At 22.3% G+C, this 49242-nt stretch carries 38 protein-coding genes; 21 read left to right on the plus strand and 17 right to left on the minus strand.

Going from position 1 to position 49242, the window contains the following annotated elements:
* Together KTO59_RS00190 and KTO59_RS00195 are read right to left on the minus strand one after the other, a co-directional pair.
* Positions 1 to 1260, minus strand: a 1260-nt coding sequence (locus KTO59_RS00190) for an AAA family ATPase (protein ID WP_284928120.1), incomplete at its 3' end; no start/stop codon positions are given.
* A gap of 22 nt (positions 1261 to 1282) precedes the next feature.
* Complete coding sequence (locus KTO59_RS00195; RefSeq protein WP_284928121.1) at positions 1283 to 3127, minus strand: ABC transporter substrate-binding protein; 1845 nt, start codon at positions 3125 to 3127, stop codon at positions 1283 to 1285.
* An 862-nt stretch (positions 3128 to 3989) separates the two neighbouring features.
* Here KTO59_RS00195 and pheS point away from each other — a divergent pair.
* Genes pheS through KTO59_RS00235 form a run of 8 tightly spaced genes read left to right on the plus strand, consistent with a single transcriptional unit; the run spans position 3990 to position 14428 of the window.
* Positions 3990 to 5021, plus strand: coding sequence for a phenylalanine--tRNA ligase subunit alpha (gene pheS / locus KTO59_RS00200; protein ID WP_284928122.1), 1032 nt, complete (start codon positions 3990 to 3992; stop codon positions 5019 to 5021).
* 52 nt (positions 5022 to 5073) lie between these two features.
* Entirely contained in the window at positions 5074 to 7455 is a 2382-nt protein-coding gene (gene pheT / locus KTO59_RS00205; RefSeq protein ID WP_284928123.1) for a phenylalanine--tRNA ligase subunit beta, read from the plus strand.
* A 33-nt stretch (positions 7456 to 7488) separates the two neighbouring features.
* On the plus strand, positions 7489 to 8400 hold the full coding sequence (gene rsgA / locus KTO59_RS00210) for a ribosome small subunit-dependent GTPase A (protein ID WP_225696240.1): 912 nt from the start codon (positions 7489 to 7491) through the stop codon (positions 8398 to 8400).
* Between the two features lie 53 nt (positions 8401 to 8453).
* Positions 8454 to 10277: a translation elongation factor 4 gene (gene lepA / locus KTO59_RS00215; protein WP_225696239.1), complete on the plus strand. Its 1824-nt coding sequence runs from the start codon at positions 8454 to 8456 to the stop codon at positions 10275 to 10277.
* Positions 10278 to 10318: 41 nt separating this feature from the next.
* A complete protein-coding gene (locus tag KTO59_RS00220; RefSeq protein ID WP_225696238.1) occupies positions 10319 to 11635 on the plus strand; it encodes an ABC transporter ATP-binding protein in 1317 nt (438 codons plus the stop codon).
* A gap of 5 nt (positions 11636 to 11640) precedes the next feature.
* On the plus strand, positions 11641 to 12483 hold the full coding sequence (locus tag KTO59_RS00225; RefSeq protein WP_284928124.1) for an ABC transporter permease: 843 nt from the start codon (positions 11641 to 11643) through the stop codon (positions 12481 to 12483).
* On the plus strand, positions 12476 to 13264 hold the full coding sequence (locus KTO59_RS00230) for an ABC transporter permease (protein ID WP_225696236.1): 789 nt from the start codon (positions 12476 to 12478) through the stop codon (positions 13262 to 13264). Before KTO59_RS00225 ends, KTO59_RS00230 begins: the two co-directional genes overlap by 8 nt.
* A gap of 6 nt (positions 13265 to 13270) precedes the next feature.
* Entirely contained in the window at positions 13271 to 14428 is a 1158-nt protein-coding gene (locus KTO59_RS00235) for an extracellular solute-binding protein (RefSeq protein WP_284928125.1), read from the plus strand.
* Positions 14429 to 15677: 1249 nt separating this feature from the next.
* Here KTO59_RS00235 and KTO59_RS00240 read toward each other — a convergent pair.
* Both KTO59_RS00240 and KTO59_RS00245 read right to left on the minus strand, forming a co-directional pair.
* Positions 15678 to 16841, minus strand: coding sequence for an exodeoxyribonuclease VII large subunit (locus KTO59_RS00240; protein WP_284928126.1), 1164 nt, complete (start codon positions 16839 to 16841; stop codon positions 15678 to 15680).
* 219 nt (positions 16842 to 17060) lie between these two features.
* Positions 17061 to 17216: a hypothetical protein gene (locus tag KTO59_RS00245; RefSeq protein WP_284928127.1), complete on the minus strand. Its 156-nt coding sequence runs from the start codon at positions 17214 to 17216 to the stop codon at positions 17061 to 17063.
* A gap of 461 nt (positions 17217 to 17677) precedes the next feature.
* Between KTO59_RS00245 and asnS the strand changes: the two genes are divergently transcribed.
* From asnS to KTO59_RS00290, 9 genes are all read left to right on the plus strand, one after another.
* The gene (gene asnS, locus KTO59_RS00250; RefSeq protein ID WP_284928128.1) at positions 17678 to 19069 is read left to right on the plus strand and encodes an asparagine--tRNA ligase; all 1392 of its coding nucleotides are present in this window, start codon (positions 17678 to 17680) and stop codon (positions 19067 to 19069) included.
* Between the two features lie 30 nt (positions 19070 to 19099).
* Complete coding sequence (locus tag KTO59_RS00255; RefSeq protein WP_284928152.1) at positions 19100 to 20194, plus strand: ABC transporter ATP-binding protein; 1095 nt, start codon at positions 19100 to 19102, stop codon at positions 20192 to 20194.
* A gap of 9 nt (positions 20195 to 20203) precedes the next feature.
* A complete protein-coding gene (locus KTO59_RS00260; protein WP_320412670.1) occupies positions 20204 to 21121 on the plus strand; it encodes a carbohydrate ABC transporter permease in 918 nt (305 codons plus the stop codon).
* A gap of 21 nt (positions 21122 to 21142) precedes the next feature.
* Positions 21143 to 22054, plus strand: coding sequence for a carbohydrate ABC transporter permease (locus KTO59_RS00265; protein WP_225696252.1), 912 nt, complete (start codon positions 21143 to 21145; stop codon positions 22052 to 22054).
* A 1-nt stretch (position 22055) separates the two neighbouring features.
* Positions 22056 to 23558, plus strand: a complete 1503-nt coding sequence (locus KTO59_RS00270; protein WP_284928130.1) for an extracellular solute-binding protein — start codon at positions 22056 to 22058, stop codon at positions 23556 to 23558.
* A gap of 106 nt (positions 23559 to 23664) precedes the next feature.
* Entirely contained in the window at positions 23665 to 24612 is a 948-nt protein-coding gene (locus tag KTO59_RS00275) for a DHH family phosphoesterase (protein ID WP_284928131.1), read from the plus strand.
* Between the two features lie 41 nt (positions 24613 to 24653).
* Positions 24654 to 26027: a tRNA uridine-5-carboxymethylaminomethyl(34) synthesis GTPase MnmE gene (mnmE, locus tag KTO59_RS00280; RefSeq protein WP_284928132.1), complete on the plus strand. Its 1374-nt coding sequence runs from the start codon at positions 24654 to 24656 to the stop codon at positions 26025 to 26027.
* Between the two features lie 126 nt (positions 26028 to 26153).
* Entirely contained in the window at positions 26154 to 28085 is a 1932-nt protein-coding gene (thrS, locus tag KTO59_RS00285) for a threonine--tRNA ligase (protein WP_284928133.1), read from the plus strand.
* Positions 28086 to 28259: 174 nt separating this feature from the next.
* Positions 28260 to 28862, plus strand: coding sequence for a nitroreductase family protein (locus KTO59_RS00290; protein WP_225696259.1), 603 nt, complete (start codon positions 28260 to 28262; stop codon positions 28860 to 28862).
* Between the two features lie 103 nt (positions 28863 to 28965).
* Here KTO59_RS00290 and KTO59_RS00295 read toward each other — a convergent pair whose 3' ends face one another.
* From KTO59_RS00295 to hrcA, 6 genes are all read right to left on the minus strand, one after another.
* On the minus strand, positions 28966 to 30636 hold the full coding sequence (locus KTO59_RS00295) for an ABC transporter ATP-binding protein/permease (RefSeq protein WP_284928134.1): 1671 nt from the start codon (positions 30634 to 30636) through the stop codon (positions 28966 to 28968).
* A gap of 229 nt (positions 30637 to 30865) precedes the next feature.
* The gene (locus KTO59_RS00300) at positions 30866 to 31855 is read right to left on the minus strand and encodes a lipoate--protein ligase (RefSeq protein ID WP_284928135.1); all 990 of its coding nucleotides are present in this window, start codon (positions 31853 to 31855) and stop codon (positions 30866 to 30868) included.
* Positions 31856 to 31994: 139 nt separating this feature from the next.
* A complete protein-coding gene (gene dnaJ / locus KTO59_RS00305) occupies positions 31995 to 33113 on the minus strand; it encodes a molecular chaperone DnaJ (RefSeq protein WP_284928136.1) in 1119 nt (372 codons plus the stop codon).
* A gap of 97 nt (positions 33114 to 33210) precedes the next feature.
* On the minus strand, positions 33211 to 35085 hold the full coding sequence (gene dnaK, locus KTO59_RS00310) for a molecular chaperone DnaK (protein ID WP_284928137.1): 1875 nt from the start codon (positions 35083 to 35085) through the stop codon (positions 33211 to 33213).
* On the minus strand, positions 35072 to 35971 hold the full coding sequence (locus KTO59_RS00315) for a nucleotide exchange factor GrpE (protein WP_284928138.1): 900 nt from the start codon (positions 35969 to 35971) through the stop codon (positions 35072 to 35074). The genes dnaK and KTO59_RS00315 overlap by 14 nt, the downstream gene beginning before the upstream one ends.
* Positions 35972 to 35997: 26 nt before the next feature.
* A complete protein-coding gene (hrcA, locus tag KTO59_RS00320) occupies positions 35998 to 37023 on the minus strand; it encodes a heat-inducible transcriptional repressor HrcA (protein ID WP_225696286.1) in 1026 nt (341 codons plus the stop codon).
* 271 nt (positions 37024 to 37294) lie between these two features.
* Between hrcA and KTO59_RS00325 the strand changes: the two genes are divergently transcribed.
* Complete coding sequence (locus KTO59_RS00325) at positions 37295 to 40117, plus strand: S1 family peptidase (protein WP_284928139.1); 2823 nt, start codon at positions 37295 to 37297, stop codon at positions 40115 to 40117.
* A 444-nt stretch (positions 40118 to 40561) separates the two neighbouring features.
* Here the strand turns inward: KTO59_RS00325 and KTO59_RS00330 are convergent, their stop codons facing one another.
* The 7 genes from KTO59_RS00330 to KTO59_RS00360 form a co-directional block, all read right to left on the minus strand.
* Positions 40562 to 41680, minus strand: a complete 1119-nt coding sequence (locus tag KTO59_RS00330; RefSeq protein ID WP_284928140.1) for a hypothetical protein — start codon at positions 41678 to 41680, stop codon at positions 40562 to 40564.
* Between the two features lie 52 nt (positions 41681 to 41732).
* Positions 41733 to 41912 carry a hypothetical protein gene (locus KTO59_RS00335; protein WP_284928141.1) on the minus strand — a complete coding sequence of 60 codons (180 nt, stop codon included), beginning with the start codon at positions 41910 to 41912 and terminating at the stop codon, positions 41733 to 41735.
* 146 nt (positions 41913 to 42058) lie between these two features.
* On the minus strand, positions 42059 to 43348 hold the full coding sequence (locus tag KTO59_RS00340; RefSeq protein WP_284928142.1) for a hypothetical protein: 1290 nt from the start codon (positions 43346 to 43348) through the stop codon (positions 42059 to 42061).
* Positions 43349 to 43400: 52 nt separating this feature from the next.
* The gene (locus KTO59_RS00345; protein WP_284928145.1) at positions 43401 to 44558 is read right to left on the minus strand and encodes a hypothetical protein; all 1158 of its coding nucleotides are present in this window, start codon (positions 44556 to 44558) and stop codon (positions 43401 to 43403) included.
* Between the two features lie 350 nt (positions 44559 to 44908).
* A complete protein-coding gene (locus KTO59_RS00350) occupies positions 44909 to 45133 on the minus strand; it encodes a hypothetical protein (protein WP_284928146.1) in 225 nt (74 codons plus the stop codon).
* A gap of 64 nt (positions 45134 to 45197) precedes the next feature.
* A complete protein-coding gene (locus KTO59_RS00355; protein ID WP_284928147.1) occupies positions 45198 to 45335 on the minus strand; it encodes a hypothetical protein in 138 nt (45 codons plus the stop codon).
* Between the two features lie 23 nt (positions 45336 to 45358).
* Positions 45359 to 45589, minus strand: coding sequence for a hypothetical protein (locus KTO59_RS00360; protein WP_284928148.1), 231 nt, complete (start codon positions 45587 to 45589; stop codon positions 45359 to 45361).
* A 907-nt stretch (positions 45590 to 46496) separates the two neighbouring features.
* Between KTO59_RS00360 and KTO59_RS00365 the strand changes: the two genes are divergently transcribed.
* From KTO59_RS00365 to KTO59_RS00375, 3 genes are all read left to right on the plus strand, one after another.
* On the plus strand, positions 46497 to 46871 hold the full coding sequence (locus KTO59_RS00365; protein WP_284928149.1) for a hypothetical protein: 375 nt from the start codon (positions 46497 to 46499) through the stop codon (positions 46869 to 46871).
* Positions 46871 to 47878 (plus strand): Bax inhibitor-1/YccA family membrane protein, encoded by a 1008-nt coding sequence (locus KTO59_RS00370; protein WP_284928150.1) that lies wholly within the window; start codon positions 46871 to 46873, stop codon positions 47876 to 47878. The genes KTO59_RS00365 and KTO59_RS00370 overlap by 1 nt, the downstream gene beginning before the upstream one ends.
* A 419-nt stretch (positions 47879 to 48297) precedes the next feature.
* Positions 48298 to 49242: a hypothetical protein gene (locus KTO59_RS00375; RefSeq protein ID WP_284928151.1), complete on the plus strand. Its 945-nt coding sequence runs from the start codon at positions 48298 to 48300 to the stop codon at positions 49240 to 49242.

The following is a 49242-nucleotide window of genomic DNA, read 5'->3' on the forward strand; positions in this document are numbered from 1 at the left end:
GCCCATCAAAACACGATCAATCGCTTCTTCTAATTCTTCCATTGTAATCATTTCTTTTTGATTTCTTACTGTTAAAATAGAAGCTTCATTTAAAATAGCTCCTAATTGAGCTCCGCTCATTCCTGGAGTTTGTTTGGCTAATTGATGAAAATTAATATCAGATGAAATATTTTTATTACGAGCATGAACTTTTAAAATAGCTTCACGTGCTTTGATATCAGGAAGACCTACAATAAAATGACGGTCGAATCTACCTGGTCTTATTAAAGCTGGATCTAAGATATCAGCTCTATTGGTTGCAGCTACAATAATAATACCTTCGGATTTTTTAAATCCGTCCATTTCAGTAAGAAGTTGGTTAATAGTACTTCCATCATCATTCGCTATCGATCCTCTTTGTTTACCCACTGTATCTATTTCATCAATAAATAAAACGCAAGGAGCATTGTTTCTAATTTCTTGGAATAATTTTTTAACTCGCGAAGCTCCTACACCGAAATACCTATCCATAAATTCCGAACCAGTTACAGCGTAAAAAGGAGTTCCAGCTTCTCCAGCTAAAGCTTTTGCAAGAAGAGTTTTACCAGTCCCAGGAGGGCCTTCTAATAAAACACCTTTAGGAATAGAAGCCCCGATGGTAACATATTTTCGAGGATTTTTTAAGAAATCAATTAATTCTTTCATTTCTTCTTTTTCTTCTTCGTTGCCAGCAACATCTTTGAAAGTAAAAATAGATTTTTGTTTCGAAGATACTAACGGGTTTTTTTGTAAATTTCCAGATTCACGTCTAATAGCCATAAAAATATAAATAGTAAAAATTAAACTCGATAAAAGTTGAACATATCTAATTGAAGTATCAAATAAACTTAAAAACCAACTAAAAAAATTTATTTCAAATTGATAACAAACTTTATCTCTTGATAATAATTCAAAACTCATTTCTTTATCGCTATTGCTATTGTTTCGAATAATTTCGCTTTTAAATATCTCGTTATTTTTAGTTTTTAATTCTATTTTATATACTTTTCTAATAGAAAAAGGCTTATCTTTCATAAACATAGTATAATAAGTGCTGTATTTAACACTTTCACTAATATCTGAACGAGATAATTTACTGAGCATTTGGCTTTCAGTAATTGGTTGGCCTTCTGGGTTAAATTGACCTATTTTAAGTAATTGAAACAAAAAACTAAATATTATTAGAAGAATTACAACAATTACAACAATTGTTTTTTTATTATGTTTTTTAAAAATTTTCATATTTATTTTCTTTTCCTATAAATTAACTTATGTTTTCTGGGTTCCAATAATCTAAAGGTTGATTTCTAAAACCGAAAATAATAAAATATTTTTTAAAATTTTCTTCAGGATTATGTAAAAAACGTATTTGTCTTTGAGAACATAAAGGAATCATGAATAATTGCTTATAAGCTTGTGGTTCTAATTCATCATGAATGTGTTCTTTTTCTTCTTTTGTTAAAGTATTTGGTGTTCTTGAAGGGAAAATAAAACATTCAGGACTCATTCCGGAAACAAAAATATTTAGATCAGTTTTTGTATCATTTAATCTATAATCAATAATTATTTTTTTATCTGACGCAATTGATAAACATTCTTCCAATTGTTTTTTAAATTCGTCAATAAATGCTTCGCTAGTAAACATACCTTCTCTATTACTTAAAGTCAAAGTAACAACCCCATCAGAATTAGTATCAGTAATATACTTTTGAAAAAAATAACGCGCTAAATCTTTATTATAACCATAATTATCTTTTAATTTTTGTATTGTAATTTGGTTTTTTAATGGGTTTCCATCAGGTAATTCATTTAAATCTTGTTGTAATTTATCATTGATATTTGTTTCGTGTTCATTAGTCAAATTATATGTTTTTACAGAAGATAACTTAGGATAACAATAATTATCGCTCATATAATTCAAAGAAGGGAAAACATTTGGAAGAAAACTTGATAATTTTTTTCTGTCAATTCCATAAAATAAAGCTTTTCTTAAATCCATATTTTCTACTCTACCACCATTAGATAACTTCAATATAAAAGAATATAAATCGGGTTTGCAAAACAATGATTTATTATAATGTTCTTTGAATCGTTCGTCTTTTTGATTAGCTTCAATTGCACAATAACTAATTTTTTTATCTAAAAATAATTCTTTTTCGTGATCTTCACATCCGTTATTATGTTCAATTAAAATTTCTATATGGTTATAAGGTACGGCTTCTTGTGATTTATCAAAATAAGAAGTTGATTTTTCTAAAATCCATTTGTTGCTATTATATCCTTCTTTGATTTTATAAGGTCCATAAGATATAAAAGGATGATCTTTAGTGCCATATTGAGTTTGATTTTCTATAATAGATTTTTCAAAAGAAGTTGGTTCTAATAAATAAATTTTATTAATTTTTTTAATTACTTCTAATAAACTTGTTTCAGTTTTAAAATTTAAAGTAAATACACAAGGATTATTAGAATCGATTGATATATAATCATTATCTGTCAAATTTAAAATATCTTTAAAATTCGATAAATTACAGTATTTTTCTAAAGTATATTTAATAATTTTTGCGTCAATGGGTTCATTATTTTCGAAAATAGCATTATTTTTTAATTTAAAAGTAAATTTTTTATCTTTAATTTCTAAAGAATTATTTAAAATTGTATTATTATCAATAGATGGGTGCAAAATCTTTTCAATTAAGTTGAATTTAAAAGTGCGAGGAATTTGATGTTGATTCAAACTCACAAGTTCTTTTTGTTGTTCTGAACTAAAATTTTTAAATTTATTTTCATCTACAACTTCTTGAAAAAAAGGTGATGTTAAAGGAAATTGAATAAGAGCTTCTTGACCGTCCATATATTGATCAAAGCATCCCCCCGCACTATTAGTTTCATTTGGAAAAATTTGACCTATTTCATTAGGAATCGAGTAAATAAAATTATTATTATCATTTGAAAGACTGGGTTCGTTCATATTCGGATTAGACTGTGGAGAATTTGGTATAACTGGTTTACGTAGTTTCAAATAACAAGCAATTCCTAAGATACAAACTACTAAAACAACAATAATATGAATAAAATATTTTTGACAAAAAACTTTTAAATTAAACAAAATATACCTCTTTCTTCCTAATATTTGGAAAATTTTGATATTTATCTAATAAAATATAATAAAGTCGAACATAATTATAATCTATTTTATTATAAAGTTATAAAATTAAAATTTATTATAACGTTAAAAAATTATTATATACCATTAATAAATACAAAAATCTATCCTATTTTTTCTTTTTTTAAACAATAATCTCTTTTAATAAAATTATTATTTAAATATAATTATAATTAAATCACAAAAAAAAACAAGTTTAATTTTAAGTAAAATTAATTTACTAATGTTTTTAATTATTTTTTTGCAAATTTTTAAAAATATTTATATTAAAAAAAGTAAATATTGTTTTTTTAATTTTAAAACGTAATTGTTTAACTTTTTATAATTTATTAAAAAAAAGATTAACTTAATAGTTAGTTTTAAAGAGTTTTTAAAAAACAAAAAAACGTCTATAAATTTTCAGAACACCACATTTATCCCCACATACTTACTTTATATCAAATGGTCAAGCTACTTTTATGACTATTGAGGTCTCAGAATATACTGGATATTATTTAGATAACATAATATTTAGGTCTCTTGGCCGCTCATTTTCATATAATAATATAATAAAAATATTATATTAATTTAAGGTTTTACAAAAAAAATATAAAATTATTTTATAAGAAAATTTAAATATTAATAAATAAAAATATTTTCTAAATAAATTTTAATGAAAAAACAAAAAATATATTTTTTATTTTGTTATTATTATATATAGTATATTTATATATTTAAATTTATATTTTTATTAAAAAAATATTTTTTTCTTTAAAAAAATCCTAGAGTTTTTTTAATTAATAAATAAAAAGGGGAAATAAATTTTATGTATCAAAATATTTTCGAATTAAAAAAAATATTGACTGAAGTAGAAAATAAAATAATTAAAGAATTGCAAAACATTAACGAAATAAAAAAATTATTAGAATTGGAAACAAAATATCTAGGAAAAAAAGGTTTCTTTTTAGATATTTTAAAAGAAATTAATAATTACAATCCAGAAATTCAAAAAGAATTGAAAAAAGTTATTTTTATTTCTAAACAAAAAAACATCAATTTATTTAAAGAAAAAAAAACTTTATTAGAAAATAAAATTTTAAATGAAAAGTTAACAAAAGAAAAAATAGATGTTACTTTGCCTTCTTTTCAATTTCCGCAAGGGTGTATGCATCCTTTAAATCAAATGATTAAAGAAATAGAATTTTTTTTCTTAAATTTGGGATACTCTATTCATGAAGGGACAGAAATAGAAACTGATTTATACAATTTCGAAATGTTAAATATGAGTAAAAATCATCCTTCAAGAGATATGCAAGATTCTTTTTATTTAAAAAATAATCCAGAAAATCTTTTAAGAACTCATACTTCTCCTATTCAAATTAAAACTATGTTAAAACAACGTAATAAATCTTTGAAAATTATTTCTTCTGGAAAAGTATATAGAAGAGATAAAGACGATGATACTCATAGTCATCAATTTACTCAATTAGATGGTTTTTATGTTGATTTTAAAGTTAGTTTAACAGATTTAGTAGAAATTATTACATCTTTTGTTAAACATATTTTTGGAGAAGAACAAAAAATAAGACTTCGTCCTTCTTATTTTCCTTTTACTAAACCAAGTTTTGAAGTAGATTTAGTAATGGAAGGGGCAAACAAAAAGAAAGTTTATTTAGAAATATTAGGAGCTGGATTAATTCATCCCCAAGTATTAGATAATGTAGGTTTTGATAATAAAAAATATACTGGTTTAGCCTTTGGTATGGGAATCGAAAGAATCACAATGTTAAAAAAAAATATAAAAAATATTAGACATTTTTACAATAACGATATTCGTTTTTTAAATCAATTTGTTTAAACTTTTTAATAAAATAAATTAAATTATTTAATTTTAAAGGATATAAAAAATAATGATAATTCATGAAAAAATTTTAAAAAAATATCTTTCTCTAAATGATTACAGTTTAAACGAATTACAATTTTTAATCAATAATCATATTACCGAAATAGATAAATGCGAAATATTAGAACCTAATGATTTTTTGATTATAGGAAAAATTATTGAATTTAAAAAAGTTCCTAATTCGGAAAAACTTCATGTCGTAACAGTAGATATTAAAGATAATCATTTAACAATTATTTGTGGAGCTTCAAATCTTGAAAAAGATAAAAAAGTAGTAGTTGCTTTGATCGGGGCTTATCTAAAATCAATAAAACTTCATATCGAAGAAAAAGATATTTTCGGACATAAATCTTCTGGAATGATTTGTTCTGCGCAAGAATTAGGATTAGATCCTAATATTTTAAGCGAAGAAGAAAAAAAAGGAATTTTAATTTTAGAAAATGATGCTCCTGTTGGTGAAAATGCTTTAGAATATTTAAACCTAAAAGGATTTTTATTAAAATTAAATATTACTTCGGACAGAGGTGATCTTTTATCTTATATAGGTTTTGCTGAAGATTTAAAAAGTTTAAACAGTATTAATCGATTGGATTATCCTATTTCTTTAACAAAAAAAACAAAAAAAGAAGAAAATCCTTTTCAAATACAAATTATAAATAAAAATTGTTGGGAATATAATCTACTTTATATTAAAAATATAAAAGTTAAAAAATCTCCTTTATGGTTAAGAAGTCTTTTATTAAATCATAATATAATTCCTGTCAATAATATTGTAGATATTACAAATTTAGTTTTATTAGAGTATGGTATTCCTTTAGACGTTTTTGATGTTTCTAATTTCAAAGAAAAAAAAATCGAAATAAGAAATTCTTCGGAAAAGGAATTTATTCAAATCGATTCAGAAAAAAAAATTTTTTTAAGTAAAGAAGATGTAGTTGTAGCTAGTGGTCAAAATATTTTATCTATTCTAGGAATTGTCAATTCTTATTCAAATAATATTAATAAAGATACCAATGAAATTATTATAACTACATCTTATTTAGCTCCTTCTTATATTTTGAAAAATTCTAAAAAAATAAATTTAGAAAATGAAAAAAAAATACGTTGGACAAGAGGAATCGATTCATCTTTGGTAAAAGAAGCTTTAAATAGATTTGATTTTCTTTTAAAACCATTAAACGAAGAATGTCAAATTTCGAATATTTTATCCCAAAAAATTAAAAACAATAAAAAACCAGAAATTTTATTATCTTTAAAATTTGTCGAAGAAAAAATAGGTTCTGTTTTTTCTTCTGAAGAGATAGAAAATTGTTTAAAAAAATTAGATTATGAAGTAGAAATACTTAAAAATGATATTTTTAAATTAAAACCTCCTTTTAGAAGACATGATGTTGTGATTCCTGAAGATGTGTGTTCTGATATAATTAGAATATACGGAATTAATAAATTAAAATTACCATCATTAAAAAAAAATAAAATTTCTTTAAGAAATAAGAAACAAGAAACATTATATAAATTAAAAGATTTATTGACCAATTTAGGTTTATATGAAATAATTACTTATAGTTTAGTAAATTTAAAAAATTTAAAATTATTTTCCGATCAACAAGATTATATACAAGTTGCAAAACCAATTTCTCATGAAAATACTATTTTAAGACAACATTTAAGTGGTAGTATGATCGAAGTTTTAAGTTATAATCAGAAACATAATAATTATGATAATCTTTTTTTTGAAACAGCAAAGGTTTATAATAATCAAGAAGAAAAATTACATTTATCAATAGGTTTGAGTGGTAATTTAAATTCTTTAGGTTGGATTAAACCTAATATAGTAAGTTCTTTTTTTGTTTTAAAAGGTATTTTAGATAAAATAAGTTTATTATTAGGAATTAAATTTGATTTGCAACAAACCACTTTATATTCAAGTTTCCATCCTGGTAAACAAGCTAATATTTTATATAAAAATAAAAAAATTGGTTTTATCGGAGAAATACATCCTTCTGTACAAAAATTATATAATTTAAAAGAAAGTTTTCTTTTAGAAATTGCTTTAGAAAACGAATTTTTAGAAAATTCCAAAAATATTGTTTTTAATGAAATAAGTAAATTACCTTCTATTATTAGAGATTTGAGTTTTTTTATTTCTAAAAAATATTCTTTTGAAGAAATTTTTAAAACTTTAAAACAAGAAATATCAGATATTTTAATTAAATGTGAATTATTAGATCTTTATGAAGATCATAGATTAAATACGGAAGAATATTCTTTGTCTTTTCGTTTCACTTTTAATGATAAAAATAAAAGTTTATCTAAAGGAGTTGTTAATGAAATTATGAAAAAAATAGAAGACAAAATGCAAGAAATTTATGGAATTAAATTAAGATAATGAAGAAATATATTAATATGGAGTTGTATTTATTTGCGTAAAGGTATTGTAATTGAATTCTTAATAAAAGAATATGCACTTATAGATTTAGAAACAAAAAAACAAATTAATGCTAAAGTAAGAGGGAAAATAAAATATTATAATTTTAAAAAAGAAACAAATAATGATTTAGAATATTCTAAAATCAAAATTGGCGATTTAGTTTTATATGAGGAGAAAGATAATGAATTTTTTATTGATAGTATTCTTCCACGTTCGAATTCATTAAATAGGCCTAATATAAGTAATATCACTCAAGTTTTTTTAGTTTTTTCTTTAGTAGAACCTAAATTTCATTTTAAATTATTAGATAAATTTTTGTTAATTTTAAAAAAATTTAAATTAAAAATTATTTTAATTTTTACTAAAATAGATTTAATTTCTGAATCTGAATTAATTTTATTCCGAGAGAAAATATCTTATTATAAAAAATTTTTCCCTATTCACTATATAGATAGTAAAAATAGATTTGATTTACATCCTTTATATAATCTTTTCACTAATGAAATAACTATTTTAGCAGGTCAAACAGGTGTAGGAAAATCTACTTTAATTAACGCTTTAACTTCTCTTAATCTTAAAACTCAAGAAATTTCCAAATATTTAAATAGAGGAAAACATACTACCAAAAACTCTAAATTGTTTTTTTTTCATGAAGGTTATATTGCTGATACTCCAGGATTTTCAAAATTAGATTTATTAAATTTTAAAATCGAAGAAGTTAAAAATTTTTATGATGATTTTTTAATTTTTGCTGATCAATGTTTTTTTAATTATAGTTGTTTACATATTAATGAAAAAAAATGTAAAGTCAAAGAAGCTTGTAAAGAAGGTTTAATTTCTACTATTCGTTATAATAATTATTTATCTTTTATAAAAGAAATAAGCGAAAAGAAAAAAAATTAATTTTTTATTTATTATTATATATATTCTAAAAATTATCATTAATAGGTTCGAGTATGAATTTAGAACAAATAAATCAAAAAAAAAAAAAAATTCGAAATTTTTCTATCATTGCACATATAGATCATGGTAAATCTACTTTAGCTGATAGAATTTTAGAAATTACGAATACAATTCAAAAAAGAAATATGAAATCTCAAATTTTAGATTCTATGGATCTAGAAAGAGAAAAAGGGATTACTATCAAATTAAATACAGCAGAAATTCATTATAAAAATAAAAATAACGAAGAATATATTATGAATTTAATTGATACACCTGGACATATTGATTTTAATTATGAAGTATCACGCTCTTTAGCTGCTTGTGAAGGAGTCCTTTTGGTAATTGACGCTACACAAGGGATACAAGCTCAAACTTTGACAAATGTTTATTTAGCTTTAGAAAATAATTTAACAATTATTCCTGTTTTAAATAAAGTTGATTTGCCAGCAGCAGATATTGAAAAAACAAAAAAAGAAATTAAAGAAAAATTAAATTTAGATACTGATAAAATGGTTATTGCAAGTGGTAAAACAGGCTCAGGTGTTCCAGAAATTTTAGATAATATTGTTAAATATATTCCGTACCCTAAAGGAGATGCTCGAAAACCATTACAAGCTTTAATTTTTGATTCTATTTTTAACTCTTATAAAGGAGTAATTCCTTCTATTCGTGTTGTTAATGGAATTATTAAAAAAGGAGATAAAATCCGTTTTATTTCGAGTCAAGCTTATTACGAAGTAATGGAAGTAGGTGTTTTTCGTCCGCAACCAATCCAAAAAGATTTTTTAGCAGCAGGAGATGTTGGTTATTTAACTGCTTTTATAAAAAATATTGACGATGTTCGTGTAGGAGATACAATTACTTTAAGTCATAATCATCAAGTGCCTGCTTTGCCTGGTTATCGTCGTATTAATCCAGTTGTTTTTTGTGGTCTATTTCCTGTGGATTTAAAAAAATTTGGACATTTAACAGAAGCTTTACAAAAATTAAGATTAAACGACTCTTCTTTAAGCTACGAAAAAGAAAGTTCAAAGATGTTAGGTGTCGGTTTTAGAATTGGTTTTTTAGGACTTTTACACATGGAAATTACTCAAGAAAGAATTGTTAGAGAATTCGGAATCGAAGTTATTATTACAGCTCCCTCTGTAGTTTTACATATTTATCAAGCCAATAATAAAAAAATTATTGTCGATAATTTAGCCAAATGGCCTTATAATCAATCTATTGAACGTATTGAAGAACCTTACATCAAAGCTTTTTTAACTTGTCCTGAAATGTATATCGGAACAGTAATGGAAATTTCTCAAAATAAAAGAGGAAAATTACAAGATATTCAATACTTAGATCATGATAGAGTAATGTTGAAATATTTATTACCTCTTTCTGAGGCTATTTATAATTATTTTGATAAACTAAAGTCTTCTACTCAAGGTTATGCCTCTTTCGATTATCAATTAGATGAATATTATCCTAGTAAATTAAAAAAAGTAGATATTTTATTAAATTCAGAGATAGTTGATTCTTTATCTTTTATTAGTCATGAAAATTTTGCATATCAAAGATCGAAAAAAATTTGCCAAAAATTAAAAGATTTAATTCCTAAACAAATGTTTGAAATAGTCATTCAGGCTGCTATAGGGAAAAAAGTAATAACAAGAGAAACTATTAAATCTATGCGTAAAAATGTCATTGATAAATGTTACGGTGGAGATGTGACTCGAAAAAAAAAATTATTAGCTAAACAAAAAAAAGGTAAGAAAAAAATGAAATCATTGGGAAAAGTAATGTTGCCTCAAAAAGCCTTTTTAGCTATTTTATCTAGCGATAACAAATAAATTATTTAAAATATTTAGTTTGTTTGTAAAGAAAGGACGAAATGACAAACTTAATAGAATTAAAAAATATCACAAAAGTAATCAATAATCAAATTATTTTAAATGATATTAATTTAGAAATTAAAGAAAATGAATTTGTAACTTTATTAGGCCCTTCAGGTTGCGGAAAAACCACCATTTTAAAAATTATTGGTGGTTTTGAAGATATGAGTAACGGAGATATTTTATTTAATAATGAAAGTATTGTAAATGTTGCTCCTCATAAAAGATTAATTAATACAGTTTTTCAAAAATACGCTTTATTTCCACATTTGAATGTTTTTGAAAATATTGCTTTCGGGTTAAGAATTAAAAATTTAAACGAAAAATATGAACAAAAAATAAAAAATTTAAAAAAAGAAAAAAAAGAACAAATAGAAAAAATAAAACAAGAATATAAAATTAAAATTGAACAAATAAATTCTAATATTTCTGAAAAAAAGAAAAAATCTTTTTTTTCTTTTTTTGGATTCTTTTGGAAAAAACGAAATCCTTCATTCGAAAAATTCAAAAAAGATTTTAAAATAAAAAAAACAATTATAGAAAACAATTTTTATAAAGAATTTTATAAATTAAAAAACAAACTTTTATCACCAAAACAAAAAGAATTATTTATAAAAGAAAAAGTTTTACATTATTTAAAATTAGTAGGTTTAACAGGATTAGGAAATAGAGATATTAGTCAATTATCAGGAGGTCAACAACAAAGAGTGGCTATAGCGCGAGCTTTAATTAATAAACCTAAAGTTTTATTATTGGATGAACCTTTAGCAGCATTAGATTTAAAATTAAGACAAGAAATGCAATATGAATTAAAAGAAATACAAAGAAATTCAGGAATTACTTTTATTTTTGTCACTCATAACCAAGAAGAAGCTTTAACTATGAGTGATAAAATAGTTATTATTAACCAAGGAGCAATTCAACAAATAGGAACACCACAAGATATTTATAACGAACCTGCTAATAAATTTATAGCCAAATTTATAGGTGAATCTAATTTAATTTCGGGGATTATGAAAGAAGATTTTTTGGTTTTTTTTGATGATAAAGATTTAAAATGTGTAGATTCTGGTTTTATAAAAAATCAAAAAGTAGATATTGTTATCCGTCCTGAAGATATTGATATTGTTGCACCAAAAAAAGGATTATTTGATGGAGTTGTTAATTATATTTCGTTTAAAGGGGTCCATTGGGAAGTAAATATAAAAACTAAATATCGTAATTACATTGTACATACAACTGATTTTGTCGAAGTAAATAGCCAAATAAGTATTTTTTTCAATCCTGAAGACTTACATATTATGGAGGTATTGTAATTAAAATGTTTTCTCAAATCCAAAATAAAAAAGAAAATAAATTTTATAAATTTTTATATTTGCCTTATTTTATTATTATTATTTTATTTATTTTAATTCCTATTTTTATTATTTTTTTAGATTCTATTCAAGAAAGTAATAAAAATAGCCTTTTTAACATCTCTTTTACTTTGAAATATTATAAAGATTTTTATACTACAAAAGTTTTTATTTATGTTTTATTTCGGTCTATATTAATAGCAATTATATCGACTTTTTTTATCCTTTTAATAACTTATCCTCTCGCTTATATAGTTTCTAAATATAGTACGCCAATACAATCTATTTTAACCTTATTAATTAATGGTACAATATGGATTAATATGATTTTAAAAATTCAATCTTTGATGCAAATTTTTTTTTTAATAAGAAAAATTTTCGGTATAAATTTATTAGAAACTAATTCAGCCATGTTAATCGGATTTGTTTATTTATTCCTTCCTTATATGTTTTTGCCTATTTTTCTTAGTATTTCTAAAATAGATCATAATTTAATTAATTCGGCTAAAGATTTAGGAGCAAATGAAGCACAAATTTTTAAAAAAATCATTTTTCCTTTATCTCTTCCAGGATTAACTACAGGAGTTATTTTAGTTTCTTTACAAATTGCAACTAATCTTGTAGTTCCTAAATATTTAGGTCCGACAACTATTACTGTTATTAGTGAATTAATTGAAAATAAAATTTTTTTAATTGGTGATATTAAAAGCGCTTGCGCTATTGCTATTAATTTAACATTTTTAATGCTTTATATTTTAACTTTTTATAAGCCAAATCAATTTGAAAAAAAAAATAAATCTAATGTTTAAAATAAATAAAAAAAAATTATCTTTTATATATTTATTTTTAATTCTTATTTTTATTTATTTACCTATAATTTCTTTAATTATTTTTTCTTTTAATGAAAATGAAGGAAGAATTTCTTCCTTAGTTCATTTTAATAAATTTGGTTTTAAATGGTACCAAAAAATTTTAGAAGATTCAACTATTAAATCTTCTATATTTATCACTTTTAAAATTGCTATTTTATCCACTATAATTTCTACTATTTTAGGAACTTTAGCGGCTATTTCTTTAATGAATTATAAAAAAAAATGGCGCCAACTTATATTAAATATTAATCAATTTTCGATTATTATACCTGAAATTATTACCGCCTTATCTTTATTTGTTTTATTTAGTTTTATTGGTTTAAAAAGTAGTTTTTGGAGAATGTTATTAGCTCATATTTCTTTTAGCATTCCTTATGTTTTAATTTCTGTATATACTAAATGTTGCGTTTTAGAATTAGATTTAATTGAAGCTGCTTATGATTTAGGAGCGACCTCTTTTCAGACTCTTATTAAAATAATTTTCCCTCAATTAAAAGATGTTATGTTAGCTAGTGCTGGTATTGCATTCGCATTATCTTTTGATGATTTTATTATTTCTTATTTTGCTGGTGGTTCCGATTATCAAAATATATCTGCTTATATTTATAGTTTAAAAGGAACGATTAATCCTACTATTAATGCTTTATCTTCTATTTTAATTTTAGTTGTTTTATTCAAAATAACAATCGAATTAATAAAAATTAGGAAAAGATCATAATCATAAATGAAAAAAAAAATACTTTCTATTATTATTATTGTTGTTTCTATTTTATTTTTATGTTTATTTTATTATTTCAAAATAAAAAATAAAAATCCAGATAATAAAAAGGTTATCTTATTGTTCAATTGGGGAGAATATATAGACCCTAGTATTATAAAAAAATATAATGAACAATCAGATAAATTTATTATAAAACAAAGTTTTTTTTCATCTAATGAATTAGCAATTAACAAAATTAAAGCTGGTAATCAATATGATATCGCCATTTTAAGCGAATACGCTATCGAACAATTAAAAGATAATCATTTAGAAAAAATTGATTTTACTAAATTTTTAAATTTACCGGAAATAAATGAAAATTTTAAAAATTTGAAAGAAAAAATAACAGATACAAAAATATTAGATTTTACTATTCCATATTTTTATGGAAACTTAGGACTTTTATATAGAGATGATAAATTTTCTGAAGGAAAATTATCATCTGAATGGAAAGATTTAATAATTAATCCTAAATATAAAATCGCTTTATATAATAACGCTTTTGAAGGAATATTTATAGGATTAAAAGCTATCAATAAAGATATTAGTCTAAATTCAGAACAAGATATCCAACAAGCTAAAGAATGGTTAATAAACTTAAAAAGACAAAATATCAATCTATCTTTTATCACCGATCAATTATTAGATAGAATGAAAATAGAGAAAAATGAATATTATGATATTGCTGTAGCTTATTCAGGTGATGCAAGATATTTAATGAAACAAAATCAAAATTTAAAATATTATCCATTTAATAATGAAGGAACTAATATTTGGTTTGATGGATTAGTTTTACCTAAAGAAAGTCAAAAAGAAGGTGCTTATGATTTTATTAATTTTTTATTAAAAGAAGAAAATAGAAAAAAAAATAATAATTTTATTAATTATGATTCTCCTTATGATGAACAAAATGATGAACAAATAAAAGAGAATAATCCGTTAGAATTAAAAATAATTGAAAAAGATAAGATATATAAATACAATAAAACATATAAAAAACAAATTAGTGATGCTTGGAATGAAATTTATTCTTATTACGATCCTAAAGATAAATATTTAATAATTTTAGGTTTAATTATTTTATTTTTATTTTTATTAATATATATCTTTATAAAGATATAATTATCTTATTTTATGATTTTAGATATTTTTTTTATTTAAAATTTTTTTATATAAAAATTAAAATTATTTTTTTATTTAAAAAAAGAATAGAATAAATTTTCTGTTCTTTTTTAAATAAATTACACAAAATAATATAAATTTAAAATTTATTGATTAAGTAAAAAAAGAAATTAAAAAATTTAATTTTGCACTGTTATATTTTTGATACAACTTTATAGTGATAAATCAACTGCTTTTAAGATTATTACAGTTGTCGAGGTTGAGAAGGTGCGTAGTGTTTCAAAATTTTAGATATTTTTTTTAAAAAAATCTTTAAATAATTTTCGTCTTAAAATTTTATTCCTTTCTAAAAATGTTTTTAGAAAAGAAATGAAATTATTTTAATTTTTTAATAATAAAAAAAGACTAACTTAATAGTTAGTCTTTAAAATTTTCTTACAAAAAGTGTCTAAAGTTTTAGAATACCTTGATATTAAGGATTTTGTGGCGGATAAGGCGGATATTGATATTTTCTAAAAGTAAATTTTTATCTTTTTGACTAATAAAGCAAATTAAACCAGAAAGTACAATTAAAGCTATATAAATTGCATATATTTTTATTGAGTGTTTTTTATTCCATTCGTTTATTGCTATCAATGATTTATTTTCTTTTTCTGATATTTTTTTTGAATTTTTCTCGTTGGGATTTGTTTAGTTGGGATTCGTTCAATTGAAGATATGTTTTTTCTAAATCAATACATGAAAATTATTGCACTTCGGGAATATTAGACTGTATTTTATTAACTACAGTAATCGCTAAACCTATTAAAATTGATGTTAAAATTATAAAACATATAACTCTACCTAAACTAATTTTGATACAAATTTTATCAATTTTATAAAAACACTTTCTTTTATAATTTTAAAAATTTCTATGAATTATTAAAATTATAATTATTAAAATTATAATTGTTAAAATTCATTAATATATATATTCAATTATCTTATTTCTTTTTGATTCATATTTATGAATATTATTATTATTTATAACAAATATTTTGTAAAAAATGAATTAGTATAATATCAAAACCTTATAAATAGTCATAAATTTTTTTATTTTGTATTTATTATATGATACATTAATTTTAATATTTAAAATTTATTTTTGCAAATATTTAAATAAATTTTTTTTAATTTATAATATCTAAAGATAAAAATATACCCAATATTATACTAATCAATGGCGAAACATCAACTAAATATTTAATCGTTAAAAAGGAAAATTTGTTATTATGTTTGTATTGATAGATAATAACTTTTGATTGTGATTATAATCGATAGTTTTATTAGTAGAGGGATCTAAAAATCGAAAAGTTATTTTTTTTTGTAATTGTTCTTTATTTAAATATAATATTTTTTGTTTTAAATTTAAATTACTTATAATATTAGCCTTTAAAAGATAAATTTGGAAATTATACTCATTTAATATTTTACTTAACAAAAAACCATTTAAAATAATTATATTTTTATCTTCATTGTATATATCAATAAGGATATTTTTATTTGAAAATTCAATATTTATTATTTCTAAAGGACCTTTTACAATTTTTTGAATAATTTTGTCTAAATGTAATTCTGATGATTTATCATTATGATTGTTATAATTGTTTTTACCCTTATCAACAGATTTTATTAATTTAAGAATCTTTTGAATACCAGATGTTGGCGTAGTATCATTATCAAAAGCTACTAAATCAGAAAAAGTAATATTTTTTGCATGTCCTATTGCGGTAACAATCGGTATTTTTGAATTTTTAATAGCTGTGATTATATCTGAATTATTAAAAACATTATTAATTTCTGATTCATCGCCGCCTCCACGACTAAGTAAAATAATATCACATTTATGTTTATCATTTACTTCTTTAACCATTTTACAAATATCATCAATAGCTCCGAGTCCTTGCGTAAGAACAGAAAAGATTTTGTATTTTTGATAATTTGCTTCTTTTAATTCCCATTTAATATCTGAAAGAGCATCAGATCCTTCTTTTGTTAAAATCCCTATTTTTCCGTCTGATTTTATATCTTTATTTTCTATATTTTTTTGACAATTTTCGTCTTTAATATTTTTTATCAATAAACAATTAACAATTTCTAATTTATAAGTCCAACGTGTATAAAAATATTTATAAATTAACTTACTTTGGATAATAATACTTTGATTTATTATCTCTGTTTTAAATGTTGAATTTCCTGTTATTCTAATTTCCTTATCATTTTTTTGATTAGTAATGAAAAATTGTCCTTTTTGATTTCGCTTAATATAACCTTGGATTAAAGGTAATTTATTTTTTTTATATTTATCTCTAAATTCGTCAATTTTTTTTAAAAAATCAGCAACATTTAGGCAGTCTTCTATAGAATATTCCATTTGTTATTTTCCTTTATATATTTAAAACATATTAAAATTTAGAACTTTTTTGTATATCAACATTATATTACATTTTTTTAAAAATCACAAATTTTTTATTTAAATTATTAATTTATTTTCGGAGTTTTTTAATTTAATTTTATATTGTTTTCACTTTTTTTTGAGTTTGTCATTGAGCCATAATAAAATATTTAATTTTTTTTATTCTTGATATACATTTCATTTTAAATATTTATCATAATTATAAAGTAATTTTTTAATAAATATTTGAACTATTTTTTTAATTATTGTTATGTCTTTGACATCTTTTGAAAGTTTTCCATCTTTACATGATTGGTTAAAGTTGCAGTTATTCACTAATATTATTTTAATCATAAAAATTATTAATAACTTTATAACAAGCGTTATTTTTTACTTTCTCTAAGATGTTTTTTCATATCTGTAATTTTTTCATTATTAAAAAATTTAAGACAAATATGATTTTCTTTATTTCAACCAACAATTAAACAAATAATTTTTATATTAATATCATTCAATTTTCTTTTTAATATACAATCTTTTTATTTTGAAATAAAAGAAAAATTAAAATTAATTAAGATTAAAATTTATTTAAAATATTATAAATATTGATATAATATTACTATCTAATTCAAAAAGTATTAAGTCTTAAAAATAATTATTTTATTGTAAAAAAGTTTAGATTTTTAAATAAATTTTATTTTTTAATTTATTATTTTTTTTAAAATATCTCAAAATAGAAAATTATTGATTTAAATTTCAAAAAAAGATGTAATTTAAAAAAAATAAAAATTGAAAATTTATTCAAGAGGGAAACAATGTGTTCTGTTAAATATCTTTATGATAATTATATTTCAAATATAAATAAAAAAATTTGTATTAATGGATGGATTAAAAATTGTCGTTTTCAAAAAAATTTATTTTTTTGTGATTTAAGCGATGGTACTTTTATTAAAGAATTACAAGTAGTTTATAAAAACGTTCAAGAAAATTATTTTCTAGAAATCAAAGATAAGTTACAAGTAGGAGTTTCTTTATATTTAGAAGGTAATTTAGTTCTTACTTCTAATGCGGCTCAGCCTTTTGAATTATTAGCTGATAAAATAATTGTTTTAGGAGAGAATCATGGTTCTTATCCTATTCAATCTAAAAAACATTCTAAAGCTTTTTTACGTCAAGTAGCGCATTTAAGATTTAGAACGAAACTTTTCGGAGCTGTTTTCAGAATTAGAAATACAGCTAGTATTGTTATTCATGATTTTTTTCAAAAAGAAGAATTTATTTGGGCACATACCCCTATTATTACTACAAGTGATGGTGAAGGCGCAGGAGAATTATTCCAAGTGACTACTTTAGATTTAAATAAAGTCCCTTTGGATAAGAATAAAAAGGTCGATTTTAAACAAGATTTTTTTGAAAAACCAACTTTTTTAACTGTTACCGGCCAATTAGAAGGCGAAGCGATGGCTTTAGCTTTTAAAAAGATTTATACTTTTGGTCCTACTTTTAGAGCTGAAAATTCGAATACTTCCAAACATATATCAGAATTTTGGATGATCGAACCAGAAATGGCTTTTTGTGATTTAAAAGAAAATATGCAAATAGCTCAAAAAATGCTTCAATATATTATTAAAAATTGTTTAGAAAAAAATAAAGAAGATTTTTTATTTTTAGAACAAAATATAGAACCAAATTTAATTCAAAGATTAGAAAAAATAGCTCATTTAAAAGAATTTAAAAAAATTAAATATGCTGAAGCCATCGAAATTTTATCAAAAAGTGGCGTTGAATTCGAAAATAAACCTTTTTATGGTTCAGATTTATTTACAGAACATGAAAAATTTTTAACTAATTTTTTTGATGAACCTATTTTTGTTATCGATTGGCCTATTGATATCAAAGCTTTTTATATGAAAAATAATCCAGATAACAAAACTGTGGCCGCTATGGATTTATTAGTTCCTAAAATTGGAGAATTAATAGGTGGTTCTCAAAGAGAAGAAAATTTAGAAGTTTTAAAAGATAAGATGCATAAATGCAATATTTCTCCAAAAGAATTGGAATGGTATTTAGATTTACGTCGTTTTGGTGGTTGCATACATTCAGGTTTCGGAATAGGATTCGAAAGATTATTACTTTATTTAACTGGTTTAGATAATATTAGAGATGTTATAGCGTTTCCTAGAGCTTCTAAAAAAGGTTTTTTTTAAAATAATAAAAATTATTAGAGGATTTTAATGATGGGAATAATATTAAATAACGTTTCTAAAGTTTTTGTAAATAAACAAAATAAAAAAAAATCTTACGCCGTTGACCAAATTAATTTAGAAATTCCTACTGGAGAGTTAGTAAGTCTTTTAGGACCTTCAGGATGTGGCAAGTCAACTATTCTTTATATGATTGCCGGATTATCCCAAGTTACTAAAGGAAAAATTTTTTTTGATGATAAAGATGTTACCAATCTTCCTCCTGAAAAAAGAGGCATTGGTTTAGTTTTTCAAAATTATGCATTATATCCACATATGACTGTGCTTCAAAATATTATTTTTCCATTACAAAATTTAAAATTTTCAGATGAACAAATTCAAAAAGAAGTGAAAAGAATTTCTGTTTTAGCTTCTATTGAAGAATATTTAGATAAAAAACCTTCTGAACTTTCAGGAGGACAACAACAAAGAGTCTCATTAGCTAGAGCTTTAATTAAAAATCCTAAAATTTTATTATTAGATGAGCCTTTATCTAATTTAGATACTCGACTGCGTTTAAAAATGAGAGAAGAAATTAGAAGAATTCAAAAAAAAACAAAAATTACAGCTATTTTTGTAACTCATGATCAAGAAGAAGCCATGTCTATTAGTGATAAAATTTATGTCATGAATAAAGGTGTTATTCAACAAAAAGATATTCCTAAAAAAATTTATGAAGACCCCGTTAATTTATTTGTAGCATCTTTTTTAGGTGTGCCGCATATTTCTATTTTTAACGGACAAATTAAAGATAACAAATTGATGATAGGTGATACAGTTCTTTTGACTCATGCTAGATTTAATAATATGAATCAAGAAGTTCATGTTGCGATCAGACCAGAAGGATATAATATAGAAGATAATGGTCTTTTCGAAGTAGAAGGCATAGCTTTAGAAAATATTGGAAGAGAATTATTTTTATTAGCTAAACATCCTCATTCAGTTCATAAAACCTTTCAAATTATTATTCCTACTTATAAACAGAAATTATTAGATTTATCTCATGTTTATAAAAAAAAAATTCGTTTCAATATTGTTGAAAATAGATTTTTTATTTTTGATAAACAAAGCGGTAATAGGATTTATTAAATGTTAAATATGATAAATCAGAAAAAAAATAATCATTGGTTTTATTTAACTCCTGCTTTGATTATTTTAACTATTTTTACTTTTTATCCTTTAGTGAAAGTTTTCATTATTTCTTTTACGCATTATGATAAATTTAGTGATACTTGTCATTTTCCTATCGGTTTTATTAATTATCAAAAAGTTTTTCAAGATACAGAATTTCTTTATGCTTTGAAAAATACTTTAATATTAGTTGTTGTAGTAGTTCCGATTTCTATTTTTATTGCTTTAATGATCGCTTTAGCTTTAAATAATGTTAAAAATTATTTTTTTAAAAATACTTTTAAAACTTTTTTTTTCTTGCCTTTAATTTCTAATAATGTAGTTATGGGAATGATTTTTGGTATTTTCTTTTATTATAATTTTGGTATTAGTTCTAATAAACCAAATGGTTTATTTAATACATTTATAGGAAAATTAGGTTTTGGTTATAACCATGAATGGATTAATAGAACCGCGCCTTATAGTCACAAAATGTTTGTTTTAATTTTATATAATATTTGGAATAGACTATCGTTTAAAATTTTTGTTTTTATTTTAGCTTTACAAGACATTGATAAATCATATTATGCTGCCGCTAAAATTGATGGAGCTTCTAGATGGCGTATTTTTACTAAAATCACTTTGCCTTTGATTAAGTCTGTTATTTTTTATCAATTTATTATAGAGATGTTAGCTGTTTTTAAAGAATATGAATCTGTTGTGGGTTTATTTGGACATAATCATAATTATAAAATAAGAACAATAGTGGGTTATATTTATAATCAATTATCTAGTTCGACTTTTGAATCTTATGCTAAAGGAACAACAGCGGCGATTATATTATTTATGATTTCTATTTTATTTACAATAACAAGTTTTATCTTTTCTAAAAAAAAAATAAATTAATTTAAAGGTTATAAAAATATAATGAATAGTATAAAAAAACCTTTATTAAATGTTTGGCGTAATTTAATAATGAGAATTAAAAAAATTGATTTTTTATCTCTTTTGAAATATTTATTTTTGTTTTTAGTTACTTTTTTATTTATTTTACCTTTTTACTTGATGTTCATTACATCTACGAAAACATCATTAGAAATTATTCAAGATAATGCCTTATCATTGCCTAAAAAAGGATTCCATTTTCTAGAAAATTACGGAAAAGCTTTCCAAGGGCAATTTCAATTTATACCTTATTTTTGGAATACTTTGAGAGTTACTTTTTTATCTACTTTATTGGGAACTTTTTGTTCTATTGTAACAGCTTATGCTTTAAGTAATATTTTTCATTTTCGTTATAAATCTGTCATAAAATTGTTATTATATTTAGCTTTAATGACAACGAGTGAAACATTAACCATCATTAATTATAGAATTGTTTCTAATTTAGGTTGGGTTGATTATGGTAGAGGCTCAAGAGTCATGTTTGGGACTGATTACGCTTTAATTATTCCTTATTTGATTAATATCGTTCATATTTTACATTTATTAATAACTTTTAATAGTGTTCCGAAAGAATTATATTATAGCTCTAAAATAGATGGCGCTAGTAATTGGAAGTATCTTTGGAAAATATTAGTTCCTATTACTAAATCGAGTATTATTGTAACTGTTATTTTTAGAATAGTGGCTAGTTGGAACGCTTATGCTTGGCCAGAATTAATGGGAGCTAAATTATTAACTAATATGGCCAGAAAAACTTTTGATAATGAAATAGGGGAAAATATAAATATTCAAATGGCGGTGGCTTTTTTAATTAATATACCTTTGATTTTGATTTTTATTTTTTTTAGAAAATATATTGTCTCAGGAGAAAATAAAAGTGGTATCAAGGGATAAAATGAAAAATTTTTTATTTCTTTTCAGTTATTTTTTATTGTTATTTATTATTACTTGTATATTGAATATAATAGCTATTTCTAACAAAAACAATTTAAAAGAAAAACCTTTTACATTAAACAAAGAACAATTTCAAAAAGCTAAAGAAGATTTTGAAAAAAAAAATCCTTCAAAAAAGGTTAAAATTACTTTTTGGCATAATTTATATGATAAAGAAGGCGAAGTATTAAAAAAAATTATTAAAAAATTTGAAACCGATCATCCTGGTATCGAGGTTTTAGCAGATAATAAAGGCAATTGGGGCCAAATTTTTAAACATGTTTCAAACGCTTTAACTGTGGATAAACAACCTAATTTAGTTGTTTCTTATCCGGATCATGTAGGCTTTTATCATAAATCTAATAAAGTACTTCCTTTAGATGATTTTATAAAAGAAGATGAAGATTTTCAAGATGATTTGAAAAAAAATAATTTTTTAAAATGTTATTTTGAAGAGATCCAAATAGAAAATGATGAACCGAAACATTATTATTTACCTTTTTTAAAAACAACAGAAATTATGTTTTATAATAAAGATTTATTAAAAACAGCAGGACCAATCCGCAATAAATCAAATAATGAATTATTAGTAGATGAAGAAGGTAAAATAAAAAAAGATTCACTGACATGGAAGGAAATGGATGAAATATCTGAACAATTAAAAGTTTCAAATCCAAAAGATTTTATACCAATAGTTGTTGATAGTGAATCTAATTTATTTATCATTTCTACGAAACAAAAAGGAATAACCTACCCAATAACAAAAAAAGAAACTGAACAATTTTTAAAAGAACCTCAAGTTAAAAATTTATTGAAAGATTTTAAAGAAAAATACGATCAAAAATATTTCACTTTAGGCAAATTAACTGGCGAAGAAGATAAAGTTCCTGAACTTATTATGAAAAACAATATTGCTTTTTATATTACATCAACAAGAAGATTAGACACTTTATGTATCAAAAATGATTTTATTCCTAAATTAGGTTATACAAATATACCTACTTTTGATGATAAATCAAATCAAAATATTTTACAAGGTTCAAATGTTAATTTATTTTATTCTCAAAATAAAGACGAAATGTTAGCTTCTTGGTTTTTTTTAAAATATTTAACTTCTACAGATGTTTATAAAGAATTTTTACAAGAAAATAAATTTTTTAATATTAAGCGTAAAAATGAAATAGACAAGATAGATGATTATATAAAAGACGAAAAATCAAATGAAGAAACAGAATCAAAGAAAGCATTTTTTAAAGCTTTTTCGAAAGATTTTATTTCAAAGAATGCAGAAAAAGATAATTTTTTTACTACTTCGATTTTTGAAAATTCAGATTTTTTTAGAAATATTATAGCAGATTTATTTATAGATATTTTAACGATTGACAAAGATGTCGAAGATGTCAATAAAGCAAAAAGAATTGAAGAATTATTAAATGAAGCTATTCAAAGAATATTGACAAATTAAAAAAATCATTTATATATGAAGATATTTTTTGAATAAATATCGTTCTTTCATTCAATTAAAATTATGCATTTTTTAAAAATTAAACATTAACAAGGATGATATTAACATGGAATTTATTAAAAAACAAATTGAACTGAATGATACAATTATTATTCATGGTCATAAAAAACCTGATGGAGATTGTTATGGTTCTCAATTCGGTTTAAAAGATATAATTACGGCTACTTATCCAAATAAAAAAGTTTATGTTGTTGGAGAAGAAGAACCTAAATTATCCTTTTTAGGTATCAAAGATCAAATAACAGATGATACTTATCAAGAAGCTTTAGTATTTGTTGTCGATTGTGGCCAAAGTTCAGTTATCAGTGATCCTAGATATAAATTAGGAAAAATGATTATTCGAATTGATCATCATTTATTTATAGAAAAAATCGGTGAATATGAATGGATAGATAGTAATTTCGCTTCTTGTTCAGAAATGATTTATCATTTTAAACAATATAATAATTTAAAATTAACTAAACAAGGAGCTTTACCTATATATACAGGTATAGTCACTGATACAGGTAATTTTCGTTTTGAAAGAGTCAATTCTAATACTTTAAAATGCGGAGCTAGTTTATTAGAATATGGTTTTGATGTTTTTGAAATCGATCAAAAAATAAATTTTAAAAGTTTAGATTTATTAAAATTTCAAGGTTATGTATGCAATAATTGTGTTACTGAAGAAGGTTTAATTTATTTTAAATTTTCTAGTCAAACCATTCAACAATTTAAGATCAATATTGAACAAGCTTTTTCGATATTAAATATTTTAAGTTATGTTGAAAATAATCCTGTATGGGCATTTATTTTCGAATTACCCAATGGTAATTTTAAATTGAGTATTCGTACTCAAGGCCCAGAAATAAGTGATATCGCTCATCAATTTGGTGGCGGCGGTCATAAAAAAGCTTGTGGAGTTATTCTGAAAACAAACGAACAATTAAATGAAATTATTCAATTAATAAAAACATCTATTAAAAAATTTAATTTTGAAAATAATCAAAAATAATTTTATTTATGTTTATTTAAATGAGGTAAAAAATTAAGATTATGTTTGATCATGATAATATTGCTGCTATCGCTACTCCTTTAGGAACCGGAAGTATTAGTGTGATAAGAGTGAGTGGATCTGAAGCCATACAAAATATTAATAAAATTTTTAAAAGTGCTAAAAAAAATTTTGATTTGTTAAAAGCGCCTTCGCATACTCTTCATTATGGTTTTATTTTAGATCAAAATCAAAATATTTTAGATGAGGTTTTAATTTCTGTTTTTAAAAAACCTCATTCTTTTACTGGTGAAGATGTTGTTGAAGTTCAGGGTCATGGTGGTATTTTAATAACGCAGTTATTATTAGAGAGAATTTTATCTTTAAATATTAGATTAGCTCAACCAGGAGAATTTAGTAAAAGGGCTTTTTTAAATGATAAAATAGATTTGATTCAAGCGGAATCAATTATGGATTTAATTTTTGCTCAAAACGAAAATGTCGTTAAATTATCGAATTTAGGTTTGCATAAAAAAAATTCTCAATTGGTAGAGAATTTAAATAAGAAAATTATGAAAATAATAGGACAAATAGAAGTTAATATTGATTATCCTGAATATTTAGATATTGAACAAATGACTAATGAAATTATTTTGCCTCAAGTTCAAGAATTAATTACGCAAATGGAAGAAATTTTAAATTTATATTTTAAAAATCGTTTTTTAAAAAACGGAATTAAAACTTTAATTATTGGAAAACCAAATGTAGGTAAATCTAGTTTATTAAATGTTTTGTTACAAGAAAAAAGAGCTATTGTTTCTGATATCGCAGGAACTACCAGAGATTATGTAGATGGCTTTTTAAATATTAAAGGTATTTCTTTGTTTTTAATCGATACAGCAGGAGTTCATGAAACTAATGATCCAATAGAAAAAATAGGAGTTGAAAATACTAAACAACTTTTACAAAAAGCAGATTTAGTTTTATTATTGTTAGATAAAAGTAATTATTTAGAAAAAGATGATGAAATATTACTTGAATTAACTCAAAAATATCCTAGAATTATAATAGGTAGTAAATCTGATTTACCTTCAAAAATTAATTTGGAGCAAAATTTAAAAGAAATGGTTTCCATTTCTAATCATACTCAAGAAGGCATTGAAGATTTAAAAAATAATATTTTAAAAATTTTTCAATTAGATCAAATTCAAGATAAAGATTTCAATTATTTATCTAACGCTAGACATATTAAACAAATCAATATCGCTTTAACATCTTTACGGAATATTATTTTAGATATCGAAAATCAAATGCCTATCGATATCCATACCATTAATTTAAAAGAATCTTATGACGCTTTAAATAATATTTTAGGTAAAAATATTCCAGATGGATTACTAAATGAATTATTTTCTAATTTTTGTTTAGGAAAATAAAAATATTAAAATTAATAGTAAATATAATAATTAATTAAAAATTTGTTTTTTTATTTTATTTAATATTAATTTTATATATAATTTCTGTTATTCAGATAAAAATAAAAAAGGAATTATAAATTTAAAATGATTAATATCAAAATTAAAAATGGTTTAACTGGAGCATTTTCGAGAGGAATTAATGTTTTAGAAATTATAGAAAAAAATCAAATGAATTTTTCTCAAAAACCAATAGCAGCTTATTTCAATAAAAAACTAATCGATTTAAAAACAAAATTAGATACTGATGGAGATTTAGAAATTATAACTTCGGAACATCCAGAAAGTTTAAAAATTTTGAATTATAATACGTCTTTTTTAACATTACAAGCTATTAAAAAAATTTATCCCGATTCTCTTTTAGTTACGATCTCATGTCATAAAGAAGGTTTTTATTGCGAAGTAGATTTTAAAGATATTGTTTTTTCTCATAATGATTTATCTACAATAGAAAAAATGATGCAACAAATTTCTCAAGAAAAATTAGATATTATTAAAAAACAAATAACTCATAAAGAAGCATGTGATAAATTTAATTTCAATAAATATAAACTATCAATATTAAAAAAAAATAAAGATATTAATTTAATTAATATTTATTCTTGTCAAGATTTTGAAGATTTACATTTAGAAAATGTTCTTTTGACTAATACTAATATTATGAAAAATTTTAAATTATTAAAAATATCTGGTTCTTATTTTGAAGGAGATGTTAATAATTCGTCTTTAACAAGAATTTATGGAGTTTCTTTTTTTAATAAAAAAGATTTAAAAAAACATTTAAATTTATTAACAGAAAGAAAACAGAGTGATCATAAAAATATTAACAAAGAACAAAATTTTTTCATGTTATCGCCAGAAGTAGGTTTAGGACTTCCTTTTTGGTTACCTAATGGGGCTACTGTAAGACGTATTATAGAAAGATATATTATTGATAAAGAGCTTAATTATGATTATCAACACGTTTATACTCCTATTTTAGCTAACACTAAATTATATAAACAATCTGGTCATTTAGAACTTTATAAAGAAAATATGTTTCCGATAATGGATCTTGCTAATAAAGAAAAATTAGTTTTACGCCCTATGAATTGCCCACATCATATGATGATTTTTAAAAAACAATTACGTAGTTATAAAGAATTACCTTTTAAAATTGCAGAATTAGGAATGATGCATCGTTATGAACATTCAGGAGCTGTTTCTGGTTTACAAAGAACAAGAGAAATGACTTTGAATGATGCTCATATTTTTATTCACGAAGAGCAAATTAAAGAACAAATTACTCAAATTATTAATTTTATTTTAGAAGTTTATAAAGATTTTGATATTACAGAATATAGCTTTAATTTAAGCACAAGAGATGTTTTAAATAAAAATAAATATTTTGATAATGATTTAATATGGAAAAAATCAGAATCTATTTTAAGAGAAATATTAATAGAGAATAAAATTCCTTTTAAAGAAGTTCAAGGAGATGCTGCTTTTTACGGTCCTAAATTAGATATTCAAGTTTTAACTGCTTTAAAAAATGAAGAAACTTTATCAACTATTCAATTAGATTTTTTATTACCAAAAAATTTTAATTTAAGTTTTATAGGTCCTGATAATAAAAAAATTACCCCTATTGTAATTCATAGAGCTATTATTTCTACTTTAGAAAGATTTATTTCTTATTTGATGGAAAAAAATAAAGGAGCTTTTCCTTTATGGCTTACTCCTATACAAATTGTTTTAATCCCTGTGAATAATCAATTTCATTTAGAACATGTTCAAAAAATTAAAAATTTATTAATTAAAAATAATTTTAGAGTAGAGTTAAATGATAAAGAATTAAGTTTAAGTTATAAAATAAAAGAAGCACAAAAAAGTAAAATTCCTTATCAAATAGTTATAGGCGATCAAGAAATCAAAAGTAATTTGTTAACTTTTAGAAAATATCAAAGTAACAAACAAGAAACATTGTTTGTTGATGATTTTATTCAAATGTTAAATAAAATTATTATAGAAAAAAAATAAATTTCTTAATTATAAAAATTTTTTTTATTTTATTAAATTGATGGAATTATTTTTTTTAAAAAAATACGCTTTAATTAAGTGATTTTGTAATTTAAATTATTTTATTTATTTAATTTTTTATTATTTATTATTTTGATCAAAATAATAAAAAAAATATTTAAAGGAAAATATTTTATGCGTATTGAAACAGTTAGAATATTCCAAAAAAATCATAAAATAACTTATGATACATGGTTAAAAATTTTTAATGATATTCGTTATACTCCTTCTTCTTTTAATTTACAACCTTGGCGTTTTTTTGTTTTTGAAAGTGAAGAAAATAAAAAAAAATTAAAAAAAGTTCTTCAAGGTAATTCGGTTCAATTAGAAACTAGTTCTGCTATAGTTTTAGTATGCGGAAATTTAAATAAAAAAAATTCAGGAGAATATATTTATAGTCAAAAAGTATTAAATGGAGAAATAACTAACGAAAATAAAGAACTTATAATGAATAAAATAAAGCATTATTTTGATAATATAAGTTTTCATCGATTACAAAATGAAATTTTTTTAGAAGGTGGAATTATTTCTCTTAATTTTGTTTTGACTCTTCAAAATTTTGGATATAATTCTTGTTTTATGGGTGGATGTGATTTTAAAAAAATAAACACTCTTTTTAATATTCCTGATTTTTATACTCCTATGATTTTGATTGCTGTGGGAAAAGCCGAAAAAGATGTTATAAAAAATAAAAAAGCTTTTAAATTAAATCCTAAAGAATTTGTTTCTTTTTTATAAGAAAAAATACATAATCGAGAGTATATATTTTTTTATTCTTAATTTTTTTAACTTGATATATAAATAAAAAAACCGCTTAATTAGCGGTTTTTTTATAAAATCATTATCTATTATTTAAAATATCAATCGGTTTTTTTGTAGACCATTTATAAATAATAAAAGATGTAAACAAAATTGTTAAAAAGAAAATAAAACTAAAATTTAAAAGAATAAAATATAAAACTCTTAAAATAGGGTTCCAAATTAAAAAAGGATAACGTATATTTCTCAAAAAATTAATAAAATAATTAGAATTATTTTTGTCTAATAACGCTTTTATAATTTCTTCTTTTGTAAAGTTTGTAAATTCATCCAATTGAACCTTATAGTCGGCAAAATGATTATTTATATCTTTGCCTACTATCGGTTGCATAGTACAAAAACTAAATGTCGAAGGATATAAAAATAATGTTAAAACAAAAATTAAAAATGTTTGTATAAGTGCGAAAATAAAACCCTCTACAACAAAAATTTTCCCAACATTAATACCATTAGAACCTAAAGATCTTAAAATCCCTATTTTACCCTTTTGTAGTTTAGCGCTCATATTAAAATAAAGCAAAATCATTATACCAGGAATGAATGTGACAAAAAATAAAAAAAATTTATTAGTAATTAACTCATCAAACACAAAAATAACACTTTTAGATATTGAACAAATTAGAATTTCAAACAAATTCGATTGTATTTCCCATTCTGATATTGTTCTACAATGATTAATGATTCCACTACTTTTGTAAGCTAAAATACTAAAACAAGTACCACTGAAAATTAATGTAACAAATACAGTTACTATAGTAGTTAAAATTAAAAAGAATTTTTTATTTTTAAAACTCTTCAAAGCATTTTTAAAAATAAAATTCAAAGATAAACGACTAGGAGAAGAAATAAAATCGTTGCTTTCTTGAATAATTTTATTTTGATCAGTTGGTAAGAAATTATTTTGAAAATGATCATTTTGATTTATACGTTTTTTTGATAAGTTATTTAACATTTCTTGAGTTAAAATTTGCCCTACTTTCAAAGAATTTTCTTCTTGTACTTTATCTTTCATATTATGTTTACGTATGTAATCAGATATTATTTGACCGTCTTTCATTTCAATTATACGATCTGCGTATTTATAAGCATTTTCATTATCATGAGACACAACAATTACTAATTTTTCTTTAGATAAATCTTTTAATAAATCAAAAACTTGACTAGATGATTCACTATCAAGATTACCAGTAGGTTCATCTGCGAAAATAATATTAGGGTTTTTTACTAAAGCTCTTACGATCCCTACTCTTTGTCTTTGCCCTCCTGAAAGTTGATTTATTTTACGATTCAAAAAACTTTTATCTAAATCTACTTTTTCTAATAAACTGTAAATTAAATTAATATCAGGTTTTTTATTTTGCAATTGATTAGTCAAAATAATATTTTCGAATACGGTCATATCTTCCATTAAATTAAATTCTTGAAAAACAAAACCAATCATCCCATTACGATAGTTATCTAAAAGTCTTTGATTAAAATTAGTAATATCAGTTTTAGCAACACTAACTTGTCCATCACTAGCAGTATCTATTCCAGTTAAGATATTAAAAAAAGTAGATTTACCAGAACCTGATTTACCTAAAACAAAACACATTCCTTTATCAGGTAAGGTAAGCGAAATATTAGATAAAGCTGGCGTAATAAACCCACCTTTAGCAATATAACTTTTATTTAATTTATTTATTCGAAACATATATTATTCATTTCCTTCTTTATAAAAATAATTTTTTTATTATATTAAAATTTTCTCAACTTAATAAAATATATAAAATAATTATAGAACATTTTAAGAAATATATCTATTTTAATATAACAAAATATTGATTAAAAATAGATGTTTTTTTATTAATTATTTTATTTTTGAATTTATTTAAAAAAATTTATAAAAAACGAAATTTTTAAATTTTAAAAAAATTTATTTTTTAATAAAGAGTTCCTTCTTCTAATAAAGATAGTAAATCTTCATTAGAGGCATCGATAATATAATTTTTGATATCAATATTTTTCAAAAGTTCTTGTAAACTTTTTTTGTTATAAGAAACATTGATAAATTTTTCTAAAAATTCTGATAAATTATTTTCTTTATGAAAAAAATCTCCTTTAAAAATTATTTTCAATATTTTGCCGTTTTTTAAAGATAAAAAAATTTCTAAATTACCCCAATGAAAACGTTTTTTTAAATTTTTGTCATATGTAGGATGTTCTCCAAAAATCCATTCTTTAGAAGAATATTTTTTTGCCATTTTTTCAATTTTATATATTTCATCTAAAGTTAAATTATATTCTTCATTTGTTAAATAATTATTTAGATAATCCATCAATTCTTGTTGAGACATTCCATTTAAATGTTCTTTTAAATTAGTAACTCTTGAAGAAACACTTGTGATTCCTTTAGAAATTAGTTTTTCATTATTAGGAGTAATACATCTTACCATGGTATCAATATCGCAGTCATAAAGTAAAGTTCCATGAATTACCATACCGTTTTTATTTTGCATAAAGGCATTTCCTGAAACTTTTTTTTCATTTAACATAATATCATTTCTACCACTAAAATATAAATTAATTCCTAATTTTTGAAAAGCTTCAATAATTTTTCCTAAATATTCTCGGAAATTAAAATTTTTATCTTTTTTGGCAGTAATAATACTAAAAAGAGGTGTTTGAGGATCATTATAAACACATCCACCGCCTGTCGGTCTTCTAAATAATTTGATTTGATTTTTTGTAGTAAAATCGAAATTTACTTCATTTTCAATAATTTGATTTTTTCCTATAACTACACCTTTAATTTGCCATTGAAAAAAAAACACTTCGTCTTTTTTTAAAAGATTATTCAAAATATATTCTTCTAAAGCGAAATAAAAATAAGGTTTCAAATCTTTTACTCTATTATATTTTACTAAAATCATTGATTTTCCTTTCAAGATACAACAAGATACCAAAAGAATATTATAAAAAAATAATTTTAATTTAAAATTTTTAATCTAAAATTATTTTTTATTTATTATATCGATAAATAAAATTTTTTCTCAAAAAATTTTATTTTCCTTAAAAAAACCAAGATTTATTTTTGTTGATATTTTCATTAAATGTATCCAATTCTTTAATTTGTTCAATAAGTTTTTTTTGATGACTAGATAATTTAGTAGGAGTTTTAATTTTGACAATAACAAAATGATCTCCTTTACGAAAATTTGAATGTAAATAAGGAATACCTTTATTTTTTAATTTAAATTTAGTATGAGTTTGTGTTCCTTCTGGTATTTTTAATTCGACTTCGCCATAAATAGTAGGAATACTTAATTCTTTTCCTAAGATAGCATCATAAAAATTAATCCAAACAGTAGAAATAATATTTTGTTTTTCTCTTTCGAAAATTTCATGAGGTCGAATTTTAAAAGTTATATATAAGTCACTATTTTTTGAATTTAAGTGTCCTCCATGTCCTTGTTGATCAAGTTTCATTGTCATTCCATCTTCTACTCCAGCAGGAATATCAATGCTTATTGTTTTAACATTTAAAACTCTTTTAGAAGATTTGCAAAATGAACATTTTTTAGCAATTATTCGACCTGCGCCTCTACAATAAGAACATACTTGTTGGGTACTGATATTTCCTAAAAAAGTTCTTTGATATTTGGTAATATGTCCTGTTCCATTACAATAATTACAAATTTTAACATCTGTTTTATTTTGTGCTCCTGTGCCATGACATTGTTTACAATCTTCTTCGAAATCAACCTTAATTTCTTTTTTTCCACCTAAACACGCTTCTAAAAAATCAATAACACATTCTACGTATTTATCTTTAACATTATTTGTATTTTTTTGTTTATTAGTTCGATTTTCTCCAAAAAAACTTCCAAAAATATCATCAAAATTGCCAAAATCGGAACTACTAAAACCTTGGTTAAATCCTTGAAAACCACTATTATTAAAATTACTATAATCTTGGTGCCCAAAACGATCATAATCACTTCTTTTTTGCGCGTTACTTAATACTTGATAAGCTTCTTGAACTTCTTTAAATTTTGTAGCAGCATTATCTTCTTTAGATACATCAGGATGATATTTTTTAACAAGCCTATGATAAGATTTTTTAATTTCTGTATCACTCGCATTTTTAGAAACTTCTAAAACATCATAATAATCCCTTTTAGATTTCATAATAAAACCCCTCTAGTTTTATATTAAATTTTATAGTTAATAAAGAAACCAAAAAAAGATTAATTTCTTTTTTTGGTTTACATTCTGTCAAAGAAAATTATTTTTTCTCTTTAAATTCAGCGTCTACTACTTCATCTGGGTTAGAAGTTTTTTCATTTTCTGATTTAGAATTATCATGAGTAGAATTTTCTTTTGATTTTTCTTGAGCTTTTTGATAAGCTTTGATAGCTATTGATTGAGTTTCTTTTTCTAAAAGACTCATTTTGTCTTTAATAATTGTGACATCTTCTTGTTTTAAAGCTTCTTCTAAATCTTTAATTTGTTCTTCAATTTTATTTTTTTCTTCTGATTGAACTTCATCTTTTAAAGTTTCTAAAGATTTTCTAGTTTGGAAAATTAAGTTATTAGCTTCATTTAAAGTATCAATTTTTTCTCTTTTAATCTTATCAGCTTCTGCATTTTCTTCGGCCTCTTTAATCATTCTTTTGATTTCGTCTTCTGATAAAGAACCACTTCCTGAAATAGTAATTTTTTGTTCTTTGTTAGTTCCTAAATCTTTAGCTTTGACAGAAACGATACCATTAACGTCAATATCAAAAGTCACTTCTATTTGTGGAATACCTCTTTGTGCAGCTTGGATTTCATCTAAACGGAAATTACCTAAAGTTTTGTTTTCTCTTGCTAAAGGTCTTTCACCTTGTAACACATGAATGTCAACTGAAGTTTGGTTATCTTCTGCAGTAGAAAATACTTGTTTAGCTGTTGTTGGAATTGTTGTATTTCTTTCGATTAATTTAGTAAAAACATTTCCTAAAGTTTCAATTCCTAATGAAAGTGGAGTCACATCTAAAAGAACGATATCTTTAACATCTCCTGATAAAATACCACCTTGAATAGAAGCTCCCATTGCAACTACTTCATCAGGGTTAATGCTTTTATTTAAAGTATTTTTATTTAATTCTTTTTTAACTAATTCTTGAACAGCTGGAATTCTAGTTGAACCACCTACTAATAAAACTTGATGAATTTCTCCCGGAGTCATATCAGCGTCTTTCAAAGCACGTTTTAAAGGAATTAAACAACGATCAACTAAATCTTGAGTTAATTCATTAAATTTAGCTCTTGTTAGATTATATTCGAAATGAATAGATTCACCGACAGAATTTCCTTGTTCTTGTCTTTGGATCATTGTTAAAAATGGTAAAGAAATTTGAGCAGACATAGCATTACTTAATTCTTTTTTAGCATTTTCTGCAGCGCTTTTTAATCTTTGCATTACAGCTTTATCTTTGCTTAAATCTACTAAATGTTCTTTTTTAATTTCTTTTAGTAAAAATTCAATGATTTTGTTATCAAAATCATCTCCACCTAAAAGATTATCTCCAGAAGTTGATAAAACAGAAAAATTACCTTCTGCTAAATTTAAAATAGAAACGTCAAAAGTTCCTCCACCTAAGTCAAAAACTAAGATATTTTGTTCTTTATCGCTTTGTTTATCAATACCGTAAGCTAAAGCAGCAGCTGTTGGTTCATTAATAATTCTTTTTACTTCTAAACCAGCAATTTTTCCAGCATCTTTAGTAGCTTGTCTTTGGGCATCATTAAAGTAAGCAGGTACAGTAATAATTGCATTTGTTACTTCTGCTCCTAAATAATCTTCAGCTTGTTTTTTTAAATTTCTTAAAATCATTGCGCTTATTTCTTGAGGTGTATATTTTTTATCTTTAATATTAACTGTAAAATCTTTTTCTCCCATATGTCTTTTAATAGACAATATAGTATTTGGATTAGTTAACATTTGTCTTTTAGCAACTTCACCTACTAAAATTTCATCATTTCTAAATGCTACAATTGAAGGTGTAGTTCTTCCACCTTCTGAATTAATAATAACTTTAGCTTCTTTGCCTTCCATAACAGAAACACAAGAATTAGTTGTTCCTAAGTCGATTCCAATAATTTTATTTGTTTTCATTTGAATTATCACTCCATTCGTTTATTTTTACCATTGCTGGTTTAATAACTAAATCTTTGTATAAAAAACCTTTTTCTATAACTGCTAAGTTAATTCCGTTTGGTTTATTTTTATCTGATATTTTTTCAATTGCATGATGAAATTCAGGATTAAATTTTTCGCCTAAAGCTTTAATTTCTTGAACACCATCTTTATTCAAAATATCTTTTGTTTGTTTAAAAATCATTTTAAAACCTAATAAAAAATTTTTTAATAAAGGTTCTTCAGTAGGCATTTCTAAAGCTTTTTCTAATTGTTCTAAAGGAGCTAACATTTCAGTAATTAAATTCATAGAAGCGTATTTTAAAGAATGCATTTTTTCTTTTTGAATTCTTTTTTGAAAATTATCTAAATCTGCTTGATATTTTAATTTTTCATTAGCATATTTTTTAGTGATTTCTAATAAATTTTCTTGTAATTGTTTATTTTCTATTTTTAATTTTTCAATTTCTTCTTTATCGTTAACTAATTCAGAACAATCATTAGTGCATTTTTGATTATCTTTATTTTTATCACAAAAACCTTGATTATTGTCTTTGCAACAGAAATTATTTTCGCATGAATCTTCTTGCTCAAAAGTTCCTTTTGGACAATTATTTGTTTGACATTCGCCTTTTTCACAAGTATCTTTTGGGCAATTTCCTTGTGTGCAATTACCTTTCGAACAATTTTCTTTTTGGCAATTTTCTTGCTCAAAAGTTCCTTTTGGACAATTGTTTGTTTGACATTCGCCTTTTTCACAAGTATCTTTTGGACAACTTCCTTGTGTGCAATCGTTTATATTCTCGTTTTTTTGAGTTTTATCACAAGAACAGTTTTGACAATTTTTATCTTTTTTTTCATTCATTTTAACTCAAATAAAACTCCTTTTATTTATTTTTTTTCATATAAATGAGATATATGAGCTGATAAATATTCTAAAATAGGTATAATTTCTGAATATTTAATTACATTAGAACCTAAAACAGCTATAAATCCTTTTTCATTTTCGTTAATATTGTAAGGAATAGAAACAAAAATAAATTTTTTATAAGGAATTAATCTAATTTGATTAGCTAATTTACAAATTACTTCCTTCGAATCGTAAAAGAAATCACTTAATTTTTTTGTATTTAAAATTTCGTATATATCTTTAATATTTATAATTTCTTGTTCTGTTTGAGAAGTTAAAAAATTAGAAATACCATAAAAAGAAGTATTATTATTATAAAATTTATAAAAAGCTTCTAAAAAAAATTGTATTAATTCTTCTTGATATTTAATATGTTTTTTGATTTGTTCTTGACAAAGATCACTTTGGATAATTTGTAAAGCTTCGTTTAAATATTTATTGATTAACAAATTATTAAAAATATTTACAATTATTTTTAAATCTTCTACTTTAAATTCTTTATCTTCATCTAAAAAAATATTTTGATGTTGCAAATGACCTTTATTTGTAAGAACAAAAATAACTGCTTGCCGAGAATTAACAAAAATCAAATCAATTTTTTTAATTTTGCTTGTTTTTAAAATATCAGGTTTGATATCTATAATAGCATGATTCGTTAAATTACATAATAATTTTAAAACTTCTTGAACAATTTTTTCTTTATTTGAATTTTTTTTTTGAATTATTTTTTCAAATAAAGTTAAAATTTCTTTCGTTTCTGGTTTGCGAGTCATTAAATTATTAAGATAAAAAACATAACCTTTTAAAGAAGGAATTCTACCACTAGATTTATGATTTTTGATTAAATAACCTTTTTCTTCTAATTGCAACATATCATAACGGATAGTAGCGCTGGAAAATTTTAAATAAGGTATTTTAGATAAAAAATCAGAACCTATGGGTTTAACTTCTTTAGAATAATTTTCTATAACAGCCTTTAAAATTAATCTTTTGCGATTTGAAAGCAATTCTCATACCTCTAGTGTCGATCAATTCTAGCACTCATTTATAATGACTGCTAATATTATTATATTATTTTTTTTATAAATTGCAATAATAAAATTAATATTTTTAAAAAAATAAATAAAAACTTTTTTAATTCATATATTATTAATAAGTAGAGTATTTTGTAATTTTTAAATTAGTTATTAATTTATTTACATTTTTATAATTGTAAAAAAATATTATTGTATAGATTTTCAAAATTTAAAACAATAATTTAGAAAATGAAAAAAACACTTGAAAAAAATAGATAATATCGTTTTATCTTTTATAAATAAAAAAAGATTTATATTATTTTTTTTGATATTTTTATTATTTTTGTTTTTTTATTATAAATATTTATTTATTAAATATCAAAATCAAATTATTCAAAATGATTATAAAAAAAACCAAATTACATTTAATTTAAAAGATAAAGTTTTAAAAGAAAAAATTCAAATGATAGAAGACATGCAAAAAAAGATTCAAAATATCTTTGATTTTAAAAAAGATAAACCATCCTTTATTTTAAAACCTCATCGTTTAAATAAAGGAGATGTAGTATATGCTTTTACTTTAGATATTTTGTCTCATATAGAACCTTTTCAAGAAGGTATTGTAAGTAAAAATTATGATTTAAACGATAAAGAATATTTGCCTATTTCTATCAAAGGAGAAAAAAATAAAATATTTTTCAATACTAAAGGAGAATTTATAGGTATTTCTGTACCAAATCAAGATCCTAATATTACAATTAATCATATAATAACATCTAATTCTATTTTTTATTTTCTTAAATGTCAATTTAATTTAAAACAACCAGAATCATCTTCTGAAAAAGATATTGATGTTACAAATAAATATTATTTTTGGTTAGAATTAGATAAAAAGAAATATAAAATTTTTTTAGATCAAGAAGGATTGTTTTTAGGGTTGTATAATAGCGAATCTAAAATTGATTCTAAAAAAAATTTTTTAAATTATATTTTCGATCAGATAATATTATATGAATGCCAAATAAATCAATTGAATATCGAAAAGAAAAATTTAGAACAAAAAAATAACCTAGAAAATACAAAATTAAATTATCCTTTCGATGAAGAAATAAAAAATTTAAATAAAATCACTTTTTTGATTAAAGTCGAAAATTTTATGAAAAATAAATTTTTCAGTTTAGGTTCTGGTTTTATTTTTTGTGTTAAAGAAATAATGGAAAATAATGAAATATTTTATGATTATTATGTTTTAACTAATAGACATGTATTGAAACAAGCTTCAGAATATTCATCAATAAAAATTACACTTTTTAACATTTATTTTCAAGAAGAGGCGGAAATATTTGGTTTTATAAATAATCAAGATGTATATGATGATATAGCTATTTTAACTTTTAGAAATAAAAATAAAAAAAATTTTGAAGAAATAAAAACAATTTTAAATAAAGTTTTACCTAAGAAAAAAATAAATATTTATCAAGGTGAAGCTATTTATAGTATGGGGTCTCAAATTTCTCAAATTAAATCACAAAAATTAACTTTGGATAATTTCGATACTCTTTCGAAAGATAAAAATATAGATTTATTTGCAAAACCAGATATTATTTGGGGAGTAAATTTATTAAAAAAAGGTAATATTGTTGATTATAATGAAAAAGAAATTTCTTTTGATATCCAAATTGATTCAGGTAATAGCGGGGGTCCTGTTTTTAATACTAATTTCGAAATTATAGGTATAAATAAAAGTATTATTATAAGTGATTATATACCAGATAGAACTTCTCAATGTCTTAATATTGAACATGTTAAAAAAATATGTAATCGAATAATTGAATTACATCAAAAAAATCCAATTAAAAAATTTTTTCAAATTTTACCAGAAGATTATGATTATTTACAAAATGAATTAAATTCATTTCCACCTTTTAAACAAAATCAAAATTTTTCAATAAAGAATAAAAATAATATTACTATTAAAATTGAAGAATTATTAAATTATTTTCGAAATAAAAAAATAAAATCAATTACTTCTGAGTTAATAAAAGAAGAAAAAGAAGTAAAATTAAATATTAAATTAGTAGTTATTTTTTATAAAAAAGAGCAAATATTTTCTTTAAATCCTAAAAAAGAGCAAATAAAAATCGCTTATAATGAAGAAACAAATGACATTATTTTTGAAAAAAAGGGTCCAAATAATTTAAATGAAATTAAAATTTATAATATCGATGATATTCGGTTAAAAGAACAACATGAACCCTTTATATCTTTAGAATTGGTTTATCCTTATGAACAAAATAATGATAAAATGGAAATAAATGAAAAATTTCAATTTGATAATTTAAAGAAAATAAAAAATTCTTTAATTGTTTGGGATCAAAATCCAGAAATTAGTGGTAATGGAATTGTTTTTCAAAAAAAATCTTTACCAAATAATAATTTTTTATATTTTGTTTTATCTACTTATACAAATTATACAAATAATAATAAGTTATTATCGTTAATAGAATCGATTAAAAATATTTTTTCTAATGAAATTAAAATAACTATTTTTCATAATGATGATTATCAAACAGAAAAAGGTCAAATTAAAAGTTTTTTATTAGGAAATAATAATTTGATTTTAATAACTTTTGAATCTGCGAATAATTACGATATTATTCCGACCAGATCTTCTGAAAATTTAAATTTAGGAGAAGAAATATTTTTTTTAATAAATAACTATAATGATAATTATTTTCCTCAAATGTTCAAAGGTGTTGTAAGTTATAAAACAGATGATTTTTTCTTGTGTGATTCTGTATTTGATTTAAAAAAGAAAAATAAAATTGCTAATTCTAAATTTAATTTTTTATATTTCGACAATAAAGGTAATTTTCTAGGATTTAATAATATTTTGGAAGAATCTAATAATTTACCACATAATTTTATTAAAGTTTCTTTATTAAAAGAAAAAGATATATTTAATTTTTTTAAAATATATAAATTAAAAGAAAATTTGAATTTAATTTTTTCTTTTTTATTTGTTCTTATTATTCTATTTATTGTTATTATTTATTCTAATCATCGTATAAAAAGAAAATTTTGATAATATTACGTTTTCAAAATATTATTTTAATGTTGAAATTTTTTTATTTTTATGAATTATCTTTTATTTATTTAAAATTTTTGGATTAGAAATTCGCACTGTTATAAATTTTGGTAAATAAATTCATTTTTAATAACGAAAAGACTAGTTAACACAAACTAGTCTTTTTTGTTTTTAATTAAAAGAGGTTTTAAAAATATTTAGATTTAAAAAAGCATTTACATTTTTTTAGAACAGTGAGTACATCTAGAACTTTTTTTAAAATAAAAACAATAATATCTAAGATTATAACTACCAAAAAACATATTAATTTAAATAATTTTATTTTTTTCTATTCAATGACCAATATTTTAATTTGGATAAAGTATCAAAAATTCTGTAAACAATATCTTTAGCTGTATTAACAATGGCTTTAATAGTTCCTTCAGAGACGCCTATTACACCTTATTGTTCTAAAATATCTGAAATAACCTTGGGTTGTAATTCACTATTTTCTAGTTTATAAGACCATCTTTTTTTAGTAGAATCATATGAAAAAATAATATTGTTGTTTGTTAGTTTGGAAGGGTATTTAATTGATGTTAATTCTCCTTCTGGATTATAATATTCTATCGTACCATCCTTAAAAATATGAGAATAAGAATTATCAGATTCTTTTGTTTTATCGTATTGTAATTCCTTAGGAACTTGAGAATCGGAGATATCTTCTTTTTTTATGATTTTAATTTCTTTCAAACGTAGATATTCATCATAACGCAAAACATCTTCTAATGTTTCTTCATGTTTTGTATGTAATAAAAAATAATTACCTGGTTCTAATTTTCCACTTTTAACATCTTTGTATTTTTCAGTATCAGTATAGGAATTTATTAATTTCTTTATACCGTCTTCTTGTTGATATTGACTATAAATCACTTCATCACTATTATAAATAAAATTACGTTTGTTATCTTTATCATCCTTCATAATCACTTTACGATAAGGTTTTTGATCATCGTGGCTTAATATTGTTACTTTTGACGGTTCTTTGTCATTACTAGGTAGATAATTAAAATATGTATATCTAGTGGGAGCATTAGGTATGTAATCTTTTATAGTATAACCAACTGTATCATCATTACATTCTATTAATGTAATTAGACTTTGATTTTCATCATAACAATATAATTGGTATGGCCAATCCCTATAATTTAAACGACTTATTAATCTACAATAAGCTTGTTGTATTTTTCCTTGTTCAGAAATTTTTAAAAAAGAGCCGTCATCATAGACAATTTCTTTATATAAACCATTAGGATGTTTTTTAGTTTTGGTTTGATTTATTTTGTTAATATCGTTAATGTAAGTGTAAGCCTCTTGAAATGCTAAAAATTCTAGAGTAAACAAAGTATATCTCCCAGTTATATTGCTATAAGGGGTTGTGTTACGTGTATTGGTACCAGAATTTGAAGACTTTTTAAGATACCAAACAATAAAAATCAAAAGAGCACTAATTATTAAAATAGTAAAGATTGTTATATATAATTTTTTTTTATTATTAGGCCTATTGTTTATAATATACATATTATGTCTCCTAAAACATTTCTAAAAAATAAAAATGCATTATAATAAAATATTAAGGCGTTAACACTGCCCAACTCCAAGAAGCTCCACCAGTCGCTGGCGCTACTACTTTTGCTGCGCGCACTATTATAAATTTTTGTAAATAAAAGCGTTTACATTTTTTTAGAACAGTGCGTACATCTAGAACTTTTTTTAAAATAAAAACAATAATATCTAAGATTATAACTACCAAAAAACATATTAATTTAAATAATTTTATTTTTTTCTATTCAATGACCAATATTTTAATTTGGATAAAGTATCAAAAATTCTGTAAACAATATCTTTAGCTGTATTAACAATGGCTTTAATAGTTCCTTCAGAGACGCCTATTACACCTTATTGTTCTAAAATATCTGAAATAACCTTGGGTTGTAATTCACTATTTTCTAGTTTATAAGACCATCTTTTTTTAGTAGAATCATATGAAAAAATAATATTGTTGTTTGTTAGTTTGGAAGGGTATTTAATTGATGTTAATTCTCCTTCTGGATTATAATATTCTATCGTACCATCCTTAAAAATATGAGAATAAGAATTATCAGATTCTTTTGTTTTATCGTATTGTAATTCCTTAGGAACTTGAGAATCGGAGATATCTTCTTTTTTTATGATTTTAATTTCTTTCAAACGTTGACCTGTACTATACAAAGCATCTTTTAATAGTATGTCATCTTTTGGATATAATAAAAAATAATTACCTGGTTCTAATTTTTCAATTGTAACATCTTTGTATGGTTCAGTAGTTTCATAATTATAACCATAATTATCATAATTATAAATTGTTAAAACATCATTAACTTGAAGTTTTTCCATTATTTTGTTAGTTATTTCGACTTCTTTTGCTCTGTTATCTAGATTTGGATCAATTATTGAATTAATTTTATATTTATCTAGAATCTTTTGATTTTTATCTATAAAAAAATATGTTCTGTAAGGATCTATTAATTTCTTCATACCGTCTTCTTGTTGATATTGACTATAAATCACTTCATGACTATTATAAATAAAATTACATTTTTTATCTATATCATCCTTCATGATTGTTGTACGATAAGGTATTTTTTTATAATCGTGGCTTAATATTGTTACTTTTGATTGTTGTTTTTCATAATCCTTAAACAAAAAATCTTCCAATCCATTAGTATGAGAATGAGGTGTGTAATCTTTTATAGTATAACCTGTACCATTATGTTCTATTAATGTAATTAGATTTTCATTTTCATCATAACAATATAATTTATATGGCTTCCGATTCATATAATTGAAACGACTTATTAATCTACAATAAGCTTGTTGTATTTTTCCTTGTTCAGAAATTTTTAAAAAAGAGCCGTCATCATAGACAATTTCTTTATATAAACCATTAGGATGTTTTTTAGTTTTGGTTTGATTTATTTTGTTAATATTGTTAATATCGTTAATGTAAGTGTAAGCGTCTTCTTGAAATGCTAAAAAAAATCTAGTTATATTGCTATAAGGGGTTGTGTTACGTGTATTGGTACCAGAATTTGAAGACTTTTTAAGATACCAAACAATAAAAATCAAAAGAGCACTAATTATTAAAATAGTAAAGATTGTTATATATAATTTTTTTTTATTATTAGGCCTATTGTTTATAATATACATATTATGTCTCCTAAAACATTTCTAAAAAATAAAAATGCATTATAATAAAATATTAAGGCGTTAACACTGCCCAACTCCAAGAAGCTCCACCAGTCGCTGGCGCTACTGCTGTTGCTGTACCCCATTTAGCTATTTGCCATATACAATAACCAATGCCTACACATGCACCAACAGTTAAAGTATCTTTTTTTGCTTTGTCGATTCTTTTGTTTTCTATTTCTTTTGCTCTTTGTTGTTCTAACAAATATATTCTTTGCTTTTCTTTTTCTTCTTCTTTTGTTTTGGCCGCTAACTTTTCATCAACCGCACTATAAATAACATAAGAATTTGAACCATGTTCACAATTAAAAAATTCCCCATTTTTAATAATTCCGATTTTATTAAACAAACATCGAACGGTATCTTTAACTGTTTCAAAAGAATAATTAATAAATAATGCTGTATCTGATAACGTTTGATATAAATGAGCAGAATCTAAGGAATTTTCATCTCCGAAAACAACATTTATTTCTTTTTGTTCTTTTATTCCTGAAAATATTTTTTTATCAGGAGTCAAAGAATTTTTTATTAAATTAAAAGTTAAGTGATGTTCATTATTAATTTTAAAATCAGTGATTGATTTCGAAGATAAATTATCATTATTTAGAATACCCACAATTTCTAATCGATTATCGCTGGTAAAATTAAGTTTAAAACCTTTAATTATTGTATCATCTTTATTTGTATTATTTGTATTATTTGTATTATTTGTATTTGAAAGTTCTTTTAATTTTAATGTACCTTTATTATAATAATTTTGTTCAATTTTAATAGTTTTTAAATTATCTGGTTTTTTTAACATAATTTCTATTTTATTACGGATAGCTTCACCCAGTTTCATTAAATCTTTAGGAAGATTTACTAAAACTAAAACATATTCTGCATTTTTAGCATCATTTAAATAACATTTTAAAATATCTTTTTTAATAAGATGTTTATAAACATCATTCATTATCGTTTCTTTTAATTCTTCATCCTTAATTTTAGGAATATGATCGCTTTTTTTGACCACACAAGAACATAAACCAAATTCTAATGTTTCCACACATCTTAAATCAGCTTTAGGATTAAAGAAAAAATAACTATCTTCTGGATTTTTTTGAAGATGTTCTTTTAAAGATGATAAATTCATAGCAATTAAATCTTGTTTTCCAGAAGCCAATAAATCCATTTCATCTTTAATATTAGTACCATTACGAATACATTTATAAATATATTCAGCATCTTCGCCATATTTTTGAACAAAATAATTTTTAATATCTTTATCATTTGTATTGTTTAAAATTTGTTGTTTAGTAATCCATTCTTCTTGTTTTTCACAAGGATCTTTTAAAACCCCTGGAACTGTGTAAAAATCTTTTTTACTTGGAGAACCTACAAAATAACGATATTTGCTACCACTTAACTCATGAGGTTTATCATAATTAGGATAGTGTTTTTCTTCTTGAGCTAAAAAATATTAAAAAAAAATACATATAATAGTTATAATTTTATTAATATTAAAATTCATTTTCTATTCCTCTATTTTTTCAATTGTTCCTTATTTTCTAAATCTCTTATTTTATTTTCTAAATCTCTTATTTTATTTTCTAATTCAATTAATTTTTCTCTATTTTTAATTATTGTTTTATTTGTTATTTCATCTAATCTATTTTTTAAATCAATATTATTTTTTAAAATATGATGCATAACTACAGTAGAAAGACATATATACCCTATAACACATATATACCATACTATTTCCATTTTTAATTTATTCCTTTTTATATATTTTTCATTTCTTCTAATTTAAAATAATTTTCTACTTCTTTCATAATATATATTTCATAATATATACAGCATTAATTAAATCTTCACACCAATAAATATAATTATTTTCATCGAAACCTTCTAATTCAATATTTAAATATTTTATTTTTTTTAATAATTCTATTTTATTCATACACATTTTAATTATTTTCCTTTATTAAATTAAATATCCTCTAAGATTTTAGGTATATTAGATTTATAAATACTACTGCTAAATCTTGAACTTGAACCTGTATTTAAAAGTGTATTTATTATTAAACTTTTATATTCTCGTTTTTCTTTATCAGTTAAATTAATTATTTTATCTTTATATACTATTTTTTCTGTTTCAACTGGTTTGATTTTTAACCAAAAATAAAAAGAAAAAGGACAACAATAAAATAACTTTTTCAACAAAAACAATTTTTTTACTAAACATATAATTAAACCAAAACCTCCTAAATTATTTTTTTATTTGATAAAATATTTAATAAAAATGAATAAAATAAAAATAAATATTTAAAAAATTTAAAAATAACTAGAATAAAAATTTATTATCCAAAATATTTTTATTACCTTCTTTCCTTAGAATAATTTAATTATATTTTTTTTATAATTGGTTTTTGGTTAGGTTTTTTTATATTAGAAAATATTTTTTTAATGTCATAATTCTTATCACTAATAAAAAAATATAATTATGCATATTATAATAAAAAAAGCAAAAAAATGTTTAAATAAATTTAACAAAATTAATTTTTGGTAAAATGATCCTTTTTCAGGATTTAAAAAATTTTTTTAAAAAATAAAATATTTAAAATATAATGTAAACCACAATTAAAACCGAAAAAAATAATATAAAAAAATAAACTCAACTTATTACGAACTGCCCCCCATTTCATTAACAACAATTTAATTTAAAATATTAACTAAGTTTAACTGAATAAGTTAAACTTTTTATTTTATTAAAAATTATAATTCTCAAAGAAGAATAAAATATTTAAAATATCTTCGTATCAATTTAAATATCAAAAAGAAAACCAACAATCAACTCTCAGATAATAATGAGAGTTTTACTTGTTGGTTCTCTTTTTGAATATTTCATTGAAAAAAATTTTTAATTTTTGTTTGACATATTATTTTTTTATGTTATAGTATTGATAATTAATAAATAGTTTACTTCAAAAAGACTTTATTATTTATAATAATAATTCCATAAATATTTTGACATAAAAATTATTATTTGATATAATGACGTTTATTAATGAAAATTAATATATCTTGTTTAGAAAAATAGATAATATTCAATAGGATGGAGGTTTGTATGTTTAAATTTTTTTTAAATATGAAAAAGAAGACATCATTTTTTTTAATATTTTTTTTCTTTATTATTTATAACGGTTTTCAAATTTATGCTTATCCATTAAACGATAGTGATAGTGAGCGTGTTAAAAACTCTCAACTATCAACTTTGAATCCTTGTGACTATGAAATAGATTATAATAGAAAGCATAATTCCCAATTTTGGAGACACGAAAATGGACATGCTTTTGTTGATAATGCTCGAGTTTTTTATGATATTCCAGGTATTAAAATGGTTCCTTGTAGGACTTATCAAGAATATGCTAATAAATCACAAATAGCGGGTAATGCTTTTGGTACACTTTGTAATTTTTATCCTCCAGCAAAGTTTGTATAATGAATTATTATTATTTAGTAATTAATTTTTTCGTTGGCTCTGTCTCTTTGTATATCGCATTAAAAACTAAATATTTGGATTTTATCATTGATCCTTCTAGTAGATTTTATAAACGAAATTTCAAAACTTATATTAATGATTATCATACTGATCACAAAAGAAATAAATCAATTAAAAAAAATATCGATCAAATTAATAAAGAAAAAGAAAATATTGTTAAAAAATCACAAATAAATGATATTGCTTCATATAAAAGTGTTTTTTATAGGTTATATAGTTTAATTATTCTATCTTTTTTATCAGGAATTATTAATTATTTCGTTGTTGTCCATAAACTTGAGATAAAAAGCGTTTATTCGATTCTTTATTTAGAATGGTTCATATTTTCAATTATATTATTTGTGTATTTTATTCGTTTTTTATGTTATTTGTTTTTAGATATATATCTTTTTTCTGGTTTATTCTCGAATTTATTCTCTATATTTTTGTCGCTTTTATATGGAGCATTTTTTTCTTGTTTTTATATATTAGAATATAAATTTTATCAGATATCGAATTGTCCTTTATCATATAAAATTTTGAAATATTTTATCTTATTATATATTATCTTACCTCTTTTTTTAACTTTTATAATAATTTTTATAGTTAGTTTTTTATATAGAAATAATAAAATAAAAGTTAATAATAAATTTCATACTTTCCTCAAAACATTATTTATTATTAGTTTTTTCATAGAAACATCTTTTGTACCTCAAATATTTGGTCATAATTCTTTATTTACTTTAATCATATATTTATTAGAAGCGTTATTTGGTTTAATTTTATATAGTTTGGTTTGGGTTAATACTTTAAATCAACTGGATCGTTTTATTGAACAAAAAATTCCGAAAAAATGTGAATGGCTTTTGGTATATTTTTTATTCGAATCTTTGCTTTTTATTTTTATGGAAATTTTACTTATAATTATACGTATTAGAGATTATTTAGTTAGAAAAAAAAAATTGTAAAAATTAATTATTTTAGTTTCAAAGTTATAATTTTTTGGTCATCTTATTTTTTTAAATCTTTTTTAAATAAAAATCTAATAAAATCCTAAAAAAAATCCTAAAATAAAATTCAATATATTGTTTATATTTTTATTAAAAATTATAATTATCAAAGAAGAATGAAATATTTAAATTATTTTTCCTTATAATTTAAATATCAAAAAGAAAACCAACAATCCACTCTCAGATAATAATGAGAGCACAGTGTTTCAAAAAAGTGTAAATAAATTCATTTTTAATACCAAAAAGACTAGTTAAAACAAACTAGTGGTTGTGCGCACTGTTATAAATTTTTGTAAATAAATTCATTTTTAATACCGAAAAGACTAGTTTAAAACAACTAGTCTTTTTTTTGTTTTTAGTAAAAAGGAGTATTAAAAATGAATAAACAAAGTTTAGAAGAAATTGAAAAAAGTTATTTTGATTTATTTTTAAATCTTTTTAAAGAAAATAAAGAAATCAACGATGACAAAATAGAAGAAAAAATTAATAAATTAATTAAACAAATTAGATATTTATTATTTTGTAAAGTAATTAATTTTAAATTTCCATTTCCATTAGAAAAAGAAGATTTGATGTTAATAACTTATCAAATTTTAGTAGAAAAAAGCGAAAAAATTAGATCAAAAATTCAAAGTTTTGGAAAAAGAGATTTTATCAATGCTTTTGTAATTAAATCAATTCGAAATTATTTTTACAATTTATCAAGAAATCAAAATCTTAATGAGATAGGATTTATTGATATTAAGAATTCAATTCTTACAAAATCAAACGAAGAAGTTGAATTATCAAATTTTGATTTATTAGACAATCCAATAATACATAAAAAAAACGAAACTAAATTCGGAGATGAACTTTATCGTCAAGATTGTGAAATAAGTTTATTAAAAAATATCGTTAATCGTGAATTAACAAAAGCGGAATTAAAAATTTTTCAAACTGCTTATCAACTAGAACAATTTAACTCTTTATCAAACGAAGAAGTTGCTAAAGAATTGAATACAACAAAAGCTTATATTGAAAAAGAAAAATCAATAATTCAAGACAAAATAAAATTTGCTAAACAAAGACGTCGATTAGTTGATTTATTAACAATCACGAAAATCACAAATAAAGATTTCTTAAAAACATTAAAATGTTGTCAATTAAAAACAAATCAACCACAAATAACGTATTTTTCAGATGATGAAAATACACTTTATTACAGTGAATTTGATAAAAAATTAGTTTTTCAATTAATTGAAAACAAAGATAATCAATACAAATTAAGCACATTATATTTTGATGAAATCGATTGTATTGAAAAAGAAAAGAAAATTAAATAA

The organism is Candidatus Phytoplasma sp. AldY-WA1 (genome assembly GCF_020312115.2).
In the GTDB taxonomy this organism is placed as follows: domain Bacteria; phylum Bacillota_I; class Bacilli_A; order Acholeplasmatales; family Acholeplasmataceae; genus Phytoplasma; species Phytoplasma vitis.

Excerpts from the sequence above, each read along its gene's own strand:
- KTO59_RS00375 (WP_284928151.1), top strand. The coding sequence starts at position 48,298 with ATGAATAAACAAAGTTTAGAAGAAATTGAAAAAAGTTATTTTGATTTA.
- KTO59_RS00270 (WP_284928130.1), top strand. The coding sequence starts at position 22,056 with ATGAAAAATTTTTTATTTCTTTTCAGTTATTTTTTATTGTTATTTATT.
- asnS (WP_284928128.1), top strand. The coding sequence starts at position 17,678 with ATGTGTTCTGTTAAATATCTTTATGATAATTATATTTCAAATATAAAT.
- KTO59_RS00350 (WP_284928146.1), bottom strand. The coding sequence starts at position 45,133 with ATGGAAATAGTATGGTATATATGTGTTATAGGGTATATATGTCTTTCT.
- pheT (WP_284928123.1), top strand. The coding sequence starts at position 5,074 with ATGATAATTCATGAAAAAATTTTAAAAAAATATCTTTCTCTAAATGAT.
- KTO59_RS00220 (WP_225696238.1), top strand. The coding sequence starts at position 10,319 with ATGACAAACTTAATAGAATTAAAAAATATCACAAAAGTAATCAATAAT.
- KTO59_RS00245 (WP_284928127.1), bottom strand. The coding sequence starts at position 17,216 with ATGATTAAAATAATATTAGTGAATAACTGCAACTTTAACCAATCATGT.
- KTO59_RS00275 (WP_284928131.1), top strand. The coding sequence starts at position 23,665 with ATGGAATTTATTAAAAAACAAATTGAACTGAATGATACAATTATTATT.
- mnmE (WP_284928132.1), top strand. The coding sequence starts at position 24,654 with ATGTTTGATCATGATAATATTGCTGCTATCGCTACTCCTTTAGGAACC.
- KTO59_RS00265 (WP_225696252.1), top strand. The coding sequence starts at position 21,143 with ATGAATAGTATAAAAAAACCTTTATTAAATGTTTGGCGTAATTTAATA.
- pheS (WP_284928122.1), top strand. The coding sequence starts at position 3,990 with ATGTATCAAAATATTTTCGAATTAAAAAAAATATTGACTGAAGTAGAA.
- KTO59_RS00315 (WP_284928138.1), bottom strand. The coding sequence starts at position 35,971 with ATGAATGAAAAAAAAGATAAAAATTGTCAAAACTGTTCTTGTGATAAA.
- KTO59_RS00260 (WP_320412670.1), top strand. The coding sequence starts at position 20,204 with ATGATAAATCAGAAAAAAAATAATCATTGGTTTTATTTAACTCCTGCT.
- KTO59_RS00240 (WP_284928126.1), bottom strand. The coding sequence starts at position 16,841 with ATGGAATATTCTATAGAAGACTGCCTAAATGTTGCTGATTTTTTAAAA.
- KTO59_RS00225 (WP_284928124.1), top strand. The coding sequence starts at position 11,641 with ATGTTTTCTCAAATCCAAAATAAAAAAGAAAATAAATTTTATAAATTT.
- KTO59_RS00370 (WP_284928150.1), top strand. The coding sequence starts at position 46,871 with ATGAATTATTATTATTTAGTAATTAATTTTTTCGTTGGCTCTGTCTCT.
- KTO59_RS00255 (WP_284928152.1), top strand. The coding sequence starts at position 19,100 with ATGGGAATAATATTAAATAACGTTTCTAAAGTTTTTGTAAATAAACAA.
- KTO59_RS00355 (WP_284928147.1), bottom strand. The coding sequence starts at position 45,335 with ATGTGTATGAATAAAATAGAATTATTAAAAAAAATAAAATATTTAAAT.
- KTO59_RS00300 (WP_284928135.1), bottom strand. The coding sequence starts at position 31,855 with ATGATTTTAGTAAAATATAATAGAGTAAAAGATTTGAAACCTTATTTT.
- dnaJ (WP_284928136.1), bottom strand. The coding sequence starts at position 33,113 with ATGAAATCTAAAAGGGATTATTATGATGTTTTAGAAGTTTCTAAAAAT.
- KTO59_RS00365 (WP_284928149.1), top strand. The coding sequence starts at position 46,497 with ATGTTTAAATTTTTTTTAAATATGAAAAAGAAGACATCATTTTTTTTA.
- KTO59_RS00230 (WP_225696236.1), top strand. The coding sequence starts at position 12,476 with ATGTTTAAAATAAATAAAAAAAAATTATCTTTTATATATTTATTTTTA.
- KTO59_RS00330 (WP_284928140.1), bottom strand. The coding sequence starts at position 41,680 with ATGTATATTATAAACAATAGGCCTAATAATAAAAAAAAATTATATATA.
- KTO59_RS00340 (WP_284928142.1), bottom strand. The coding sequence starts at position 43,348 with ATGTATATTATAAACAATAGGCCTAATAATAAAAAAAAATTATATATA.
- lepA (WP_225696239.1), top strand. The coding sequence starts at position 8,454 with ATGAATTTAGAACAAATAAATCAAAAAAAAAAAAAAATTCGAAATTTT.
- KTO59_RS00345 (WP_284928145.1), bottom strand. The coding sequence starts at position 44,558 with ATGGATTTATTGGCTTCTGGAAAACAAGATTTAATTGCTATGAATTTA.
- KTO59_RS00235 (WP_284928125.1), top strand. The coding sequence starts at position 13,271 with ATGAAAAAAAAAATACTTTCTATTATTATTATTGTTGTTTCTATTTTA.
- KTO59_RS00295 (WP_284928134.1), bottom strand. The coding sequence starts at position 30,636 with ATGTTTCGAATAAATAAATTAAATAAAAGTTATATTGCTAAAGGTGGG.
- thrS (WP_284928133.1), top strand. The coding sequence starts at position 26,154 with ATGATTAATATCAAAATTAAAAATGGTTTAACTGGAGCATTTTCGAGA.
- dnaK (WP_284928137.1), bottom strand. The coding sequence starts at position 35,085 with ATGAAAACAAATAAAATTATTGGAATCGACTTAGGAACAACTAATTCT.
- KTO59_RS00290 (WP_225696259.1), top strand. The coding sequence starts at position 28,260 with ATGCGTATTGAAACAGTTAGAATATTCCAAAAAAATCATAAAATAACT.